The sequence below is a fragment of the Thermosyntropha sp. genome (assembly GCF_017656155.1).
GTDB lineage: Bacteria > Bacillota > Syntrophomonadia > Syntrophomonadales > Syntrophomonadaceae > Thermosyntropha.
Genome location: NZ_JACDOH010000012.1, coordinates 1 through 52,126, shown reverse-complemented (window position 1 = coordinate 52,126; position 52,126 = coordinate 1). Strand labels below are relative to the sequence as shown.

At 38.9% G+C, this 52,126-nt stretch carries 42 protein-coding genes, 2 tRNA genes, 4 pseudogenes and 2 riboswitches; of the genes and pseudogenes, 18 read left to right on the top strand and 30 right to left on the bottom strand.

Annotation, left to right across the window (positions count from 1 at the left end):
* Positions 1-182 precede the first annotated feature (182 nt).
* The gene (typA, locus tag H0Z36_RS10240) at positions 183-2,003 is read left to right on the top strand and encodes a translational GTPase TypA (RefSeq protein WP_296866071.1); all 1,821 of its coding nucleotides are present in this window, start codon (positions 183-185) and stop codon (positions 2,001-2,003) included.
* Positions 2,004-2,127: 124 nt separating this feature from the next.
* Here typA and H0Z36_RS10235 read toward each other — a convergent pair.
* From H0Z36_RS10235 to H0Z36_RS10225, 3 genes are all read right to left on the bottom strand, one after another.
* Positions 2,128-2,203, bottom strand: a tRNA-Val gene (locus H0Z36_RS10235).
* Positions 2,204-2,206: 3 nt separating this feature from the next.
* A tRNA-Glu gene (locus tag H0Z36_RS10230) sits at positions 2,207-2,281 on the bottom strand.
* Between the two features lie 69 nt (positions 2,282-2,350).
* Positions 2,351-3,256, bottom strand: coding sequence for a YitT family protein (locus H0Z36_RS10225; protein ID WP_296866069.1), 906 nt, complete (start codon positions 3,254-3,256; stop codon positions 2,351-2,353).
* A 271-nt stretch (positions 3,257-3,527) separates the two neighbouring features.
* Here H0Z36_RS10225 and H0Z36_RS10220 point away from each other — a divergent pair, with 271 nt between their 5' ends.
* The 7 genes from H0Z36_RS10220 to H0Z36_RS10190 all read left to right on the top strand — a co-directional run bounded on the left by H0Z36_RS10220 (position 3,528) and on the right by H0Z36_RS10190 (position 12,454).
* Positions 3,528-4,910 carry an MATE family efflux transporter gene (locus H0Z36_RS10220; RefSeq protein ID WP_296866067.1) on the top strand — a complete coding sequence of 461 codons (1,383 nt, stop codon included), beginning with the start codon at positions 3,528-3,530 and terminating at the stop codon, positions 4,908-4,910.
* Between the two features lie 187 nt (positions 4,911-5,097).
* Positions 5,098-6,144, top strand: coding sequence for a mannose-1-phosphate guanylyltransferase (locus H0Z36_RS10215; RefSeq protein ID WP_296866065.1), 1,047 nt, complete (start codon positions 5,098-5,100; stop codon positions 6,142-6,144).
* Positions 6,131-7,528: a phosphomannomutase/phosphoglucomutase gene (locus tag H0Z36_RS10210; RefSeq protein ID WP_296866063.1), complete on the top strand. Its 1,398-nt coding sequence runs from the start codon at positions 6,131-6,133 to the stop codon at positions 7,526-7,528. Before H0Z36_RS10215 ends, H0Z36_RS10210 begins: the two co-directional genes overlap by 14 nt.
* Positions 7,529-7,613: 85 nt before the next feature.
* Positions 7,614-8,783, top strand: coding sequence for a glycosyltransferase family 4 protein (locus H0Z36_RS10205; protein WP_296866061.1), 1,170 nt, complete (start codon positions 7,614-7,616; stop codon positions 8,781-8,783).
* Complete coding sequence (locus H0Z36_RS10200) at positions 8,770-9,789, top strand: hypothetical protein (RefSeq protein WP_296866059.1); 1,020 nt, start codon at positions 8,770-8,772, stop codon at positions 9,787-9,789. Before H0Z36_RS10205 ends, H0Z36_RS10200 begins: the two co-directional genes overlap by 14 nt.
* Before the next feature lie 91 nt (positions 9,790-9,880).
* Positions 9,881-10,264 carry a metalloregulator ArsR/SmtB family transcription factor gene (locus H0Z36_RS10195; RefSeq protein ID WP_296866058.1) on the top strand — a complete coding sequence of 128 codons (384 nt, stop codon included), beginning with the start codon at positions 9,881-9,883 and terminating at the stop codon, positions 10,262-10,264.
* Between the two features lie 24 nt (positions 10,265-10,288).
* Entirely contained in the window at positions 10,289-12,454 is a 2,166-nt protein-coding gene (locus H0Z36_RS10190) for a cation-translocating P-type ATPase (protein WP_296866056.1), read from the top strand.
* Positions 12,455-12,495: 41 nt separating this feature from the next.
* Here the strand turns inward: H0Z36_RS10190 and H0Z36_RS10185 are convergent, their stop codons facing one another.
* The 11 genes from H0Z36_RS10185 to H0Z36_RS10135 all read right to left on the bottom strand — a co-directional run bounded on the left by H0Z36_RS10185 (position 12,496) and on the right by H0Z36_RS10135 (position 28,106).
* On the bottom strand, positions 12,496-13,848 hold the full coding sequence (locus H0Z36_RS10185; RefSeq protein ID WP_296866054.1) for an MATE family efflux transporter: 1,353 nt from the start codon (positions 13,846-13,848) through the stop codon (positions 12,496-12,498).
* A 41-nt stretch (positions 13,849-13,889) separates the two neighbouring features.
* Positions 13,890-14,306 carry a MarR family transcriptional regulator gene (locus tag H0Z36_RS10180; protein WP_296866052.1) on the bottom strand — a complete coding sequence of 139 codons (417 nt, stop codon included), beginning with the start codon at positions 14,304-14,306 and terminating at the stop codon, positions 13,890-13,892.
* 286 nt (positions 14,307-14,592) lie between these two features.
* The gene (locus H0Z36_RS10175) at positions 14,593-15,279 is read right to left on the bottom strand and encodes a hypothetical protein (RefSeq protein WP_296866050.1); all 687 of its coding nucleotides are present in this window, start codon (positions 15,277-15,279) and stop codon (positions 14,593-14,595) included.
* Between the two features lie 409 nt (positions 15,280-15,688).
* Entirely contained in the window at positions 15,689-16,261 is a 573-nt protein-coding gene (locus tag H0Z36_RS10170) for a hypothetical protein (RefSeq protein ID WP_296866047.1), read from the bottom strand.
* 18 nt (positions 16,262-16,279) lie between these two features.
* Positions 16,280-16,936, bottom strand: coding sequence for a hypothetical protein (locus H0Z36_RS10165; protein ID WP_296866044.1), 657 nt, complete (start codon positions 16,934-16,936; stop codon positions 16,280-16,282).
* A 291-nt stretch (positions 16,937-17,227) separates the two neighbouring features.
* Positions 17,228-20,761 carry a glycosidase gene (locus H0Z36_RS10160; protein ID WP_296866041.1) on the bottom strand — a complete coding sequence of 1,178 codons (3,534 nt, stop codon included), beginning with the start codon at positions 20,759-20,761 and terminating at the stop codon, positions 17,228-17,230.
* A 991-nt stretch (positions 20,762-21,752) separates the two neighbouring features.
* Complete coding sequence (gene pepF / locus H0Z36_RS10155) at positions 21,753-23,540, bottom strand: oligoendopeptidase F (RefSeq protein WP_296866038.1); 1,788 nt, start codon at positions 23,538-23,540, stop codon at positions 21,753-21,755.
* A 149-nt stretch (positions 23,541-23,689) separates the two neighbouring features.
* Positions 23,690-25,615, bottom strand: a complete 1,926-nt coding sequence (locus H0Z36_RS10150) for a TRAP transporter permease (RefSeq protein WP_296866035.1) — start codon at positions 25,613-25,615, stop codon at positions 23,690-23,692.
* Positions 25,615-26,133 (bottom strand): DUF1850 domain-containing protein, encoded by a 519-nt coding sequence (locus H0Z36_RS10145; protein ID WP_296866033.1) that lies wholly within the window; start codon positions 26,131-26,133, stop codon positions 25,615-25,617. The genes H0Z36_RS10150 and H0Z36_RS10145 overlap by 1 nt, the downstream gene beginning before the upstream one ends.
* A 29-nt stretch (positions 26,134-26,162) precedes the next feature.
* Complete coding sequence (locus tag H0Z36_RS10140; RefSeq protein ID WP_296866030.1) at positions 26,163-27,128, bottom strand: TAXI family TRAP transporter solute-binding subunit; 966 nt, start codon at positions 27,126-27,128, stop codon at positions 26,163-26,165.
* Positions 27,129-27,359: 231 nt separating this feature from the next.
* Complete coding sequence (locus tag H0Z36_RS10135; RefSeq protein WP_296866028.1) at positions 27,360-28,106, bottom strand: TIGR00266 family protein; 747 nt, start codon at positions 28,104-28,106, stop codon at positions 27,360-27,362.
* A gap of 114 nt (positions 28,107-28,220) precedes the next feature.
* Here H0Z36_RS10135 and H0Z36_RS10130 point away from each other — a divergent pair, with 114 nt between their 5' ends.
* Complete coding sequence (locus tag H0Z36_RS10130) at positions 28,221-28,739, top strand: NUDIX hydrolase (RefSeq protein ID WP_296866025.1); 519 nt, start codon at positions 28,221-28,223, stop codon at positions 28,737-28,739.
* Between the two features lie 33 nt (positions 28,740-28,772).
* The gene (locus tag H0Z36_RS10125; RefSeq protein WP_296866022.1) at positions 28,773-29,360 is read left to right on the top strand and encodes a DUF502 domain-containing protein; all 588 of its coding nucleotides are present in this window, start codon (positions 28,773-28,775) and stop codon (positions 29,358-29,360) included.
* A 5-nt stretch (positions 29,361-29,365) separates the two neighbouring features.
* Here H0Z36_RS10125 and H0Z36_RS10120 read toward each other — a convergent pair whose 3' ends face one another.
* The 5 genes from H0Z36_RS10120 to H0Z36_RS10100 form a co-directional block, all read right to left on the bottom strand.
* A complete protein-coding gene (locus tag H0Z36_RS10120; protein WP_296866020.1) occupies positions 29,366-30,244 on the bottom strand; it encodes an LCP family protein in 879 nt (292 codons plus the stop codon).
* Between the two features lie 144 nt (positions 30,245-30,388).
* Positions 30,389-31,531, bottom strand: a complete 1,143-nt coding sequence (locus H0Z36_RS10115) for an LCP family protein (protein WP_296866016.1) — start codon at positions 31,529-31,531, stop codon at positions 30,389-30,391.
* A gap of 103 nt (positions 31,532-31,634) precedes the next feature.
* A complete protein-coding gene (gene hflX / locus H0Z36_RS10110; protein ID WP_296866013.1) occupies positions 31,635-32,723 on the bottom strand; it encodes a GTPase HflX in 1,089 nt (362 codons plus the stop codon).
* 24 nt (positions 32,724-32,747) lie between these two features.
* A complete protein-coding gene (locus H0Z36_RS10105) occupies positions 32,748-33,425 on the bottom strand; it encodes an SdpI family protein (RefSeq protein ID WP_296866011.1) in 678 nt (225 codons plus the stop codon).
* Positions 33,426-33,454: 29 nt separating this feature from the next.
* The gene (locus H0Z36_RS10100) at positions 33,455-33,751 is read right to left on the bottom strand and encodes an autorepressor SdpR family transcription factor (RefSeq protein WP_296866009.1); all 297 of its coding nucleotides are present in this window, start codon (positions 33,749-33,751) and stop codon (positions 33,455-33,457) included.
* A 162-nt stretch (positions 33,752-33,913) separates the two neighbouring features.
* Here H0Z36_RS10100 and H0Z36_RS10095 point away from each other — a divergent pair, with 162 nt between their 5' ends.
* From H0Z36_RS10095 to H0Z36_RS10080, 4 genes and pseudogenes are all read left to right on the top strand, one after another.
* Positions 33,914-34,312, top strand: coding sequence for a hotdog fold thioesterase (locus tag H0Z36_RS10095; RefSeq protein WP_296866007.1), 399 nt, complete (start codon positions 33,914-33,916; stop codon positions 34,310-34,312).
* Positions 34,313-34,573: 261 nt separating this feature from the next.
* Positions 34,574-34,694: riboswitch (molybdenum cofactor riboswitch) on the top strand.
* A 64-nt stretch (positions 34,695-34,758) separates the two neighbouring features.
* A riboswitch (molybdenum cofactor riboswitch) is annotated at positions 34,759-34,880 on the top strand.
* Between the two features lie 424 nt (positions 34,881-35,304).
* Complete coding sequence (locus tag H0Z36_RS10090) at positions 35,305-36,468, top strand: [FeFe] hydrogenase, group A (protein WP_296866006.1); 1,164 nt, start codon at positions 35,305-35,307, stop codon at positions 36,466-36,468.
* A gap of 158 nt (positions 36,469-36,626) precedes the next feature.
* A pseudogene (locus H0Z36_RS10085) lies at positions 36,627-36,845 on the top strand (iron hydrogenase small subunit); the annotation flags it as partial.
* 13 nt (positions 36,846-36,858) lie between these two features.
* Positions 36,859-37,521 carry a cytochrome b/b6 domain-containing protein gene (locus H0Z36_RS10080; protein ID WP_296866004.1) on the top strand — a complete coding sequence of 221 codons (663 nt, stop codon included), beginning with the start codon at positions 36,859-36,861 and terminating at the stop codon, positions 37,519-37,521.
* 47 nt (positions 37,522-37,568) lie between these two features.
* On the opposite strand, the gene H0Z36_RS10075 is transcribed toward H0Z36_RS10080, so the two are convergent.
* Complete coding sequence (locus H0Z36_RS10075; protein ID WP_296866002.1) at positions 37,569-39,227, bottom strand: methyl-accepting chemotaxis protein; 1,659 nt, start codon at positions 39,225-39,227, stop codon at positions 37,569-37,571.
* Positions 39,228-39,416: 189 nt separating this feature from the next.
* Between H0Z36_RS10075 and H0Z36_RS10070 the strand changes: the two genes are divergently transcribed.
* Complete coding sequence (locus tag H0Z36_RS10070) at positions 39,417-40,613, top strand: S-layer homology domain-containing protein (RefSeq protein ID WP_296866000.1); 1,197 nt, start codon at positions 39,417-39,419, stop codon at positions 40,611-40,613.
* 38 nt (positions 40,614-40,651) lie between these two features.
* Here the strand turns inward: H0Z36_RS10070 and H0Z36_RS10065 are convergent, their stop codons facing one another.
* Entirely contained in the window at positions 40,652-40,849 is a 198-nt protein-coding gene (locus H0Z36_RS10065; RefSeq protein WP_296865998.1) for a hypothetical protein, read from the bottom strand.
* Between the two features lie 165 nt (positions 40,850-41,014).
* A complete protein-coding gene (locus H0Z36_RS10060) occupies positions 41,015-42,193 on the bottom strand; it encodes a methyl-accepting chemotaxis protein (RefSeq protein WP_296865996.1) in 1,179 nt (392 codons plus the stop codon).
* Between the two features lie 285 nt (positions 42,194-42,478).
* Between H0Z36_RS10060 and H0Z36_RS10055 the strand changes: the two are divergent.
* Both H0Z36_RS10055 and H0Z36_RS10050 read left to right on the top strand, forming a co-directional pair.
* Positions 42,479-42,793, top strand: a pseudogene (locus H0Z36_RS10055) (transcriptional repressor); the annotation flags it as partial.
* A gap of 34 nt (positions 42,794-42,827) precedes the next feature.
* Positions 42,828-43,143, top strand: a pseudogene (locus H0Z36_RS10050) (hypothetical protein).
* A gap of 68 nt (positions 43,144-43,211) precedes the next feature.
* Here the strand turns inward: H0Z36_RS10050 and ade are convergent.
* From ade to H0Z36_RS10035, 3 genes are all read right to left on the bottom strand, one after another.
* Positions 43,212-44,915 carry an adenine deaminase gene (gene ade / locus H0Z36_RS10045; protein ID WP_296866074.1) on the bottom strand — a complete coding sequence of 568 codons (1,704 nt, stop codon included), beginning with the start codon at positions 44,913-44,915 and terminating at the stop codon, positions 43,212-43,214.
* Between the two features lie 91 nt (positions 44,916-45,006).
* Positions 45,007-46,332, bottom strand: coding sequence for an NCS2 family permease (locus tag H0Z36_RS10040; RefSeq protein WP_296865994.1), 1,326 nt, complete (start codon positions 46,330-46,332; stop codon positions 45,007-45,009).
* A 269-nt stretch (positions 46,333-46,601) separates the two neighbouring features.
* Positions 46,602-47,384 carry an enoyl-CoA hydratase/isomerase family protein gene (locus tag H0Z36_RS10035; protein ID WP_296865992.1) on the bottom strand — a complete coding sequence of 261 codons (783 nt, stop codon included), beginning with the start codon at positions 47,382-47,384 and terminating at the stop codon, positions 46,602-46,604.
* A gap of 197 nt (positions 47,385-47,581) precedes the next feature.
* On the opposite strand from H0Z36_RS10035, the gene H0Z36_RS10030 reads away from it, so the two are divergent.
* Positions 47,582-48,400, top strand: coding sequence for an MBL fold metallo-hydrolase (locus H0Z36_RS10030; RefSeq protein ID WP_296865990.1), 819 nt, complete (start codon positions 47,582-47,584; stop codon positions 48,398-48,400).
* Here H0Z36_RS10030 and H0Z36_RS10025 read toward each other — a convergent pair.
* From H0Z36_RS10025 to H0Z36_RS10005, 5 genes and pseudogenes are all read right to left on the bottom strand, one after another.
* On the bottom strand, positions 48,393-48,959 hold the full coding sequence (locus H0Z36_RS10025; protein WP_296865988.1) for a L,D-transpeptidase family protein: 567 nt from the start codon (positions 48,957-48,959) through the stop codon (positions 48,393-48,395). The two genes, H0Z36_RS10030 and H0Z36_RS10025, sit on opposite strands and share 8 nt — an antisense overlap.
* Positions 48,960-49,370: 411 nt before the next feature.
* Positions 49,371-49,685 (bottom strand): chemotaxis protein CheX, encoded by a 315-nt coding sequence (locus tag H0Z36_RS10020; protein ID WP_296865986.1) that lies wholly within the window; start codon positions 49,683-49,685, stop codon positions 49,371-49,373.
* Between the two features lie 26 nt (positions 49,686-49,711).
* Entirely contained in the window at positions 49,712-50,767 is a 1,056-nt protein-coding gene (locus H0Z36_RS10015) for a chemotaxis response regulator protein-glutamate methylesterase (RefSeq protein ID WP_296865984.1), read from the bottom strand.
* Entirely contained in the window at positions 50,739-51,584 is an 846-nt protein-coding gene (locus H0Z36_RS10010; RefSeq protein ID WP_296865981.1) for a protein-glutamate O-methyltransferase CheR, read from the bottom strand. Before H0Z36_RS10010 ends, H0Z36_RS10015 begins: the two co-directional genes overlap by 29 nt.
* Before the next feature lie 78 nt (positions 51,585-51,662).
* Positions 51,663-52,126 (bottom strand): annotated as a pseudogene (locus H0Z36_RS10005) (chemotaxis protein); the annotation flags it as partial.

The following is a 52,126-nucleotide window of genomic DNA, read 5'->3' as shown; positions in this document are numbered from 1 at the left end:
TTATAATACCACCTGCCTCGCTTATTGTCAACAGATTTTTTAACATTTTTTTCGCAGAGCACTAAAAAGTAAGAATTCAACCTATTTCCAACGAGTATTCAACAAAAAAATTGTTTAAATTTTAGTTTATCCTATATAATAGAAATGTTGTCTGAAAGGTACTTTAGAAATGAGGGGTTACAATGACAAATGAATTGCGTAATATCGCTATAATTGCTCATGTTGATCATGGCAAAACTACTCTTGTCGACCAGTTGCTTAAACAGTGTGGTTTTTTTCGCAATAATCAGATAGTTCCAGAAAGGATTTTAGATAACAACGATCTAGAAAAGGAACGCGGCATAACCATCATGGCCAAGAATACTAGCATTTTCTACGCTAATACTAAAATCAACATCGTTGATACTCCAGGTCATGCTGACTTTGGCGGTGAAGTCGAAAGAATAGTCAAGATGGTAGATGGAGTACTTTTATTGGTTGACGCTTATGAAGGGCCTATGCCCCAAACGCGTTTTGTACTTCGCAAAGCATTGGAAGCCGGACTTAAACCTCTGGTAGTAATAAACAAAATCGACCGCCCCGATGCGCGTCCCTTAGAAGTTTTAGATGAGGTTCTAGAACTTTTCATTGACCTTGATGCTGACGATAGCCAACTTGACTTTCCGGTAGTTTACACATCAGCCAAGGCAGGATACGCTAAATTGTCCCTTGAAGGGACTTCTGATAATATGCAACCTTTACTTGATGCTATATTAAAACATATTCCTGCACCGGCAGGAAGTCCTGATAAACCCTTGCAGATGGTCATTTCCTCCATAGACTACGATAATTATGTAGGCAGAATCGGAATAGGCAAAATTTATCGTGGCAGGATTTTTAAAGGACAGGAAGCTGTGATATGCAACCCGGAAGGCAAAACAGAAAAAGTCAAAATAAACACTATTTATACATTTGAAGGTCTGAAAAGAGTCGAAATAGAATCAGCATCAGTTGGTGAAATAATTGCTGTATCCGGAGTAGAAGGAATAAACATAGGAGATACTCTATGTTCTCCAGAAAACATTGAACCTATGGAATTTGTAAATATTGATGAACCTACTATATCCATGAATTTTGTTGTAAATGACAGTCCATTTGCCGGTTTAGAAGGTGCCTATGTAACCAGCCGCCATTTGAAAGAAAGGCTTATGAAAGAGCTGCTTTCTAATGTTTCACTTAGAGTAGAAGAATTAGCTCCTGATACTTTCAAGGTTTCAGGTAGAGGCGAGCTTCATCTTTCTGTTTTAATTGAAACAATGCGCCGGGAAGGATATGAATTTGCGGTAACCCGTCCTGAAGTAATTCTTAAAGAAGAAAACGGAATTATTAAAGAACCTATAGAAAGATTATTCATTGAGGTTCCAGAAGAATATGTAGGCACAGTTATTGAAAATTGCGGCAGACGTAAAGGCGAAATGGTAAACATGACTAACAAAACAAGCAACATTGTAAAACTAGAATTCTTAATTCCATCGCGCGGTCTGATAGGATACCGGTCAGAATTTTTAACTGAAACCAAAGGCAATGGAATAATGAACCATGTTTTTGAAACATATGCTCCCTATAAAGGTGAAATTCCTTCACGCACACGTGGAGCCTTGGTTGCTTCAGAAACTGGAACTGCTGTTGCCTATGGACTTTACAATGCTCAGGAAAGAGGCAATCTTTTTATTTCACCGGGAACTGAAGTATATGAAGGTATGATTGTAGGCGAAAACTCAAGACCGGGGGATATAACTGTAAATGTATGTAAGAAAAAACATCTTACCAACACACGGGCTTCCGGATCTGATGATGCATTAAGGCTGGTTCCACCTATAGAAATGTCATTAGAAAAATGCTTGGAATTCATAAATGATGATGAACTTTTAGAAGTTACTCCTAAATCATTAAGGCTTAGAAAAATGATTTTAGATAAAACTACCCGAGAAAGAAAACAAAAAAATAAAAACAAAGCCTCTTAAAAAAAATTTTGAGAAAAGGCCTTCACTTTCAGTTGAAGGCCTTTTCTAATTTGCAAAAGCGTTTTTAGTAGAAAAAGTTAAAGGGTTTAATCCTTAAGGATTAAACCCTTTATATTCTTATATATGGTGGGCGATGCAGGGCTCGAACCTACGACCCCCTGCTTGTAAGGCAGGTGCTCTCCCAGCTGAGCTAATCGCCCTTATGGTGACCCCTAGGGGATTCGAACCCCTGTTACCGCCGTGAAAGGGCGGTGTCTTAACCACTTGACCAAGGGGCCTCTTTAAACCCGACGATGCTATTTTACAGTGCCAGGCATATAAAGTCAAGAGTTTTCTTAAAATCTCCCTTAAAAATCAACGCGGCTTGATCTGAATCCTTTCCCAAAGGCTTCAATAGTTTCATTAATGATTATAAAAGCTTCAGGATCAAGCTGAAACACAATTTCTTTAAGCCGCGGCAGTTGTGTCTTACCCACTGTAACTAATATTATTCTTCTTTCTTTACCTGAATAGGCTCCTTCTCCTGGAATATAAGTACATCCGCGGTTGAGATTGTCCATTATTTCCATTGCAATTTCTTTGCTGCGCTCCGAAATTATCATGGCAGTCCTGGTAACATTGGGCCCAGCCTCTACTGCATCCAACGTTTTGGAAAAAACATAAATAGATATAGCAGAAAATAAAGCCAGCTCCAGGTTAAATACAACCAGCGAAAGGGCTAAAACCACCAGATTGCCTAAAAAGAAAGTCTGACCTATACTGTAACCCCACACTCTCTTAACTATTACAGCAATTATATCCATACCTCCTGAAGAGCCTTTATATCGCAAAATTATGCCTGATCCCAATCCATTTAATGCTCCACCAAAAACAGCCGCCAGTAAAAGGTTATCTATATTAAGATTAATCGGCGGCATTATCCCCAGCAAAAATGACTGAAGCAAAGTAGCAAATAGGCTGTAAATAACAAAGCGGCGGCTGACGAATTTATATCCCGCAATAAAAATTGGAATATTTAAAACTAAAAACCAAAGCCAGGTTGGCCAATCAGTTACAAACTGTAAAACTATAGCTACTCCAGTGACCCCACCTGTTAACACCTTAGCCGGAATTAGTATTGACTGGACAGCAACAACTACTATGAAAGAACCTATTATTATACCAATAATATCCTTAAACGATATCTGCTCTGTAAAATGGCTTATCTCTTTCTTCATCTGCAAACTTACCATTATGGCTCTTACCTCCTTCATTTCTGTATTCTTTGCTTTTTCTTTTTTTTAAATAATCTGATTTTATAATTTATTAACGGTCATTACAAGCCCACTATGCATTATACAAAACAATGGTAGTCTTTGTTTTAATCTAATATTGACAGATAGCAATATTTTGAGCAAGGTAAAAAAAGCCAAACCCATGTATAATGTCGATCTTTGTTCCCTTCACATGCCAACCTTGCTTTTGATTAAAAATCGAATTATATTAAGTAAGTATTATAAAACAAACTAAAACGGGGTAATAAAAATGCGTCTTAAAGGTAATCTGGCAGAAGGCAGCATAGGAAAATTGCTTATAACCATGTCCTTGCCGGCCATAATCGGCATGACTATTCAGGCACTTTATAATATTGTTGATACCTTCTGGGTGGGAAAAATTGGAGCCGGGCAGGCTATCGCAGCATTAACCATTTGTTTCCCCGTGCAGATGGTAATGATTGCTATTTCATCCGGCACCGGAATAGGACTAACCTCAATTATTTCCCGTCGTCTAGGAGAAAAAAACCTCAAAAATGCAGTAAATTCTGCTGAACACGGTCTTTTGATAGTACTTGTTTATGGCATCATAACTGCTGCCTTAGGCTTAACTTACATTGAACAAATCCTTAAATTTTTCGGAGTTACCCCTGATCTTTTTCAAATGAGCCTTGACTATATTAGTGTAATCCTGGCTGGAAGTATACTGATGTATTTTGCTATGATATCCGGAAGCATAATCCAAGCAGAAGGAAATGCAGGAATTCCTATGAAATCCATGATAACCGGCGCTCTAACTAACATGTTGCTGGATCCTTTTCTCATTTTCGGTATAGGTCCTTTCCCTGAATTAGGAGTCCAAGGAGCAGCCATTGCTACTATTATTGGACAAGTAGCCGGCGCAAGTATCAATTTAAACTACTTCCTTAAAGGAAAAAGCCTATTAACTCCCAAACTTAGAAGTTTTAAATTTGATCCCCAAATATTGGGTCAAATCTATAAAGTAGGATTTCCTTCGATGATTATGCAGTTAGTTAACAGTATTATAATATTAGTTCTAAATCATAGCTTAGCGCCTTACGGATACCGCGCTATCGGAGCTATGGGTATATATTTCAGAGTCCAGTCCCTTATATTCATGCCAGTCATGGGGCTTAATCAAGGTTTAATTCCTATCGTCGGCTTCAACTATGGAGCCAAAAATTTATCTAGAATGAAATCTGCCATTAAAAAAGCAGCCCTGGGGGCATTTATTATAATGAGTATCGGCTTTTTGGCTTTTCAGCTTTTTCCCGGTCATCTGGTAGCCGTTTTCAACCGTGATCCTGAACTCATCAATATGGGAATTATAGCAATGCGCAACATAACCTGGCTTCTGCCTTTTGTTGGTCCGTCTATAATTATGTCCAGCACCTTTCAGGCAGTAGGCAAAGGTTTTACCGCCATGTGGCTTTCACTTCTGCGCCAGGTGGTTTTGCTTTTGCCTGCCCTTTTAATACTGCCCAAATTTTTGGGTATAAGGGGGATATGGCTTGCCTTCCCTTTATCTGATTTAATTGCTATCAGCATCACCACATTGGTATTTATAAGCTATATACGCCATCTAGAAAAACATGGCTTTCCAGATACAGGTTCGCTTAGGTCACAAAGTTAATATAAAGCAAAAACTGCTTTTTTAGTTAAATATCCCTTCTTCTAATTAAAGGAGGGATATTTTTTATGTTTAAGTTATATTCTCTTTCCTAAAAGCTAATAATATTAAGAAGGTTTAACCTGTCTGTCATATTTCTGGCATCTTTTTGCATAAAATAATTTGTCAGCTATTCAGGGAGGTAAAAAATATGATTTCAGTCATCTTAGCAGGCGGCAAAGGAGTGCGTCTCTGGCCTGAAAGCAGAAGTTTCAGACCTAAACAGCTTTGCCAGCTGGTTGATAATAAATCTATGCTCGAACACACCATAGACCGGATAAAAGCGGCAGGAGCAAAAAAAATCGTTATTTTAACCAATGATAATCTTATAAAACCGATTGTAGAAATAGTTAAAGCTCATCCATATGAGGATAATATTGAACTTTTAAGTGAACCTGACAATAAAAATACCGCTTCAGCAGTGGGCTTAATTTTGTCTCATTACCATATCAAAAACAAAAATGATATAATAGGCATTTTCCCGGCTGACCACCATGTGTTGCATCTGGATAAATTCTCTGAAACCTTGAAGAAAGCATATCAGGCTGCTGAAGAAGGTTATCTTATTACTATCGGAATAACTCCCGACCATCCGGAAACAGGATTCGGCTATATTGAGAAAACAAAATGGGAAGTAGGTCAAATCCCCGATGTATATCAAGTCAGCTCTTTTTATGAGAAACCAGATCTTAAAACAGCTGAAGTCTATATAAAAAGCAAAAACCACATGTGGAATTCCGGAATATATATCGGTAAAGTTAAAACCTTTTTAGAAGAATTCGCCCTTAATCTTCCCGAAATATACGAAAAGATTATAAAGGGACCTGAATTTTACATAAGTTCATACTCAGAACTTCCGGATATAAGCATTGACCACGGGATAGCTGAAAAATCAACCCGTTTAGCTGTAGTCCCTGCCGATTTTGGCTGGTGTGATTTAGGCAGCTGGAATGCACTTGAGAAACTGCACCCTAAAGACCAGTTTGCAAACATTGCCATCGGGTCAGATGTTTTATTCTTAGATGCACAAAACTGCATAACCAGACAAACTGATAAAACCCTGGTTCTTTACGGAGTAGATAATCTCCTGGTGGTAGAAACCGAGGATATCATCTTCATAACCAAGCGAGATAAATGCCAAGATATGCGGGAAATTACCAATAAACTGCAAACACTGGGGCGCTATGATCTGCTTTAAATTTCCAGCAAGCAAAATCGTCAAGGAGGAGATTCCCATTAAAAACATATTCAGGCAGTACGACATTCGCGGTATAATGGGACAGGAAATTACCGACGAAATATTTGAAAACATTATTCGCGCATTTGCTTTATACTCTCATACCCGGGGAGAAAAAACTATAGTTATAGGACACGATAATCGAAAATCATCCCCTGCTCTGCACAAAATAGCAGTTAATGCGCTTTTAAATTCTGGATTTAACATAATCGATTTGGGTCTGGTAATAACCCCCATGTTTTATTTTGCTGCCAGGCATCTTGACATTAAAGCAGGAATAATGATTACCGCCAGCCATAATCCTCCTGAATACAACGGTTTAAAACTGTGGTTCGGGGAGTCTACCATATATGGCGAACAAATTCAGGAAATAAGAAAACTGGCAGAAAAAAAAGAATTTTTAAGCCCCCAAAAAGGTTCGATAAAAAAAATAGATATTTTCCCGGAATATTCCTCAATGATACAAAATAAGATCAAACTTGGCCCTAGAAAACTTAAGATAGCATTAGATTGCGGCAATGGCACTGCTTCTTTATTTGCCCCCGAAATTTACCGCCAATTAGGATGTGAAGTTATTGAACTCTACTGCAAATCCGATCCTGATTTTCCCAACCATCATCCTGACCCAGTAGACCCCAAAAACATGCAAGACTTAGCACTGAAGGTCAAAGAAATCGGAGCCGATTTTGGCATAGGAATCGACGGCGATGGCGACCGTATCGGAATAGTCGATGATAGAGGAGAACTTTTATGGGGAGATATGTTAATGATTCTTTTCTGGCGGGATATACTCCCTCGCTATCCCGGCACTCCGGCTATCATAGAAGTAAAATGTTCGCAAAGCCTTATAGATGAAATAAATCGTTTAGGCGGAAAACCAATCATGTATAAAACCGGACATTCTTTGATTAAAGCCAAAATGAAAGAAATTGGAGCTGTATTTACCGGTGAGATGTCAGGACATATGTTTTTTGCAGATAATTACTATGGTTTCGATGATGCAGTCTATGCAGGTGCCCGCTTTATCGAACTGGTATCCCATAAAACCGAAACCGTAAGCCAAATGTTATCCGACGTCCCCAAATATCACGCTACTCCTGAAATAAGAATAAAAAGCATTGATGAAAAAAAATGGGAAATCGTTGAAAAAGCAAGAAAACATTTTAAAAAAAAATATAAAACTGTCGATATTGATGGAGTCCGCGTCATATTCTCCTTTGGATGGGGATTAATAAGGGCTTCTAATACCGGGCCTGAACTCATAGTGCGCTGTGAAGCAGATTCAGAAGAAAATCTAGAAAAAATAAAAGAAGAAATTTTCTTTTTTTTAGAAAATGTCAATTAAGATTTTATTCTAATAACTAATCAGTATAATATGGTAATTTATATGGAAAAATATAGATAAAAAATAAAAGAGGAGGACGCATACTTTGTCAGTAGTAAACTTAGGCACTTTCCCGCCAAAACAATGTGGGATTGCTACTTTTTCCATGGATTTAAAAAAGAGCCTGGAGCTGAATAAACAAAATGTAAAAATAATTGCTGTATCTGACAATAGCTATAAATATAATTATGGAAATGAAGTTATTTTTAACATAAACCAGGAGGAAAAAGCTGATTACCGTCAAGCTGCCCTTCTAGTAAACACTTCTCCAGATCTTGAACTGGTAATTATTCAGCATGAATACGGGATATTTGGAGGAGAAAGCGGAGAGTATATATTGGAGTTTACCCGGTTGCTTAATAAACCTTATATTTTAATAACTCATACAGTTTTACCTAAACCTCAGCCAAAGCAGCTTAAAATTCTGCAAAATTTGGGAACAAAGGCATCAGGAATAGTATGTATGACCCAAAAATCGGCCGAATTTTTAAACAGGTTGTATCACATCCCTAAAAATAAAATAAGAGTTATAGGTCATGGAGTGCCGCCTTTTAAAAAAGAAGACAGCCAGGTTTTAAAAGCAAAATACAATCTTACCGGATATGAAATAATAAGCACCTTCGGCCTTATAGGCCCGGGCAAAGGATTAGAACTGGGCATAAAAGCCATGGCTGAAGTTGTCCGGGAATATCCCGACACCAAATACCTCATCCTGGGACAAACTCACCCTATGCTTAAAAAAGTCGAAGGGGAAAATTACCGTGAAATGCTGGAAAATCTTATCGTTCAGCTAAATTTAGAGAATAAGGTGCAGTTTGTAAATAAATTTTTAAGTGACGAAGAACTGGGCGAATACCTTTATCTCACCGATATTTACCTGAGCCCTTACCCTAATAAAGACCAGGCGGTAAGCGGCACCCTTACCTTTGCCATTGGCTGTGGAAGGGCCATTGTTTCTACTTCTTATACTTATGCAGTTGAAGTATTAAAAAATAATCGGGGGCTTTTAGCTGCAGAAGCTGACCCTGGAGAAATAGCAACTCTCATTAAAAAAATTTTAGGCGACGGCAAGCTAAAAGAAACTCTGCAGCAAAACGCATATGCTCTAGGTAAAAACTGGATATGGCCTAACATAGGCAGAGAATATACATCTTTTATAAACAACATCCTTAAAAAAGAAAAAAGAGAGGCTAAAATCAATTATGCTGGATTATAGGCATTTTCTAAATCTTACAGATGAAAACGGCATACTCCAGTTCTCAAAGCTTGATTCTCCCGATCCTTTAAGCGGATATACATTAGATGACAATGCCCGGGCTCTTATTATAGCTTTAAATATGGAAGAAGGCTATGATTTGGCATATAAATATGCCTCCTGGCTTTTCAAAGCCAGGAGGGCTGATAAAAGCTGGTCAAATTTTGAACTGGACGGAAAATTTTATGCTTCTTTTGATTCCGAAGACAGTGTAGGACGGGCTCTGCTTGCCTGCAGTCTGGGTATAAACAGCCCTTTTACCGATATAAAAAAAATGTGCGAAAAAATGTTAAAAGACGCCTTGCCTTCTTCAATTCATTTCCGTTCTCCCCGGGCTATTGCTTATACTTTATTAGGTTTATGCAAAATAGATAATGAAAAAATATCGGCACAATACTCAAGTATCAGAGATAAACTAGCAGATTATTTAATTTCATTATATCAAGCTAATCATACCCGCAAATTTTTATGGTTTGAAAATTATCTCACCTACTGCAACGGTATTCTACCGCAAGCCTTATGGGCATATTACGGAATAAAAGAGCATAAAAAAGCTTTAAAAATTGCCCACGACTCACTCAGCTTTCTAAACAGTATGCTTTTTAAAAAATCTTATTTAAATATCATAGGAAACCGCGGATGGTATTTTCAAGGAAAAAAACCGGCCCTTTACGACCAACAGCCGGTAGATGCCGCTTCTACCGCCTTCGCCTGTTTTGAAGCCTACAGTTTAAGCGGAGGAAGCGAATACCTGGAACTGGCTATCCTTGCCCACAGATGGTTCCGGGGATATAACATAAACCAACTTTCCCTGTATAACCCAAAAACCGGCGGATGCTACGATGCCCTTACCCCTGAGGGAGTAAACTTGAATCAAGGAGCTGAAGCGGTAATATCCCTCCTCTTAACCGATACCCTTATGTTAAGTTTCATCAAACAGCAGGCTGATATGGAAAAGACTTCTTAAATCATCTTAAAAACCCTTCTTGACAGAGAGGGGTTTTTAATTTACTTTAAACATATGAATAATTGTTCAAGTGTTTAAATGGAGGTGTAGAATGAAAAAAGAAGAAAACCGAATTCAAGAAGAATTTGATAATGAACTTTGTGAAGCCCATTTTATCCATGAAGATAAAGTAATGGAAGTAAAGAAAATTATGCTGACGGAAGATAAATCCCAGGCCTTAGCTCAAATTTTTAAGACTTTAGGGGACTCTACCCGGGTGAAGATTATTTTTGCCCTTATGAACCACGAATTATGCGTATGTGATTTAGCTGAAATAACCGGTTCGTCTGAATCGGCAGTTTCTCACCACTTAAGGCTTTTGCGCACCCAAAAACTGGTTAAGTATCGCCGGGAAGGCAAAAATCTATTTTATTCATTAGACGATCATCATGTAGAAAAACTCTTTAAAGAAGGCTTAGAGCATGTCTATGAATGAAGTTTTTACAGGGGAGGATTAAAAATGAAGTCAAACGCCTTAGCTTACAACCCAGAAACAGTTGAAACCAGCCTTTATATTACCGGACTTGACTGTCCTAACTGTGCAGCCAAACTGGAAAAAGCAGTACAGGAAATGCCCGGAGTCATAAGCGCTTCATTAAATTTTGCCAGCGGTAAACTTAAAGTGGAGTTTGCGGAAGGAGAACTAAATAAAGACGAAATCATAAAGCTAACCCGTTTTTTAGGCTATGAAGCCATAGAAGCCGAAGAAGATAAAGTTTACGAAAAAGAAAAAAATACCTTCTTAAATCTGCTTTTTACCAACCCTCTTGGTATTTCTTTCATCATATCAGGCATTTGCCTTTTGGTCGGAGGGATTATCTGGCTTGCGAGGGGAAATCCACATCTGGTAGATTTATTATTTATTGCCGGCATAATCGGCGGCATTGCTATGCCAGCGCGCAATGCCTTTAATACCTTAATAAAACTAAAGCAGCTTGACATAAATGCACTTATGATAATCGCAGTTATCGGTGCTGTCTTCATAGGTGAGACAGCCGAAGGAATAATGGTGGTATTTCTTTATTCACTGGGCAATTTCCTGCAGGCTTATACCTTTGATAAAACCAGAAATTCCATAAAAAATCTCATGGCCTTAACGCCCAAAGAAGCACTAGTTATAACCGATAAAGGTGAAGTATTAAAACCGTTAAACCAGATTACGATAGGCGACATAGTCCTGGTGCGCCCCGGTCAGTCTATACCGGTCGACGGCATGGTAGTAAGCGGCAATTCTGCTGTTGACCAGTCTCCTATTACCGGAGAATCAGTACCTGTTTATAAGGAAGCAGGAGATGAAGTTTTTGCCGGCACCCTAAACACCAACGGGGTTTTAAAAATAAAAGCTACTAAATCATATAAAGATACTGCTTTGCAAAAAATAATTTACCTCTTGGAAGAATCCCAGGCTAAGCGTTCCCCGGCTCAGCAGACAGTAGACCGGTTTGCTGCCTATTATACTCCGGCAGTTATCCTGATTGCTTTGCTGGTAGCATCCCTTCCTCCTCTATTGCTGGGGCAGGAAGCGCATAAATGGATTTATCAGGGATTAGCCCTGCTCCTTATAGCCTGTCCCTGTGCCCTGGTAATATCTACCCCGGTAGCTATCGTCTCTGCCTTAGGCAATGCTTCCCGTAAAGGAGTGCTCATAAAAGGAGGCAGCTATCTGGAAGAGTTAGGACGTATTCAGGCTGTTGCCTTTGACAAGACAGGAACGCTTACTAAAGGAAAACCTGAAGTCAACAAAATCATTCTCAAATCCGGTGACGAAAAAACCTTTTTGAGCCTGGCCTGTGCCATAGAAAAAAATTCAGAACACCCGTTGGCTCAAGCGGTAACAAAATATGCCGCATCTGGAAATACAACACCTCTTCAGGCATATGACTTTGAAAATGTTCCGGGAAGAGGGGCTTCAGCTGTTATAGAAGGGAACAGGTACTATATAGGAAGCCCTCTTTTTATAGAACAAAATGGTATTGATTTAAGGGAAGTCAAAGAAGATATAGAGAAATTGGCAACTGAAGGACAAACTGTAGTCGTTCTGGCTTCCTCCCAAAAAATATTGGGGTTAATCGGTATAGCCGATGTCTTGCGGGATGAAACTAAAAAAGCTATAGCCGGAATTAAGAAAATAGGAATTGAAGAAATAATTATGCTGACAGGAGATAATGACAAAGTGGCAGCCAGCATTGCAGACAAAATCGGCTTATCCCATTTTAAAGCCGGTCTCCTACCCGAAGATAAAGAAAATACGGTAAAAGAAATAAAAACTAAATACAAGCTGGCTATGGTGGGAGACGGAATAAATGACGCCCCTGCCTTATCCTCTGCCGATATAGGTATAGCCATGCGAAGCCAAAATGCTGACATAGCTATGGAAACAGCAGATATAGTCCTTATGTCCAACAACTTGTTAACATTGCCTCAAATTATAAACTTAAGCCGCAGGACAGTAAAAATAATAAAGCAAAATATCTTTGCTTCCGTACTCATAAAAATATTAATCTTTCTTCTCATAATACCCGGCATGCTCACCATGTGGCTGGCAGTTGCGGCTGACGTGGGAACCGCTCTGGCTGTAACCTTGAACGGCATGCGCCTTTCCCGCTCCAACAAAGCTTTATCATAATTTAAATCTAAAAAACCGGGGGTAAATTCACTCCCCGGTTTTTATTCAGCCCGTTCATAAACCCACTTCTTACCTGCATCATTGTAAAAAATAAGCAGAGTAAATATAAAAGCACAGATATCAGCAGAAGGAAAAGCCGCCCATACCCCTTTCACTCCCCAGATATGAGATAACGCCAAAACCAGGGGTATCAAAAACAGTATCTGTCTGGCCATACCTAAAATCAAAGCCTGTTTGGCTTTACCCAGTGCCTGATAAAATCCTGCCAAAACCATCTGTACACCTATCAGAAAAACGGCGGCAAAAATTGCCCGTAAAGCCGCAGAACCCTGATTTATAAGCAGGGTATCGCTGGAAAAAATCCGTATGATACATTCCGGGAAAATCATCACCAAGATAAAAGCCATCACGGCCAAAATGCTGGCATATTTAACTGCAAGCAGCAAGACAGACTTAACCCTTTCCCAATCATCAGCCCCATAATTATATCCGACAATAGGCTGCATACCCTGTACTATGCCTAAAATGGGCATAATAGTTATCATCAAAACCCGATTGATTACTCCAAAAACAGCTATGGACAAATCCCCGCCATAAAAAGCCAGTACGTTATTTACTACAATAAACATTATACTATCTGCAGCCTGCCGTCCAAAGGCTGAAGACCCCACATAAATTATTTCCTTTATTATGGAAGGGTTTAATCGCATGTAATCCCAGGATATACGCAAAGTACTGTTGCCTCTGATAAAATACGCCACCATATAAGAGGCAGCACACGCCTGAGCAATTATCGTAGCCAAAGCAGCACCTTTCAGCCCCCAGCGAAAGCCAAAAATAAATAAAGGAGCCAGAGCCGTATTAATTACTGCTGAAAAAATCATAGTCCACATGGCCATACGTGCATTTCCTTCTGCCCGGGCTATATTATTAAAAGACATAGCCAAACCGTAAAACACCGAACCCAACAAAATTATACTCAAAAAATCCCGGGCATAAGGTAAAATAGCTGCAGTAGCTCCAAATAACCTGAGTATGGGATTTATGAATAAAATCCCGCACACTGCATTTATAACCCCTATAATTATTACTAAGATAATTACATTACCCAGAACCTGATTAGCCTCTTTTAAGCGAGAAGCTCCCAAACGCCTTGAGATAATGGAACCTCCGCCTATTCCTACCGCACCGGCTAAAGCCATCAAAATCATCTGCATAGGAAAAGCCACCGAAACGCCAGCTAATCCTAGAGTTCCCACTCCTTTACCTATGAATATGGCATCAACGATATTATAGATACCTGTTACCAGCATACCTACCATCGCTGGTGTAGACAAACTTATAAGCAGTTTCTTTATATCATCAGTACCCAAACGCACACTCTGTTCCTGCATTATCTCACCTCAATTCTTCCAATTAAACATATTGACTCCAATCAACCCAAATTTCGGTCAATCTTTTCCAATAAAGCAACCAAAATTTCCACTTCTTCCTCATCAATCCCCTTAACAAACCGATCCCGTATCTTTTCTTTGGCTTCAAAAATCTGCTTCCTTATCTCCCAGCCTTTCTCCGTTACCAATATCCTGTAAGTGCGGCTGTCTTGTTCATCTTTTACTCTTTTTATATAATCCATATTTTCTAATTTTTTAAGCGAACGGCTGGCATTACTCCGGTCAATTTCTATTCTGGAAGAAATTTCTTCCTGGGTTGTGCCTTCCGCATTATAAATAAGCATAAGCAGCCTCATCTCAGTATGGGTTATACCCAAAAAATATAACTCCTTATCCATCATGCGGCGTATCTTTTTCATAATACTGCCCAGATGTAAAAAAAGCTTTTCCTCCTTCACTATCTTTCATCTCCTTAATAAAATTGTATGCGCACGCAAATATTATAGCACACATTAAAAAAATTTGCGACTTTTTGCTTGGCACCCCACTCCCACTCACCCCTCAGTTTCCTTCAGATCCCACTGTTACCAGTAAACACCCTTGCCTATTGATCGTCTTCCTGCTGGTTAGGCGACAGGGTTTCTTCCTACCCATCGACTCAGCGAACATGCTGAGCAAAGTAACAAGGGACTCCCTGACCAGGCAGTCCCTTGCTATCAAACCCATCCCGCATAAATAATTGAACTAGCTCCCACAGTCCGACCTCAAATAATTATAATAAAGAACTGCAAATATATAACTTAAGAGAAATGCAGTAATAATTCCATCGCTCACTGTAAATAACACATACGATTTGGAAAAAACAAAACCAACTGATATAATCTTTGATAAAATCCCGACCAGGCTGCCCAAACAAAGAAGCAGTATATTATTCTTACTCCATGCCAATTTAAGGCTGATCTTCAATGCCTCAACAACCCCGCTATCTTCATTAATAATTATGATGGGAACATACAAAACCATTGAAAACAGAAAAAAAATAATAAAAATACATACCGCCAGCAAAAACATCTGCCTGATAGGATCAAGGTTGATAATTTCCAAAAGAGCCAACATAAAAGCTGCAACGATACTGAGTAATACAATGACCCCCAAAAGCATTTTAGGCAAAATTTTTATGCTGTCATAAAATATCCTCTGGCAGTTTATAATTTGCACAGAATCTGCATTTAAAAGATTTAAAAAAATAATCACCCAAAATAACTCAAAAACCCAGTAAATACCCCAAAAAACAAAGTCGACCATGACTGAATCGTAAAAACCAGTTATTATCGGTATAAAGGATAAAAAAAAGTGAGTAATAATTACCAGCACAAAATTGACGAAATTACCCTGAATCCAGGTAAAATACCTTTTTGCTGCACCATACATTAAAATTCTCCTCTCTTATGACCGGTAACTGTACAAAGGCTACCTTTTCTCTGGCCTCTACCCTTTACATAGCCTGGCGGTTCTTTTTAACGCTTTTACTTTTTATGGTAAAAACCGTCAAATCAGAACCGCCCCTAATTGCTCAATTGTTATTATCACTTGAATGGTTTTCATTCGTTTTACTCAAGAAACTATATTAATAGAACAAAGCCAAGGGTTTCGCATAATTAGTCCTTAAAAAAGCCTTCGGCAGATAATATATCAATGTGTTAATAATCAATTCACAATGTATAACATCATTTGAATATTTATGGGTACGGAAACTGATTATGTAAAACCCTTAATCTATTAATCAAATAATTAATACAATAGCTTATGGAAAAACTTAGTAATTATCAATAATTACAAACTATGGGCAACCAGGATAACTACTTATAGGACTTATTGTACATGAACCATCTGGATAACCCTTAAATTCAAAATGGCGTAGTTGTCCAAAAGGATATGGTTTTTTAATCATATAACTAACAGAACCCCAAACTTTAACATTATGACCATATGTATTACCATCTTTAGTAGGAAATCTAGTTACTTTAACATTTATATCTGCTACAACATCATCCCAATGATCATTTAAACGTACCTTATCAAAGCCAACTACTTCCCAATCAGCACCAATCGTATATTTAGTATCAAATGGCCCAATTGAAGCTGTATAACTAACTGCCTTTATATATCTACCATCTTCATTATTGTTAGTTGCTAAGTCAACAACCTCTATTACAGCCTTACTTCCATCATCAAATATAATTGTTTTAGTAGGATTTTCAGAAGTAAGCCTTATTCCATTAAGTTTTTCATAAACTACCTTCGGATTTAACGCATCTGGATTTTGATTTAATAAGCTATCAGTCGCAAATGCATTACCAGTCATTCCAAGTATAAAAAATAAAAAAACTGTAACATAAAAAATCTTTTTCATTAGTCTCCTCCCCTTTTCCTAGCTTATCATATTCATATAGGCCGATCCATCAGGATTTCCACGAAACTCATATGTATGAGAAACATATCCACCTAATCCAGGAATACTAGCCTGCCATCCACCTCTAACTAAAATATACTCTCCATTTGTCTTTACTTCCCTAGTTCCTTTAGCTCGTGCTATTATAGGAATTTTTTTCTCTAATGAATCATGGTGACTAATCAAGGTAGCACGATTTAAAGTTTCATGTCCATCCCAAGTTACATGTATTGTATAAACAAGTACTACAGGACCACTTCCTTGTTCAGATCTGTATTCAGCACTAATCGAATCACTATATCTCAATACAGAAAGTGGTTGAGGTATGATACCATTATCACTATGAATATTTAAACTACCACTATTGACTTTTTCAACACTTCTATAAAAAGTAAAAGTTATACTACTACCATCATTAAAGACAATAGTTTGGGGAGTTTCATTAGGATAGAGTACAATATCTTGTAACTTATCTTTTATTTTTTCTTCATCAAAAAAATCCAAAGAGGAAAATTCATTTACATTAGATAAATCTGAATTATTATACTCAGGAAATCCAACTGCATTAGCTATAGAACAGGTTCCAAGTAAAAAGACCATCATTAACAATAAAACACAATTAACTTTCATACGCATTTTCTATCCCCCCAATTTTGTAAAATTACCAACTCAAATTAACCGACTTGCCCTATAATCTTTATTAAGCATAGTAAATCTAGCAGACAATTAATCCCTCCCATCTTTAAAAATACACCCTGTCAGATTTAAGGCTGTTTACATAAATTTACCAGAAAAAAAAAAAAAAAACAAGCCCTTAGATTAAAAAAACTTTTGAAGGCCTAACTGGTAGTCTTTTAAGGAGGCACATCCCCTAATTCAAATTAAAATAAATGCAATTAAATAAGGAAACAGGAAAAGCACACCCTTTTAAACACGTCTTTTTCTAAACACTTTCGGTATCAAATCCGATAGTTTAGCACTAGCCATACCTATACTCGTATCAGCTGCCCCGTAATAGACCAAGATTTCATCATCATCTTCCAAAATTTTTTTATCCTCGGCCGGTACTGCCCCACAGGTAAAAACAACATTCGGCACCCAGGCTCCGCTTAAGCCTACCTCATAATCTTTTTCCGGTTCCAATATAGGATTGAGTGAACGATATATAACCTTCTGCGGATTATCCCTGTCTACCAACAGAACCCCCAATCGGTATATATAGTTATAATCTACACCATGATAGATAAGAAGCCATCCGTATTTGGTTTTTAAAGGCTGAGCTCCAGCCCCTATTTTTAAAGAATCCCACATGCGCCCTGGCCTGGGGCCGACAATTATAGCATGTTTTTCTTTTATAGGAAATTTCAACTTGTCGGTATAAGTTACCCATATACTCGGCTCTATGCGGTGGTAAATAACATACTTCCCATTAATCTTCTCCGGCCATATAATAGCATCTTTATCCCATATATTGGTAAAAGCCAGCCCTTCCCGTTTCCAAGCGGTATACCTGCCCTTAATAAAATCATCAAGCTTTATGGAAGCTGCTGCTACCTGGGCTATATTGCCGTCATAAGCTGTATAAAGCATAAAAATTTTATCTCCTATCACCACGACCCGCGGATCTTCACAGCCCATTTTTTCTTCGGGAATAGCCGGTGAAAAAATAGGCTTAGGAAGTCTTTCCAAAACTCTATATCCATCAGTGATAGCTAATCCTATATGGGAAATATTATCTTCCCCTACCGCCCGATAAAAAAGGTAAACCTTATCTTTTATACGCAAAGCCCCGGGATTTAACACATATTTCGATTCCCATTTATGTTCTTTCACTGGTTCTAAAATGGGATTTTGGGCACAACGTTTAAGATATTTGCTGGGTTCATTAGTAATCTCCTGTACCACCACCGTTACATCCTTGGGCCTGGTAGGAAGCAGAGTATCCAGCAAATTATGGCTGCTTCTCCCTTCCTGAATAAGTTTGAAGACAAACTCCATGATTTCCCGGGGATCATAACCTAAATTGCGGTACAAACATTCTAAAAAATCATGATTAAACCAGCGGCTTTCCACACTGGTAGTAAAAGGAGTAGGAATCTTAAGTCCGCCTTTAAAACTGTAACTGGCCCAGCTCCAGGCTGTACAACTCAAAAAAGTTCCATCTTCTAAAACCTGGCTCAAGCCATATCCATCAGCCATAAGCTCAAAAAGTCTGGCCTTTCCCTGATCTCCCTTTTCTTTAAATTCACACGCCAGCCGTCTTATTCTGCTCACCAATATACGGTGCTGCTGATTTTCAAAAATATTATAGGCCGAGAAATCCTCTCCCTTGGCTAAGGAAAGAAGAGAATTTTTAATTTTTTCCCCGATGTTTTTTCTCTGCATAACCGTAAGGCGGAATAGTTCGCCATAACTTTCAGCCAGAGCAAGCCTGCGCAGAATACTGGTCCAATATCTTAAACGCGGGTATTTTCCCCCTCTGGCTTCAGGCATCTTTCTCACCGCTATCCGGGCAGTTATGCGGTTAAGATAACTTATCTTATGCCCGCTAAGGCCTCCTCCTTGCACAATCTCATCTTTCAAAACCAAAGGCTTAACCGGCGTTTCCCCAAAACTTTCCGGCCTTAGGTTATCTACCAGCCAGAGTAAATCCCGATCAGTATAACTCCAGCTCTCAATGAGATTAGCATAAGTTACTGCATTACGCACATCCATATTTTCAATCAAATCCTGCGGTTTGTAAAACCCTAACGGAATCATGAGGTTTAAAGGAGGAAAGCGCATAATCATTTCCCGCAAAAGCTCATCATTTATGGTAAACATCTGCTGGGGGAAAAAATCCATTATCCAGTTTATAAAAAGTTCAAGCCCGGTATCAGTATCAAGCTCCCCAGGAAAGATTTCAGCCAGAAGATCCTCCAGCCGAGTCATAAAACTCTCTACAGCATTGATTATCTCCCGGGGTGGCGAGCCAGAAGCCAGCCCCAGGCCTTCGGTTACAAATCTTTCAAATCTGTCTTCATAAACCTTTCTCAAATAGCGAAAAATCTCATCTGTGTTGACTATTTCTTCATCTTTCCCGGCTATCTTTTTGGGCACCACAATAGGTTTATTGGGCACATATTCCATGTAGCCCAGCGGTACAATCGGAGGTTTGTGCTGCTCCTTAAGCGCTAACCATCTCCGGCTAAAATCAGGTTTAACCTTTCTGAACTCCTCTGCTATCTTTCGCTCCAAGCCCCGTCCCCTGTAAGCTAAAAAATCGTTCCTTTCCTCTTTTGCTAATACTCTCAACTCGCCCTCCCCCAACCATTTCTTCAGACAGTTAGCAGCCCATGCTGTATAAAATACGTAAAAAATCCGCAAAATCTCATCATGAAGATTCTCATTTTCAAAAGAATACAAAAGCATCAATTCTGTCAGCAAAAAAACCCACTCAGCTTCATTTATTTCCTCCCCATACTGGAGCAAACGTCTTACTTCTGCAGGATAAGTAAAACTGGGTGAGCCCAAATTTTCTTTTTGCTCACTGTATTCCCTTATAAATTCTTCCCGCATCTGGAACAACCGTTCAGAAGAAAAAAAAGCGGTTTTTTCCCCTTCATTTGCTGCTGCACCCGTATCCGCTTTTTTGATAACCAGCCTGTCTTTAAGCCATACCGCACTGTCCCTCTTGATAGCAGTAAACAAAGTTTTTCCCAGCTCTTTTATCGTTTCCCTGCCATAAAGAAGACCTGAGGCCAAAGGGGCCGCCTTTAAACTGACCTCACATACATTCTTGTTCCAGCACAAGGCCCTGGTTATAAGCCAGAAATCAATCCCTTCCCCCGCAATGCTTTCTCCCCAAAATCGAGCCTCATGTGCCAGCTCTTCAACAAAATCATGGGAAATGGCATATACTCCCCCTACAGGATTGATAAAAGAAGAACCATAAAAAACTTCCAAAACAGGTGAAACTAATAAAACTTCCGATAAATAGCGGACAACATCTTCCTTAAAGCCTCCTATAACCATGTCATAATCGTTCTGTATAGGCAAAACAAACCTGTCCAGCCATAAACGTTCCCCCGTCTGCTCCCGGCTTACTGCCATATCAGGAGACAAAAGCAAAAGATCGGCATCTATAAATTTGCATATCTCTATCAAAGCCCTCACCTTCATTCCCCGTCCCCTCACCCGGTCGGGCAAAGTCCACCCCAGATGGGGATGAGAAAGCTTAAGCTGCCTAATAACACTTAAAACCTCTTCTGCCTCACTATCGCCTACCAGCACAATAAGGTATCTTCTTCCCATCCACTTTGAAAGAAGCCGATCCACATCCTTAACCAGATCTAACAGATTACTATCTTTAACCCCAAAAGGGATACCTATAACCAGATCATAATGCTTAAAGTCTTCCAAAAAAGGATATACCTCTTCTAATTTTCCCTCAAATTCCGCCTCCCGCTTGAGATGAGCCAAAATAAAACCTCCTTCGTTTAATAGCAACTGCTGCTATGCTATAATTATGCTCATTTCAAGCGCATTATATTAATTTACCAAAACTCAATATTGGCATCCCCAAACAGGCCGCAAATTTCTAATACTGCGAAACTGCAGAGTAACTTAATCTTTAAAGTTGGCTTATATAGGTATCTTCTCATTAGCCCCATAATATTTTCCAAATTCTAGAAAACAAATTCAAAAAGTTCACTTTGTCAAAAAAGACTGCTTTTTCATTAACAGCATTCAGGATTCACTATATTGGAGGGCCAATATTTTAGACCCAAAAACTCGAATCTACTGCCAGATAACTTTTAATATCTAATTATTTCAAAAAGTATTCCTCCCCGCCTACTTTTCAATACTTCTTTGACAAAAAATATAAAATGATTCTATTTTTAACCTGTTGTTCCACTAAATTCATGCAGTTATACTTACTAAAAACAGCCTTATTAATGGTGTAAATCACAGAAGATAAAAAAATAGCCGGGGTGAAGCAGATGGTAAAGAGGGATAAATTTCCCCTATCTTTTTTATTCTCATCGTTCTTGTTCTTTCAGCTTTAGATGGCTGTTGGGCAGGAAATTTATCTGCTGAGCAGATAAAACTGGAAGGTAAAATAGGTATCTGGTGGAAACTTGCTGCTGTCAGCTTTGGAATTCTCTTTATAGCTGTCGAAAGCTATTTCTTTCCGCTGGCTGAGCTGCCTAACTATATTAGCTATATTGCTTCTAATTATGCATTTATCGAAATGTATATATTCCCGTCAAATATAAAGAAAATAACTTCCTGGGTATTATCATCGGCCATTCATTTATAACCAGCTTTTCCAAGCAATAGATACAAAATTGATTTGCAAATTAAAAAATTCATAAAACATATCCTCTGCTTTCGTCTATACAAAAATAGTCAGACTGTGTGAAAAAACAAATTTTGCACCGTACAGTCATTTTCACACAGTCTGACACCTTTATTTGAGAATCGATTCCATCTTATCTACCAGGGAAGCAAAATATTTTAAGGCTTCTTCTACCGGAGCAGAGGTGGTCAAATCAACCCCAGCCCTTTTAAGTATATTAAGCGGATAATCTGAACCCCCGGCCTGTAAAAATTCCATATACCTTTTTACCGCTTCTTCTCCTTCCTGGGTTATATGCTGTTTTATAGCTGTTGCCGCCGAAAAACCGGTGGCATATTTATATACATAAAAGGCTGTATAAAAATGAGGAATTCTTGCCCATTCCAGAGCTATCTCATCATCCAGGACTACTTCATCACCATAATAGAAGCGGTTAAGATCCCGGTAAATCCTGCAGAATTCATCAACAGTTACCGGTTCTCCTTTTTCCACCTTTTCATGCACTATCTTTTCAAATTCAGCAAACATAGTCTGACGGTAAACCGTGCCTCTGAATTCTTCCAGGTAATGATTTATGAGGTATAGCTTTTCCTTTTCATCATTAGTATTTTTAAGCATATAATCAAGAAGAAGCGATTCATTCACCGTAGAGGCTACTTCAGCCAGGAGTATGGGATACTGGCTGTAAACATAAGGTTGGGAAGTGTTGGAGTAATAGCTATGCAGGGCATGTCCCATCTCATGAGCCAAAGTAAACACATCATCCAGCCTGTTGTCATAATTCAGGAGAACATAGGGATGGCTGTCATAACAGCCCCAGGAATAAGCTCCTCCGGTTTTCCCTTCATTTTCATAAACATCTATCCAGCTGCTTTCCATGCCTTTCTTAAGCTGATTAATATAATCACCGCCTAAAATGCTCAATCCTTCCAAAACCAGTTCTTTAGCTTTATTATATTCATATTCCTTTTTATATTCCTTAACCAATGGGACATAAAGATCGTACATATGGATTTCGTCTAATCCCAAAATCTTTTTGCGCAATGCAATATACTTATGCAGTGCATCTATATGTCTGTGTACAGCAGCAATAAGATTTTCATAAACTTCAACTTTTACATTATCCTGATCCAGGGAAGCCTCTAAAGCAGAAGAATATCCACGCACCCGGGCATAAAAAATATCTCTTTTCACAGAAGCATTCAAAGTTGCCGCCAGGGTATTCTTTAGTTTTTCATAAGAGCTGTAAAGACCTTTAAATGCTGCTTTTCGGACTTCCCGGTCATGACTTTCCATAAAACGCCCAAAATTGCCTTTGGTAAGCTCAATTTCCTGTCCCTTTTCATCCTTTATAATCGGGAATTTTATATCCGCATTATTAAGCATGGAAAATATATTAGAAGCAGCAAACCCGATGTCAGCACTCATAGCCAAAATCTTTTCTTCGTTTTCAGATAAAATATGTTTTTTCCTGCGCCTCAGCTCATCAAAATAATGCCGGTAAAGGGTCAATTCTGGTTCTTCTAAAAACCTATCTAAAGTTTCATCAGCAATATTCATCATTTCAGGAACCATAAAAGCAAGCTGGCTGTTAACTTTAACCCCTAGCATTTCAGCTCTGTCACATAAAACCTGAGACGATGAAAGCGTATTATCTTCATCCCGTTTCATTCTGGCATATACATAGAGTTTTTCGGCAAGCCTTTCGACTTCTTCACTAAGCTTTATAGCTAATAAAAGTTCCTCAGCAGAATTACCTAATCTTCCTTTATACTTTTCTATTTCCCCTAAAAGCTTTTCTACTTTAGAATAATCATCATACCAGGACTTTTCATCCGGATACATATCAGAAAGCTTCCATTTATATTCTTCACTTATCTCCTGCCTCTTTTTCGGCATTTTTTCTCCTCCTTAGCAAAAGAATTTCCTTATCATTATAAAACAGTTCACCTGCTAGTATCTACCAAAAATCATTCCCTGATACATTGTCTAAACGCCTTTAACGTAAAAAACCGGGATCTTATCAATCTCCCGGTTTTTAAAAAGCTTTATTTGATTTTAGCCTGTCTGTTTTTTTGAATTGCATACGCAAGAAGCATAAATCCCAGCCCCAAAATGTCCGTTCTGAGACCAGGACTTATCATCAAAAGCCCTCCTATAAAAAAGATAATACGATCATAAAAACGTCCATAGGTAACAAAATAGCCTGAAACGGCTGCTGCTACACCTATCATTCCTACCACAGCAGTTAAAACGGCCAAAAGCACCTGAGAAAGATGTGCATTTATCATAAGCAGAACCGGCGACATAACAAATATATAAGGAACAATAAAAGCAGCTATAGCCAATTTGGCAGCATTTATTCCTGTTTTCATAGGATTGCTGCGGGCAATTCCTGATCCTGCAAAAGCAGCCAAGGCTACTGGGGGAGTTACATCTGCAATTATGCCAAAATAAAAAGCAAACATATGGGCAGCCAGGAGTGGAACTCCTAAACCTATAACAGCAGGAGCAGCAATAGTTGAGGTAATAACATAGTTAGCCGTTGTAGGAACACCCATTCCTAAAATAATAGAAGTTATCATAGTAAAAATCAAAGTAAGCAAGAGGTTACCATTAGCCAGATCGATAAGAGCCGACCCTAATTTCAGTCCTAAACCTGTTTTAGTTACTACCCCTATAATTATCCCTGCCGCCGCACAGGCTATTATTACTCCCAAAGCAGACCTTGCTCCATCTTCCAGACCTTTAACAATATCCCTTAACGACAAACGGGTTGAAGGCTTCAGCATAGCTGCTACAATGCTTAAAGCTATCGCCCAGAGGGCTGCTTTCATAGGGGAAAAGCCCTTTACCAGCAAATAAATAATGGCTATAAGAGGAATAGCCAAATGTCCCCGCTCCTTTAGAACCTCACCCGCCTTAGGCAACTCTGACCTTGGAATACCTTCCATTCCGTTTTTTCGTGCTTCAAGATGAACTCCCAGCATTATGCCTGTGAAATAAAGTAGAGCTGGGACAATAGCCGCTTTTACTACTTCAATATAAGGAACTCCAACAAATTCAGCCATGAGGAAAGCAGCAGCCCCCATAATAGGAGGCATAAGCTGCCCTCCAGTAGAAGCAGCTGCTTCTACTGCTCCAGCAAATTCAGGCTTATAACCCAACTTTTTCATCATAGGAATGGTAAGACTGCCTGTTCCCGCCACATTTGCTACTGAGCTTCCGGAAATCGTCCCCATAAGCCCGCTTGAAATTACCGCCACTTTTGCCGGTCCCCCTCTAGCCCATCCAGCTAAAGCATTGGCAAGATCAATAAAAAACTGACCCAAACCAGTTTTTTCAAGGTAAGCAGCAAATAGTATAAAAAGAAAAATAAATGTTGAAGAAACCCCCAGAGGAATACCAAAAACACCTTCTGTTGTAAAATAAAGATGACTTACTATCTGATCTAGATTTACTCCCCTGTGGGCAAAAGCACCCGGCATATAGGGACCGGCATAAGCATAAAGCAAAAAAAGAACTGCAATGGTTACGATAGGCCAACCTACCACCCGGCGGGCAGCCTCCAAAACCATCAATATTCCTATTGCTCCTACGATTATGTCAGTCACAGTAGGCATTCCCGCCCGCAAAACCAGTTCCTGATAAAAAACTACTATATAAAGCGGAATAGCAGCAGCTATAACCGCTAATATTCCGTCAATTAAATGCAAATCCTGCCTTGACCAGGATTTGCGCCCTGGATAGAGCAAAAAAACTAGGGCCATAGCAAAAGAAAGATGTACTGCACGCTGCAAAATAGCATCTAAGGTTCCAAATATTCCTGTATATATATGAAACAAGGAAAAACATACAGCAATAACTGCTACTACCAGTTTAAAAAAACCACCATACCGCCGGAAGTCTGATTCCCGGTCATATTGAGCCAAAAACTCTTCAATTTTAATATCTTCATGGTTTAAATCGTGCATTATTTATCAAATACCCCCTTTCTTGCCTGCCACGATTTCACCAGTATGCTAGCTCCATTCAAGTTCTGAATTTCAAGCTCTAAAAGCTCTCCCGGACGGCAATATTTATAAAATGGATATCTTTTGTCCTTATATATCAGAGCCTGCCTAGCTACAGGCATAAAGGCCCAGGTAATTTTCTCATACTTCCGGTTCATATTTTTAAGAACGAAAATCCCATTTTTCAAAGCAAAATCCCCTTCACCGGATAGAAAAGGTAAACCTACCCCAAAGGATTGATAAGAAGTCGAAGTCAACAAAATTATATTTCCCGGTGCCTGAACAAAATGTTCCTGCACCGGGGTCTTCTGTACCGAATGTAAATATTCATAAGAAAAATTTTTCCCTTTAATAAGTGGCAAAATCAAGACTATTTTTCCATCAGATTTTGACAAAACCAGCGAAGGCAGAGGATAAAACAAGAACACAACAATAAAAAACACTATTAATAGGCTTACTATAACTTTAACCCTTTTCATTATCTCATCATAACCTTTGTTAGAACCCTTTATTCATTAAAAAATTTTTCAGCACCTGGATGTAAAGGTATAGATAAACCTTTTTGGGCATTTTGTTTGTTTATCTCTTTGCCTATCGGATGAGCTGCCGCCAAACGGTCAAGGTTGGTAAAAATAGCTTTAGTAGCTTCATAAGCTAAATTCTCATCCATTTTATCAGTAGTTACCAACATAGCCATAACTGCAATACTTTCGACATCTTTATCCTGTTTAGGATAAGTCCCCGCCGGAATAGTTATCTTGGTATAGAAAGGATAATCATTAATTAACTTTTCACGCACATCCCCGTCAACCGGCAGTATAACCACATCATGCTGGGCAGAAATATCCTGCACCGCAGCTGTCGGAAAACCTGCAGTTAAGAAAGCCGCATCAACATTTCCATCTTTAAGGCTGCTAGCTGCTTCAGCAAAAGATAGATATTTAACATTAATATCGTCATAAGTTAGTCCATATGCTTTTAATATCTGTCTGGCATTAGCCTCCACTCCGCTTCCGGCTGCACCAACCGCTACTGTCTTACCTCTTAAATCTGCTACACTTTGTATACCAGTCTTTTTCAATGTAACCACCTGACAAGTCTCAGGATAAAGGCTGGCCAAAGCTTTAAGGCCTTCAACCTTATTTCCGTTAAACATTTCTACTCCGTTAACAGCATAATAAGCAATGTCATTCTGAATAAAAGCTATATCTGCATCTCCGCCCTTAAGCTGATTAGTATTGGCAACTGATGCTCCAGTAGAGGCAGCAGTTGCATTCATGCCCTCAATATTCTTATTGAGCACTTCCGCAATAGCTCCACCTAAAGGATAATAGGTACCTGCTGTTCCGCCGGTAGCAATCGTTAAAAACCTTTTTTGAGATGTTTCACCTGCTTTTTGTCCGCATCCGACCCCTGCTGCCAGGAGAACCACAGTTAATAACATTACCACACTTTTCTTCAAAAGGTTTTTCAATGAAATCCCTCCTAAAATTAGTCTAGCTTTCCTGCAATATTGCCCTTAAATTGTCCGGCACCTTTTCTAAAACACAATCCTCCATCATTATACTTTATTTTCATCTATCATCAAGTTATTTTTATCAAAATCGACAAAATTAATCCGGAAATTACCATAAATTAAAAAAACAGGGCTAACCCATTAGGCTAAACCCCGTTTTTTCTAAAAAACCTGCTCCGTTAATTTTATTTAATCGCCAAATCCTATATTTATTCCTCTATTTTCATCTTTTTGCTTCCATCTTGCTGCAGCTGCAATCCGATCAGCCAGTCTTGATAAGGGAAGACTTTGCATATATACAATTCCGGGTCCTTTAAGGCAAGCTAAAAAGAGTCCTTCCCCTCCAAAGAGAGCATTTTTAAATCCTCCTACAAACTGTATATCATAATCTATACTGGATGAAATAGCAGCCAAACAGCCTGTATCCAATTTTATAACTTCTCCTGGCTGAAGTTCACGCTTTATTAAAGTTCCCCCAGCATGAATAAATGCCATGCCGTCTCCGCTTATTCTTTGCAAGATAAAACCTTCTCCTCCAAATAAACCAGCTCCTAGCTTCTTGGTAAAAGCAATGTCTACATCGACTCCCTTGGCTGCACATAAAAACGCATCTTTTTGGCATATAATTTCTCCCCTAAATTCCTTAAGGTCTACCGGGATTATTTTACCGGGATAAGGTGCTCCAAAAGCTACCCTCCGCCTGCGGTTTCCTTCATTTATAAAAGTAGTTATAAAAAAACTTTCTCCGGTAATCATACGCTTAAACCCTTTAAAAATACCACCTTCGGCACCAGTCTGCATCCTTATATCCTGATCCATATACATCATAGCACCGGCTTCAGCTCTGACTCCTTCTCCTGGATCTAATTCGATTTCCACAATCTGCATGTCATCACCGTAAATCTTGTAATCAATAACATCTGCCACTTTATTCATCCCCTTTGCAAATTAATATAGTTAAATTATAATATAGTGATTAAAGACCGTTTAAGATAAAATTTAAATTTTTCCATATATGTATTAATCTTAATCTATAGGATGTGTTTTTATATGCCAAAATATAAATATTGCCCTATGTGCGCAAAAGAGCTCAACCAAGGATTGCGGTACGGCAGAATCCGCCAGTACTGTTCAAACTGCGGTTTTATATATTATGAAAACCCCCTTCCTACAACTGTAGCCATAGCTGAACTAAACGGCAAGCTTTTACTTATAAAAAGAGGAATTGAACCTTTAAAAGGAATATGGACCTTCCCTTCCGGTTTTATGGAGCTCGATGAAACCCCGGAAGAAAGCTGTCTTAGGGAGCTTAAAGAGGAAACAGGCATGACTGGCCGAATTGAAGACCTGATCGGGGTATTTCACAACAAAACCCCAATGTATGGCGATATTATAAGCCTTATATATTATATAAAACTAGATACAGGAATACCAACACCTGGAGATGATGCAGAAGGTGCAGCTTTAATAAATATAAGCGAAATAAATGATTTAGGCTTTAATTCTTTTAATACCGCTTTTAAAATATATAAAGAAAAATATTACTCAAAAAAACCAGATATGATATAAAAGTATAATCTTATCAAAGGGGGAAATCTTCCTATGCGCAGGCTGGCATCATTATTTTTGGCAGGTTTAGCTACCCTTCTACCTTTAGTAATATCCATCTATTTTATCTACTGGATATTTAAGACGGTTGACAGCATCCTAGCACCTGTCTTAAAACATTACATAGGCCATACCATTCCAGGTCTGGGTTTTCTCATAACTATAACCTTGGTAATCCTTATTGGTCTTATATCCACCAATATAGCCGGTCGAAAAATAATCACCTGGTGGGAAAATCTTTTTATTCAAATACCACTACTAGGTAAGATATATGGTACAGTCAAAAGAATAACCAGTTCACTTTTTTCTAAAGAAAAAAGCTCTTTCAGGCAGGTTGCTCTAATCGAATTCCCCCGGCCGGGAATTTATTCCCTGGCCTTTGTTACCAATGATGAAGTACCTTTTATGGAAGAAGAGGTCTACACCTTATTTGTCCCTACTACTCCAAATCCTACTTCTGGATGGTTTATCATCATGCCTAAAGACAAAGTTCGCATATTAGATATAGGAGTTGACCGGGGAATTGAAATGGTAATATCGGCAGGCATGGTAAATGGAAACAATTTCTACCAAAATAAATAACTTTCTTAATATTCAATTTCGGTAAACACTTCAAATCTTTCTCCTTTATAAAGCGCATATAGAATGCTTTTTGCTATTTCTTCATCAGCTATCCAGTAGCTGGCTCCTGAATAAGGGCACCAGTAGTGATGGCCGGGTAAAGTCTGATTTATGATATTTTCTTCTTTGATAATACGCACAGCATCAGCTAAATGAATCATATCAGACAAAGATAAATTAGTCCGGACATACTGGCTGATATCAGCTATAACCGAAGGCAGCTTTAAAAGGTTTTCTTTTTTTCTCATAGTTCTTGCCAAAGCTATTAGTAGTCTTTGCTGCCTTTGGGTGCGGCCTATATCAGCATCAGGTCCTCCTCTGAATCTGGCATAAACTAGAGCTTCTTTTCCATTTAACCGCTGAGGCCCCTTTTTAATAAAGACATTCTGCGAATACCAACAAATCTCTACATCAACATCGACATAAACCCCGCCTAAACTGTCTACCACCTTTTCAAAACCCTTAAAGTCAGTCAGCACATAATACCTTACATCTGTTCCTAAGAACCGGCTAACTTCCCGGCAGGTAGTCTCCGGGCCATAGAGCTGGGTTATCATATTTATTTTTCTTGCCTGTCTCCGCAAAATTATCCTGGTGTCCCGCGGTATAGAAAGCAAAACCAACCTTCTATACTCAGGATAAATACTCACCAGTATTATCGCGTCACTGCGTGCTATATTTTCGCCCGGTCTGGCATCTATACCCAAAAGAAGCACATTTACCGGTTTACCCTTCTTAAGCAGACTTTCTACAGAAGGATAAAAATTTTTATCTACAACTGCGCTGAGCAGAGTAAGACTCAGAATAAGCGCAATTATTATTCGGGGCTCTCTAATCTTTTTCATCTTATCTATTCTCACTGCAAAACAATACCTGATGATTAAATAAATATGCTGAACAAAACTTTAAAATACCTTATGCCTTTATAACTAACATAACTTTATAACAACAAAAAATAGAAAGGCTCAATTAAAAGCCTTTGCAACATTTTACTGAGAAGATAAACCGTCATTTTCCACGGTATCATCATTTGAATTACTGTTTAAAACTTCATTTTCCTCATTTGGAACAATATTTTCAACATTATCAGAATAAAAACCATTAATCTCAGGCTCATCGGCGGGATTAATACTTTCAGGGATAGAAGTAACACTTTGTGAAGTTTCCATATTATTATTATCACTATAACTATGAGAAGTTATTTCTCCTCCCCTGCTTCTTCTTATCGTCCAGTTAGGCGGATCCTGCGCAACTTCATATGTCTTACCGTTAAACAAATCATCAATTATTCCTCTTGCAATCTCCCGATCTGCTTCCCAGTAGCTAGCCCCAGTTTTAGGGTCGGTAAAAGAATATCCCGGCAAAGTCTGAGTAATAATAGCAGAATAATCAAATTTTTTAGCTAGCTTTGCTAAATATAAAGCTTCACTTAAAGGGATATTAGTCCGGACATTTTCCATTATCTGCGGAACCAGTTTGGGAAGCTTCAAAATATTGCCCCCACTAAACATCTGCTCAGCCAAAGCCTTAACAAACTTCTGTTGTCTTCCCGTTCTTCCTATGTCAGCCGTCGGACCTCCCCTATAGCGCACATAACGCAGGGCATCTTTGCCATTAAGCACCTGTTCTCCTTTAGATAAATTAATATTAAGATTAGGATCCGGGTCATAATGATACATATCAGTTTCCACATCAATCTTAACTCCGCCTAAAGAATCAATTATCTTGGCGAAGCCTTCAAAATTTACAATCACATAATATCTAACCTCACAGCCTAAAAGCTCCCCTACTATTTCACAGGCCGCTTCAGGTCCCCGAAGAAGATTTACGCTGTTTATCTTGGCTGATACTCCCGGCTTTACTTCTATTCTGGTATCCCGCGGTATCCACACCATAGCGACTTTTTTAGTTTCCTTGTCAATGCTCGCCAAAATCATAGTGTCACTGCGGGAATTAAGCTCGGTTTGTCTTGCATCTATTCCCATTATAAGCACATCGATCCTCTGGTTTCCCAACAAACCATCTGCCCCATCTCCGCTTCTTATATCAATCTGCTTACCAATAAAAGCCCCCAAACCAAAAGCTGCCATAAAAACAAGCAGAACAGAAACTAAAAACCTTGCCCTGTACACTATTTAATCCACCAGCTTTCACATTTTTGATGTCTAAAATATTTTAGAAGCTGTGCTTCGAAATGTCCAGATCCAAAAATAAATAAGCGGGAAAACCCCGCCTTTAAAGCCGCATCTCTATTTTTAAAGCCAGCTCGTTAAGTCCCTGCCCGGTTTTGGCCGAAACATAAGCCGCACTGCCATTTTTCATCGACAAATCATCTACCAAATCAATTTTGTTATATACCGGAATTATTCTGGACTTATCAACTCCCAGATCTTCTAAAACTCCTTCTACCGTTTCTATTTTATCAATATATTCAGGATCGGAAATGTCAATAACATGCAACAAAACATCTGCATAAACAGTTTCCTCAAGTGTAGAACGAAAAGCAGCCACCAAATGATGAGGCAAATCCTGAATAAAACCTACCGTATCAGTTATAAGGACTTCATTTTTATCATTCAGCCTTATCTTTCGGGTCGTAGTATCTAAAGTCTGGAATAGACGATCATCTGCCTCTACCTGCTCGCTTTTACTCATATGGAAATGCCGACACAAAACATTAAACAAGCTGGATTTTCCGGCATTGGTATAACCAACCAGCGAAATTTCCTTTATCCCTGCCCGTTCTCTTCTCTTGCGATGGAGCCTTCTCATATCTTTAACCTGTTCTAATTGTTTCTTTATTTCCTGTATCCTTCTTCTTATATGTCTTTTGTCCAGCTCCAGCTTTTGTTCTCCCGCTCCTCTAGTTCCAATACCTCCCCCTAAACGGCTCATTTCTTTCCCTCTTCCGGTCAACCTGGGGAGCTTATACTGAAGTCTGGCCAGTTCTACCTGTAATATACCTTCCTTAGAGCGGGCACGCTGGCTGAAAATGTCTAAAATAAGAAGGGTTCGGTCTACAATCTTAATCTCTAAAGCCTCCTCCAGATTTCTAATCTGCACCGGAGAAAGCTCACGGTCAAAAACTATCAAATCCGGATTTAGCACGGACCGTAGATGCTTAAGTTCTTCCAGCTTTCCCTTACCGATATATATAGACGAACTGGGCCTTTCCCTGGTCTGAATCAGGGTAGCAACAACATCTCCCCCGGCTGCCTTAACCAGACCTTCAAGTTCATTTAACTTCGCTTTAAACCTGTATTCGTCTTCTCTCTTATCCCTGACTCCTACCAAAATTGCCCTTTCCCTGATCTGATCTTTCAACACTTCATCTCCTCAAAAAGTTTTTTATCCTTTAAGTTTCGTAAAAATCAGATAAGAATAAATCACCGGCAAACCGGCCATAACTGTAACCGCAATCAAGAAAATTATCATACCCAGCCCACCATTTACAAAAGCCGAAGCCAAACAGAAAAGCCCTCCTATCACCCACACCTTAGCCCCCAAACGGTGGGTCTTTTGCCATACCTGTTCATCAGCCAGAGTCCACGGCGTCTTTATTCCTACAAAATAATTATGTCTGAACTGCCCCATAAAGTTTCCAATCATGATAAAAACCAGTGCTGTCATAATCTTGATTACCATGGCCATATTCAAATTATACCCCAAAGCCGCCAAAATAGTTACTCCGTAAAATACCCCGAAAAACAAGACCATCATCCAGCGTATAAAAGTATATGCACCTGCAAAACGGGAATAATTTTCTTTTTTAGGATCAAGCCGGGGTAAAATAATAAGCATAAGATATAAAACCAGAGTCGTCACCGGCATACAAAAAGCTCCATAGAGGCGGCGGGAATAATAAGCATCGACTTCTCCACGCAAATTCCAGTGTCTCGGAACCTGTTCCGGCAGATGCGGATATAACAAAAAAGCTGCTATAAAAAGGCCGGCCATAAAAACCCACAAAGGCCAATCCCTCTTCACATCTGCCCATTCTAAAGCCTTTTCTTCATCTTTCCTCATGAATATTCCTCCTTCTTTTCTCTTCTGTCTTACCCTTCATCGCCATCATTTTTCCTCCCATCACTGCATCCTAAAAAATCATAAAACCAGCAAACCACTTCCTGAAAAACTGTTGTGTTAAGTGAATAATAAATATTCTGCCCCTTTCGTACATCCTGCACCAAGTTAGCCTGTTTCAAAACATTCAAGTGGTGAGATATGCTGGGTTTGGTCATAGCAAAATGCTCGGCAATCTCTCCAGCCGTAAGATCACCCCCCTGCAGCAATTTCAGGATTTCTCGCCTTGTATTATCTGATAAAGCCTTAAACACATTATTCAATGACATAAATATCTCCTCAATAATCATTTCGATATTTAGAAAATTATCTAAATTTCTAATTAAATTGTAACCTATTAAATCTAAAAAAGCAAATTCTTTTAAAACCCTTTAACTTTTGCGGAAAATTCTGTAAAATAAAAGCAATAAGGGTGAAGGAGGAGAAAGATAATGATCGATAAAACCCCTTTTGATATTAAAGGCACAGTATTGGAAACCTTAGACATAAGAATAACCGAATTTACACCTGAAAGAGTAGTTGCCGTAATGCCGGTAGGCCCTAAAGTTTACCAGCCATTTAAAATAATGCACGGGGGAGTGTCTTTAGTATTAGCTGAAACTGTTGCCTCAGCGGGCAGCTATCAGTTCATCAATGCTGCAACCCACCGGGCAGTAGGTTTGGAAATAAATGCCAATCATGTCCGCAGCGTAAGCAAGGGAGTAGTAAAAGCAATCGGAGTTCCGCTCCATATAGGAAAAAGAACCATTATATGGGATATAAAAATATATGACGAAGAAGAAAACTTAATATGTATATCCCGCTGCACCATGGCAATAATAGAAGCTTAAAAAATCTTTATAATAGCTCCTAATTTTTTCATAGAAGTTTTCCTCCACTTTACTAAATCCTAAAAGTAAACCAATATCCAACAAAACAATAAAAGCAGGTCTATTGGACTTTTGAAAGATTTATTAAAAAACTAAATCACAACCTGCTTGATGACATCACATCTGTAAAGCAAAAATTAGAAAAAGTGATTTGAAAATATCCTGCAAAAATTAAAATCATCCCGTTGATTTTGTTAACAACATATGGTAATATACTTACAATAAAATATTTAACTCCGAGCTTTCTTACCTAAAGTTTTTAACCAAGGTAATTAAGCCAATGGGTATAGTTGGAAACAGCTATGCCTCCCGTGTTTTGGAAAGGAGTTTTTTATGATGAAGTTCCTAGGACAGGTGTGTACTGTTCTTTTCCAAAACACCTGTCTTTTTTATTTTGTTTAAAACCGCATACTTTTGTTCTCCGAGCCCTGTAAACCCAAGGTTTAACACTACGGTTTCCGGGCCAATGGGTATAGGCGAAAACAGCTATGCCTCCCGTGTTTTAGAAAAGGGATAAAACCAATTTACCCCAAAAAGGTATAATTTATATCTTTAGTCCAACAAAATGCAGTCTGTTAAAAATCTTAACAGCGGGACACAAAAGGTAAGGAGAACTAAATGCCAGTAAAAAGCCACAGGTTTTTTACATACAATCCCAATCTTTTTCTTCCCGCTTTTCACAAAGCGGGCTTTTTTAGTTCTGTCATTTTAAAAATGCGTTATATTATGTTATAATGAAAAAATTAATTATTATGTTAGATAATAACGCATATAATTTGTATATAAAAAATAAATAGCCTTTTAAAAAAGTTCCGTAATATATTAAAATCAAAAAAGTACCATATCTATTTTCAGGGATTAATTTTTTAAATCCAAAATTATATTAAGGGTGGGGGTGAAAATCAAAGTTTTCACTTTTAAAAACAATTAATCTAAAGGGGAGGGAAGGTTTTGTGAGTACCGTTGTCACCAAAGAAATTATCCATGTTACCGACCGCTGTAAATCCTGTGACCACTGTACATCCGTTTGTCCCACAGGAGCAATTAAAGGACGCTTAGGGGAAAAGCACTATATTGACCACAAAAAATGCGTCAACTGTGGACAATGTCTTATCAATTGTCCCTTCGGAGCCATAGTCGATATGAGTATGGCAGAACAGGTCAAAAAAGCTTTAGCTGATCCTAGCAAAGTAGTAGTTGTCCAAACCGCCCCCGCAGTCCGGGTAGCTTTAGGGGAAGAATTTGGCCTTGAGCCTGGAGCCAATGTAAAAGGCAAAATGTTCGCTGCTCTTAGAAGACTAGGATTTGATAAAGTATATGACACTGAATTTGCTGCTGACCTGACTATAATGGAAGAAGGAACTGAACTTATTCACCGTATTTTTGCACATGTAGGAGTACCCGGTTATGAAAAATCAGGACCGCTTCCGCAATTTACATCATGCTGTCCAGCCTGGATTAAATATGCGGAAGACAGATATCCCAAAATACTGCCTCACATCTCATCTGCCAAATCACCGCAGCAAATGTTCGGAGCAGTTGCCAAAACTTATGCAGCACAAAAATTAAATGTAAATCCGGCTGACATGTATGTAGTTTCAATTATGCCCTGCACCGCTAAAAAATACGAGTGTCAGCGCGAAGAAATGATAGCAAGCGGTTTTCAGGATGTAGATGCAGTATTAACCACCCGCGAATTGGCTCAAATGATTAAAGATGCTGGAATAAACTTCTTAAGTCTGCCGGATGAAAAAGCCGACCGTTTGATAGGCTCCTCAACCGGTGCTGCCACTATATTTGGGGTCACCGGGGGAGTAATGGAAGCAGCCTTGCGTACTGCTTATGAAATATTAAGCGGACAATCTTTGGGTAATGTAGAATTTAAAACCGTACGCGGCAGAAAACCAATACGGGAAGCCACAGTAAATATCCCCATAAAAGAACTGGGCAAAACCGTGCCGGTTAATGTATGCATAGTAAGCGGACTTAAATATGTAAACGAAGTAATCGAAGATGTCCTGGCCGGACGCAGTAAATACCACTTTATCGAAGTTATGAACTGCCCTGGCGGTTGTATTAACGGTGGCGGGCAGCCAATCAGACGGGATACTTATTAAAAGAGAGGTGATATGTGATGAATATCTTCGTTGAAAGAGGAGGAATAACCAGACGCCAGTTTTTTAAAGGCACAGGTATAATCGCAGCAACTGCTGTCTTTGCTGGAATCCTCGGCAAAATCGGCATAGATATCTTTAAAGCAAGTGACAAATATATTGAAAAACGCATTGCCGGACTTTACACTTTAGACGAAAGAATGACCATAAGAAAATCCCATGAAAATCCAGAAATCATTCAAATCTACAAAGAATTTCTTTCTCCTGGAGAAGTTAAGCCTTTAACTGAAAAGTCTCATCACCTCCTGCACACCAAATATGGCAGTGAAATACCTGAGCTTATTAAAGAGCTTGAAGCCCACAGACATCATGCAGCTTAAGTAAGGAGGGATTATGATGAGTGAAATTAAAGGTAAAGTATTAAAACACAGTGAACAAACCCGCACCATGCATTGGATACATCTCATATGCTTTATTATCTTGGGATTAACCGGAATAGGTTTTTACTTTGACATAACCAGCATTGATAACCTCTTTGGCGGAAGTGCCAATGCTTCTAATGTCCATGTCTGGACAGGAGTAGTTTTCACATTAGGTCCCCTGATTTATGTTTTGTTCAACTTTGAAAAATTTGCAAAGTTTATTGATACCATAACTACTTTTACTAAAGATGACTTCGGCTGGCTTAAAACCATGGGAGGTTATGTACCTTTTATCAAAGCTGAACATATTCCTCCTCAGGATAAATACAATGCCGGCCAGAAAATACTGGGGCTTTTGGTTATTATAGGATGCATACTCATGATCGTTACTGGATTTCCCATGTGGCTTTTACGCGATACAATGCCGGCAATATTAGTCTGGCTTTGTTGGAAAGTACATTTTTGGACAGCAGTAATCCTCATTTTAGCTATTTTAGGCCATTTCTTCCTGGCAGCAATCCACCCCAAATCCAGGGTAGAGTTCGCCTCCATGATGATAGACGGTTATGTAGACGCTGAATATACTTCTCATCATAATGCCAAATGGTTTGCCCAGCTCAAAAAAGCAGAATAATTATTTTTAAAAAAAGAGGGGGGAAACTTTATTCCCCCACTTTTCCATCAGTTACATTTAAACCGAGACACAAGCAGATTCATTTCTTCTGCTATCCCGGCCAAAGTCTGGGCGGAAGCACTTATTTCCTGCATAGCTGCACTTTCCTCTTCAAAAACGGCGGCAATACTTGCTGCCCCTTCATTCATTCGACCAACAGCAGTTTCAATTTCTTCAAAACTGGCAGTAAGAGAAAAAATTCCTTCGGCAATTCTATTAAAATTATCTTCGGTACTTTCAACATTTTGCGCAAAAAGCAAAAATGTTTTATGCACTTCTTCCATAATTTTTTCTACCTGTTCAGTATTTTCCCGGTTTACACTTATCAGTTCAAATATATCCTTAGCAGCATTAGCTGCCTGTTCTGCCAGTTTGCGCACTTCCTCTGCCACCACAGCAAAGCCCTTACCCGCTTCTCCGGCCCTGGCCGCTTCAATAGCAGCATTAAGTGCCAAAAGATTAGTCTGATCGGCAATACCAGTAATGAGGGTTACGATTTTGCTTATTTCCCTGGAATTTTTTATAAGCTGGCACATTACTTCCGGAATCTGATTAGACAATTGCAAACCTTCCTGTATTTTGCGGCTTAAAGCAGCAGTAAATTCTATTCCTTCCCGGGCCAATTCTTCTGCCTGCTTTGTTTTTTCCGCAATATTTAAAATATTACCTCCAACTTCCTTAACCATATCGGTAACTTCACCTACATCACCTGTTTTCTGTACAATTCCCTCCGTAACCTGTTCGGAACTAGCCCCTAATTCCTGGGCCGAAGCAGCAACCGTTTCTGCTTTTTCCCCTACATTTTTTATCATAGATCTCATCTGCACTATCATATCCCGAATCGATTGCCCTAATCTTCCCACTTCATCATTATTGACAACCATAACATCCACACTCAAATCCCCATTGGCAACTTTACCAGTAATCTCAGTCAAATGATTCACCGGAACGATAAGCCTTTTTTTAAGCAGCTGATTTATATATAACCCCAAACAGCAGGCCAGGACTATATTACCTATTACTAAACCTACTATTATATTTTTCTCTTGCTTACTTTTTTGTAAAACCGTTTGGATCATTTCAGCACTCCAGGAATCATTGCTTGCAATAAGTTTCTTAAGCATCTCCTGGGTTTTAAGAAACTCCTCTCTAGCCTCAAGGGATATACTGTAAGCCTCTTCATCTAAAGCTACCACCCGGGGATCTTCAGGCTTTACCCCGGCAGCCAGAAGTTCATCTTTTCTACCGGCCAATATTACTACCTCCTCATGCCTTTGGATCCATTCTTGCCAGGCAGTCCTGAATTCCCGCCATATTTTTTCATCTTCTTCCCAGTGGGGCAGGGAATCATAAATCTCAAACGCTTCATCTGCTTCCTGCAAAGCAGAATTGATATAATCATACTGAGCCTTTCTAATATCAGGCTTTAACATTCTATTATTCAAAAGTCCCCTTTCTCCAACTAAAACTTTATGCTGGGTCTCACTTATAATTAAAAGCTGCTTAACTCGTGGCATATGGTTATTGTTAAAATCAGACAAATCCCCAAGCAAAAAATTTACTTCCGACACACAAAACAAACCTAACAAAACGGTTATAACCCCCATAATGCTAAAAACAAGCAAAATCTGAAAAGAAATGTTAAGCTTTTTAAGCAAATCTACCACTCCCCTATATACAAATCATTTCTTCTTTTGTATAATATTTTGTTTAATTCCTTCAGGTTCATAGAGTAAAACCTCGACTATTCATATTTTTAGGTTTTAAGTCCTATAATTAATTACATATTGTTTTTATCTGACCTTAAATGTTATAATTTATTTGTAATAATAATCAAAAAATGAAGGAGGTTTCCTATGAAAAGAATAATTGCCTCTTTTCTCGCTATGTTGCTGATTATCGCTCTACCTGGAACCCAGGCTGTAGCCAAACCTAGGGGCGGCAAAGCTTCACCTGCAGCAGCTGCAATTAAAGCTAATGCTAACAACAATGTTGCACTTAAAGCAGCCATATCCGAACAGCTGCGTACCAGATCAGAACATAGAAACATAATAACCGAAAAACAAAAAACCAGACTGCAACAAAATCCGCAAAATATTGACCCCAAAAAGATTAGAGAAGCCGAGAAGTCTAAACCCAAAATCAAGCAGGAAATCAGGGAAAAACTTGCTCTGCAAAATCAAGTGCAAAATAATTATAAAAAGCCTAATTTTTCTGACATCAACCAACATTGGGGAGCTAAATCTATTGAAAAACTGGCCGCTTTAGGTATTATAAATGGTTATCCTGATGGTTCATTTAAACCAGAAGGACAAATAACCCAGGCCGAAGTCTTATCTCTCATCATGCGCATAGCTGATGCTGAAGTGAGCGATAACGATACTGAGCAAATTGATAATGAAGTAAACGATACTGAGCAAAATGATTTGGAAATAAATGAAAATGATGCTGCTTTACAGGAAAACCCGGAAAACACAGATACAAGTGAAGAAGAAAATCTCTCCACGGTCCCTGACTGGGCTAAAAATGCTGCTCGTATTGCTGCCCAGCACAAAATCATAAACCTGGCCCGCTTCCATTCCCATGTGCAGGCTACCCGGGCCCAAACCGTCGTATGGCTGGCTAAAGCTTTAGGACTTGAGCCGGCAGATACCAGTAATATTCCTTTCAAAGACGGTATTTTAATATCCGAAGAAGACCTGGGCTATATAATTGCTCTTCACAACCTGGGGATAATTAAAGGAACCCCCGACGGTAAGTTTAATCCTAACAGTCATATTACCAGAGCAGAAATAGCCGCTATTATCGATCGTATTTTAGAAAAATCTACCACCGATGATAGCTCTGAAGACAATAATACTATCACCGATAATGATGAAACTGCTGTTGAAAATCCTTCTGATAACACAATAAATGAAGGCAGCAGCAATGAAAGTGATAGCAATATAAACGAAAATTCTTCTGCCGATACCGCTAACTCCACAAATAATACAAACCCAGATGAAAGTTCTGAAACTACTGGTGTTGACCTTACCGAAACACCTTCTACTTAATCTTTTATTATAAAAAAAGCCCGCACATGCGGGCTTTTTTAAAGATTTTCTTCGATTAACTTTTTCAGTTCTTTTTTATCTATACCTCCATCCATTACCAGCTTCTCTTCCACAAAGACCATGGGAAAAGACTTACCTTGTTCCTGAAGCCTTTTTATCTCTGAATCCGGATCTAAAACATGCTGGGAAGTATCTTCAAAGCTTAAATCAATTTTATCACCATACTCATCCTTCAATTCAGACGACAGCTTGTCATAAACTCTTCGGGTAGCCTCCGGACTCCAGCCCGGTTTACTACATCAGCCAGAAGAATAATTAAATCCAGCATATATTTTGACTTTAACCATATACCTTACCTCCTTTTAAAATTACTTTATTTTATTTTAATATTACCCTTTAATCTACAGATTTTGCACCTCTTTAACTAAAACTTCAGCCAAAGCATTAATCTCTTCTATGCTGGCATTTATCTCTTCCATAGCTGCCGCCTGTGATTCGGCAGTACTTACCGTATAATCTGCAGCAGCAGCGGCATCTTTTATTTGATTATTTATATAGTTTATAAAACCTCTTATTTGATTAACTGTTTCCTTGGACTGCTCCGAAAGTTTGCGGATTTCATTGGCCACGACACTAAACCCTTTGCCCACTTCTCCTGCCCTGGCTGCTTCAATAGCTGCATTTAAACCCAACATCTTAGTCTCTTCCGCCACTTCCTTTATAAACTTAAGTATCTCCTCAATCTTATCAGAAGCCTGTCCTATTTCCTGCACTTTTTCATTGAGACTATTTTGTTGCTCAACCACTTCTGATACGGCATTTACTACACTTTCTATCGCCATAGTAATCTGACTTATCGATTCCTGCAAAGACTGTACATGCCCTTTAACATCTTCATTGACCGTACGATCAATAATACTGCAAAATGCCCCTGTAACTTCACCCTTGTCCGAACGGAGCGGAAAAGAAGTAACCTCAAATGCTACTCCTAGCTTGTCCCGAGTGTAACCCGGCTCCTCCCGTACTACCCGATTGTGTATAATCGACTGTTTAATTGACCCATCGGGAAAAAGCTTAGTCCCAGGTTGCAGCCCGGAAACATGAGCATAATCAGTAGTTAATGCCCTAGTTGTAGCTACAATCTCCTCCGTGTCAGTTAGAACGAAATTAATGCGCTTGTCTAATGCCTGATCTATTACTTCAGCTAAAACCCCAAAGGATTTATATACTGGATGAGGGCTGGCAGCAAAAATGATAAAAGCTCCCACTACCTGTCCACCTTCATCTAAAATAGGAGTACCAGTGATATTAAGACACATACCCCTTTGCTTTAGTCCATACTGATTGCCGGTTATGGAAAACTTAAGCATCTTCCCCTCCCTTATTATTCTTTCCGCCGCTCCTCCTTTTTGTATATATTCCCCCTCTTTTATGCCTGGTATATCAAAATGGGGAGAACAATGCTTAAACACAACCTTTTCTCGGTCAGTTATAGCTATACATGCTCCATCTTCCTGAGCTTCAGCAATAAAAGGTGCTACCATTTTAAGATAAGGTATCGCATCTGACCTTAAAGTCATAAAAAACCTCCCTTTTACATGATGTTAGTTGCTTATCCCTTCTCTCCCCAAGTATTTGCAAACTAAAAAATTCATCTTAAAACCCTTGACAAAAGATAGATTTTAAATAGTAATTTAATTGTAATCATTACAAATCTGTTTTAATTTTTACCTCGTTTTTTGTACAAAGAAGTATTCATTATGGATTATAAAACTATCGAGCAGTTTTTAAAAAAACACAATATAAAACCTTCTTATTATCGTATAAAAATATTTTCCTATTTAGTCTAAAAGAAGAATCATCCTACTGCGGATATGATTTATCAGAAACTGGTAAAGGAAATTCCTACCTTTTCCAAGACAACAGTTTACAACACTTTAAATCTTTTTGTCGAAAAAAATGTCGCCTTACTCATCACTATTGATGAAAATGAAACCAGATATGATGCAGATATTTCTCTGCACGGATACTTCAAATGCGATGTCTGCGGCAAAATTTATGATATAAGGCTTACTTCATCTGACATCCTACCCGCAGAGCTGAATAATTTTAAAATAAGCGAAAGCCATATTTACTTTAAGGGCACCTGCCCTTTATGCCTTAACAAGGCTTTATCATAAAAATTAATACAAAATAAGAGGAGGAATCATATTTATGAAAAAATTTGTATGCGGTATCTGTAGTTATGTTCATGAAGGAGAACAAGCTCCGACAAACTGTTGAAGAAGCCGAACATGCTGCAAAATTTGCTGAGCTTTTAGGTGAAGTAGTTACAGCTGATACTAAAACTAACCTTAAAATGCGGGTAGAGGCAGAACACGGAGCATGCAAAGGCAAAAAAGATTTAGCCACCCGGGCAAAAGAGCTAAATTATGACGCCATTCACGATACCGTGCATGAAATGGCTAAAGATGAAGCCCGCCACGGCGCTGCTTTCAAAGGCTTACTGGAAAGATACTTTGGCAAATAACCCCCTAGAGATATATAAACAAAATCCCTGCAAGGCTTAAAGCCTAGCAGGGGTTTTGTTCACCCCTGCTAAGCCCATAAAGAAGTAAATTCAATTTTACTACTGTCGATAAGTCCACGATCAGAAAGACGCAGATTGGGTATTACCGGTAAAGCTATAAATCCTAAACTAAGAATCGGATCAATACCTTCCTTAACGCCTAAATTCTCTGCTCTTACCAGAATTATTCTTAAACGATCTTTTACTTCTTCTAAAGAAAACGTGCTCATAAGCCCGCCAATCGGCAGAGGCAGCTCATAAAATTCTTCCTCATCCCACAGTACAATGCCGCCTTTTATCTCCCTCAATCTTTCTACTGCCTTTAAAATAGCTTCATCAGAAACACCTACTGCTACTATATTATGAGAGTCATGGGAAATAGTCTGGGCTATAGCCCCTTTCTTAAGTCCATATCCAGTTAAAAATCCGGTTGCCATTCCGCCGTTTTTGCCGTGTCTTTCTATAACAGCAATCTTTAATATATCCCTTTCAGGGTCAGCCTTTAACAGCCCATCTTCAACCTTTGGCTCAACGACTTCACATTCGGTTATTATCTGATGAGGTAAAAGTTTTATTGCCTTAACTTTACTGCTTTCTGCAGGAATATCCAGATTTATATTTCTTAAATCAACATGAACGCTGTTCATAAATTTTTCATAGGAATTTTTGTTTTGTCCGACAATAATTTCACCATTCTGCACAATAAGCTGTCCACGCTTAAATACCATCTTAGGGATAAATTTCTCTAAATTGTCATATACATTTAAATCTGCCAGCTTGCCAGGGGCAATAATACCACGATCTCTGAAGCCAAAATACCTAGCTGGATTAATGGTGGCAAGCCTTAATGCAAAGACCGGATCTATTCCTTTCTCAACTAAAAAAGCCAGATGCATATTAAGATGCCCCTCATGTAGCAAATCCTCGGGATGCCGGTCATCTGCACACAGGAGCAAAAATTCTGCAGTTTTTTCATCTACCAGCGGGTATAGATTAAAAATATCTTTGGCAGCCGAACCGTAGCGAAGAAGTATATTCATGCCATAACGCAGTTTTTCTTTTCCTTCTTCAACCGTAGCCACCTCATGATCAGACTGGACTCCGGAAGCCAGATAAGCATTCAGCCACTTGTCGCTTATCATAGGGGCATGCCCTGCTACTTCAAGCCCCACTGCTTTAGTTTTTTCGATTTTGGTAAGCAAATCATCATCCCCAAAAACAACCCCAGGAAAATCCATAACTTCGCCTAATCCTACTATGCGCGGAAACTTAAGGGCATCCTGTACTGCTCTTTCATCCAATTTGGCACCCGCCGTTTCCAAAGAAGTAGCCGGAACACAGGAAGGCACCTCTAAAAATAAGTCGATTATTGCATTTTTGCTGTCTTCCAGCATAAATTTTATTCCTTCTAAACCTAAAACATTGGCAATTTCATGAGGGTCTGCCACTACGGTTGTGGTGCCATACAGAGCAACTGCTTTCAAAAATTCAGCCGGGGTGACCAAAGAACTTTCAATATGAACATGGCTCTCGATAAATCCAGGGGTTACATAAGCTCCTTTTAAATCTATTACTTCTTTTGCTTCATAATCACCTAAACCGGCAATTAATCCTTCACATATGGCTATATCCTTTTCAATTATCTCACCGGTAGGCAAAAAAAACACCTTACCATTCTTTAGCAACAAATCAGCAGGTTTTTCTCCTCTCGCTACTTCTAAAACCCGGCGCATATTCACCTTATATTCCCCCTTTTACTGATATACCTGCTTTAGATGGCATATAACAAAAAAGAGGGACACCCCCTCTTTTTTGTTGATTTTTTTAGTGTAAACGCATCGCAAAGTTTATAACAAACATAACAGCTATTATATACATCATCCAGTGCAATTCTTTGTAGCGGCCGGTAAAAATCTTAATGAGGGTATAGGAAATAAACCCTAAACCTATACCGGTTGCAATACTGTAAGTCAAAGGCATGCCTACTACTGTAAGGAATACTGGAAATGCATCGGTAAAATCTTCAAAGTTTACATGCACAATTTCGGAAAGCATTAAAGCTCCAACTATAATCAATGCAGGAGCAGTTGCAAAACCTGGAACCAAGCCTACAAGAGGAGCAAAAACTAAAGCCAGAATAAAGAGTACAGCTACAGTTATCGCAGTAAGCCCAGTTCTTCCACCTTCAGCTATACCGGCAGCACTTTCAATGTAGGAAGTTACCGTACATGTTCCTACGGTAGCACTGGCCATAGTTCCGATAGAGTCGCTTAAAAAAGCCTTGCCTAATTCAGGAGGCTGTCCTTCATCACCCAAGAGACCTGCCTTTCTCAAAAGTCCCATGAGGGTTCCCATGTTATCAAAAAGCTCAACAATAGTAAAAGTAAAAATAACGTTAAACAGCCCAAATTCCCAGGCTCCCTTAAGATCGAGCTTGCCAAAAGTAGGAGCCAAACTGGGAAGGTCAAAACTCATAATATCGCTTATTCCATGCGGAGCAGGAACAACGCCTACAATCATACCAAGAATAGTAGTACCAAGGATGCCGATAATCAGAGCTCCTTTTACGCTCAAAGCCATAAGAATTGCAGATAAAATTACTCCAAATATAGCAAGCAGAGTCGGAGGAGCACTTAAATTGCCAAGTCCTACAAAAGTAGCCTCATTTGCTACAACTATACCTGCATTCTTTAATCCTATAAATGCGATAAACAGCCCTATCCCAACAGGTATCGCTGCTCTCAAAGACGGCGGAACTGCATCAATAATCCAGGCCCGCACCTTGGTAACAGTCAGAATAAAGAACAGAACCCCTGAAAAGAATACCGCACCTAAAGCTACTGTCCAATGCAAACCAAATCCCAAAACAACTGTATAGGTAAAGAAAGCGTTAAGCCCCATACCTGGAGCAACTGCAATAGGATAGTTTGCAAAAAGCGCCATCAATATTGTTGCTATAACGGTCGCAGTAATAGTAGCTGCAATAGCAGCTTCTTTAGGAATACCTGCGTCAGCTAAAATAGCCGGGTTAACAAAAATAACATAACCCAAAGTTACAAAAGTGGTAAGTCCCGCCAGAATCTCGGTTTTTATTGATGAACCTCTTTCACTGATCTTAAAAAACCTGTCCAGGGCATGTGCGTTTTCCAATGCAATCCCTCCTGCATTTTTATTAGTGCTTTAAACTGCGGGTTCCGGAACCACATCTTATTTTTTTTGCAATAAACATGCCAGTTAATAAATTCCCCTATAAACTAGTTTTCAGGAAACTAAACAGAAAAAATACTCAGAATAATTTTCCTCATATGAAAATTATTCTCCCTCTAGATAAATTGTTTTAATCAAATCTCAGCCCTAACAAAATTTTTAAATTTAGCTCATCTGCATTTTATTATGTTCTCTAATACCTCACTATATACTTATTTTTCTTTAAATTCCGGTTTTCTTTTTTCAAAAAAAGCTTTTATCGCCTCATTCTGATCTTCAGTTCCACAGCAAAATATCGACTGTATCTGCTCCAAAAGCATTCCGCCGGCAATACTGCTGTCCAAAGAAGCATTTATGGCTTTTTTGCCAAACCTAACTGCCCAGGGAGGATTATTTACAATCCTTTTAGCTATTTTTTTCGCCCTTTCATAAAGCTGTTCCCGCGGTACAACCACTTCAACAAAACCAATCTCGCGTGCTTCCTTAGCATCAATCTCTTCACATGCCAATATGAGCCTTTTAGCCTGTCCCGGACCTACTAACCTCGGCAGCCTCTGGCTTCCTCCCATGTCAGGTGATAAGCCAAATCGGACTTCTGGAATAGCAAAACGGGCATCTTCTGAAGCTACTCTTATATCAAAACAAGTTATTAATTCAAAACCTGAACCATAACATAGACCATGGACAGCTGCAATACTTACGGCATTCATTTCCTGCCATCTGCTGTAAAGCCTTTGCAGCCAGGCTATATTGTCAGAAACCCAATATGAATCAACCTTTTCCAAATCTTTTAAATCAATGCCGGCGCAAAAATGCTCCCCTTCTGCTTTAACTATAACCGCACGAACTTCCCTATGGGCATCAATCTCATCCTGAATCAACGCCATCTCTTTCCACGGACCGTAGCCCATAGTATTAAATCGTTCGGGACGATTCAGGGTAAGTATCGCGATCGGTCCGTCAAAGCACAAATCATAAAACTCATATCTCCCCATTATCTTTCCTCCTTTAATTTACTGTAATATATAATACATGATAAAATATTTTATCATTGTTTTAAATCACTTTGTAAATTATAGTAAATAAAATGAATAAAATAAAATGTGACAATATCCAAAAAGGATTTAACAGGCAAATGTAGAATTAACTTCACATCTTCATATAAAATAAAGCGCAAAGGAGAATACAAAAAATGGAAAATTGCCGTTTCACATTCGCAGACTTCACCCTTCATGTTATAAAAGGATATATATGCAACATATTTTTACTTGAATATCCGCATGGGCTTTTGCTTTTAGACTCCGGATCAATAAATGACGTAAAAAGAATCGAAAAATATTGTCTAAAGTATCTGGGATGTTCTCCTTCTAAAATCAAACTGACCATAGTTTCTCACATGCATCCCGACCATTCCGGCGGTGCCAATACCTTGAGGGAAAAATACCATATTCCTATTACCGCCTATCACACCATTGACAACTGGTACAGCGGAATAGGAGGCCGCCTGCAGCATAAGCTGGACTGCCTTATGGCACAGTCGGTAGCACACAAACAACATCGCCGTCTGGAAAAGACCCTGTTTAATCCTCTGATAAATCCCGATTATCCTCTGTATGACGGCGACTTTTTGCCTTTTTTTCCCGACTGGCAGGTTCTTCATGTGCCAGGACATACTCTGCATGATATAGCCTTGTTCAACAAAAAAGAAAACATAATGTATATTGCTGATATAATTGTCAATCTAAAGAAAGATAAATTTGTCCTTCCTCTTCCCGTCCTATTTAGGGATAAAATGTCTGCTTCTCTTAAACGCCTGGAAAACATAGGGGCATCTCTCCTGCTTCCTGCCCACGGCAGTTTTATAAAAACCGATGAATATCCCAACCTGTACTCTGATATGCAAAAACTCCTTTCAAAACCCCCTAGCAATTTTGAAAGGAGAATTTATCTTCTTTCTATATATTCACCTGAAATATGGAAAGAAAAAAAGCAGCCCCACAATTTTAAATAGCCTTACCATATGCTTTTCTTATGGCATTTAAAGTATATACCCCTATAATTCCATCCTGCACCAGGCCTTTATCTTTTTGAAAATCTATAACTGCTTTTTCCATAACCCTTCCAAAAACTTTGTCCAGTTTGGCATTATAATATCCTAACTTCTTAAGCATTATTTGCACTTTCCTAACATCAGTTCCCATATCACCTTTTTTCAAAATCCGTCCATTAAAAGCTTTTCCGATAATATAAACTGAACTTCCTATTGGCGTGCGTTCATATATCTCAATCACATCTTTATTATACATTCTTATACATCCATTGCTGACTGCTCTGCCGATCGATTTAGGATTGTTAGTTCCGTGAATGCCATATCCTCCCCACGGAACACTGAGTCTCATCCACCTTACCCCAAAAGGTCCTCCCGGATTAATAGCCTTCTCCACGACAATCCAGTTTCCTAAAGGGCTGGGGGTAGATTTTTTCCCTACCGCCACTGGATAAGTCTTTTTAAAATTTTTATCCAAAAAAACTAAGATTCTGCAGTCGATATCTACAATTATATTAACCATTTTTATCTGCCCCATGAAATTTATTCTTAATTAAAATATAATATGTTTTTTAAACTTGTGTACCACAATCGAGTACCCAAATACCGTGCAAATATGAAAAATTCCACAGTAACATCCAATTTATTTTGAAATCCTTTCACATTAGCTCGGTATCTTTACTAGTTTATTTTGCAAAAAAAGTGACAGTTTAATTTACAAAATCACAATAATACTACTTCAACTGCTTCTTAAGGTACAGGTGTTCTGGTTTTGACACTTACTTTTTATCTTCATAAAAAATAACCATCTCTATGGATGTTCCATCCTCAAAAATAAGAGGTATACTTATGATTATAGACCTATTGATACTTAACTGAATATTTTCCCCAGTCAAAACAATCGGTGGAGTAATATCAATATTAATGTTCCTTTTTAAAAAATAGTCATCGCATTTCCTAATATCATATTGCACAACTCCGCCACAGCACTTTTTGCTATCTCATCCAATAATGTGATTGGCAACCCCCCCATCATTACAGAAGCAATTTTACAAGCTATATCTTGATTAAATGATATAACTACTCTTCCATGAATCCTTCCTGTCAACCCTATAAAAACTGCAACACTATCTCTTTTATATGGCGTTGTCTCCACACACACCTTACCTAATTTTGGTTTTAAGCCTGTTACTTGATTAATAACATCCGTACTTGCTTCAATAAACGAATTGATGTATTCAACATTCATAGATTGATTCTCCTTTTTCAATCATGTCATATATATAGCATGATTTGCTGATAAATATTTGATAATGGCACCTGAAAATCTGCAAGTCCTGCTTCAAAAACTGCTCTTGGCATACCATAAACTACACAAGATTCTTCTGCTTCCACGATTATATGCCCATTATATTTTCTTACCGACCTGCAACCATTAAGACCGTCGTCCCCCATTCCCGTAAGGATAACCGTCAGCAAACGCTCCTTATAAATGGGTGCTGCCGAATCAAGAGTGATATTTACAGAGGGTTTATATAATATTTTTTCATCCATACTGTCTTCAACTCTTATAGCCACATTACCGTCATTTTTTTTTGCTAATAGCGTTTGAAAACCTGCTGGAGCAATATAAATATTGCCGGCCTCCAAAATATCGCCATCTTCCGCTTCTTTAACATGCAACTTACAAAAAGTATCGAACCTCTCTGCCAGTGATTTGGTAAAACCGGGGGGCATATGCTGAAGAACAAGTATAGGCACACGAGTATCCTCTGGAAAATATGGAAGTATGGACTGCAGAGCAGCAGGCCCTCCAGTAGAAGTCCCTATAATTAGAAGATCCACTAATTGTCCCTTTGTTGCAGATTTCCTTTCTGTTGACTTAATACCCTTATCTCCTGGGACTTTAACTTCCCGCGGGGGAATCTTTGCACTTTCAGCAATCGTCTTTAATCTGTGTAAGAATTCATCAAGGACTTCTTGCTCTACTTCCTGCTCAAATAACTCACTTTTAAGAAAGAAATCTACAGCCCCCATTTCTAATGCTCTAATAGTAACCTCCGCACCTTCTTCAGTATAGCTGCTCAACATCACCACAGGAACCGGATAGGTTTCCATAATTTTTCCAAGAGCTGTTATACCATCCATTTCCGGCATTTCCACATCCATTGTCACAATGTCTGGCTTTAGTCGCTGAACTTTTTCTATAGCTTCGCTTCCATCCCTGGCAATACCGGCAACAAAAAGCTGCGGATCTTTTTCAATAATAAGGCTTATACTCTTCCTCATAAATGAAGAATCATCAACCACTAGCACGCCGTACCGCTGCATAATGTTTTCCTCCTTTCCTGTAGTAATAAACAGAGGGCGTATGTATTGTTTCAAACCCTGTATGCATGCCCGTAATTGTCTCAGCGTGCCCTAAAAACAGGTAGCCACCAGGCTTTAAGATATCGTAAAAAGCGTTGATTATTTTTCGGATAGCATTATTATCAAAATATATCAGCACATTCCTGCAGAAAATAATATCCGATTTTTCAATTTTGCCTATTATATTATTGTCTAAAAGGTTCATATGTCTAAAATCAACCATCTCTCTAATGGAATCTTTGACCTTGTAATCTTCTTCCAGTTCAATAAAGAATTTATCGTAAGCCTCCACTGGCATTCTTCTGAAGGATAGCGACTTCTTTTCATACAAGCCGCTTTTTGCTGTATTTAAGGCCTTTTTATTAATATCCGTTGCAATGATTTGTACCGCTCCAGCTTTAAACAAGCTGCTCTCTTCTACCAGCATCCCGATTGTGTAAGGTTCCTCGCCGGTTGAACAAGCGGCAGACCATATCCGCAAGGGATTTTCCGGGGTACGGTCTGCATATTTGGGGAGAATAACCTTTTGGAACTCCTCCAGCAAGTTTTCTTCCCTAAAGAAGTAAGTTTCATTCACAGTTATCAATTCAATAAGGCCATCCCATTCCTTTGGTTCCATTTTAAGATACCCGCAATATTCCCAGATTGATAGTCCTAATTCCTTCAGCTTTTCTGCGATTTTGGATTCGAGGGACGAAAGGTTTTTCCTATAATCGATGCCGCAATAATCATATATCATATCAGCTAATTCGATTAAAGCGATTCTATCTGCTGTCATGTCTTTATAGCCCTCCCTTCCGCCATAATGTACTTGTCTACTGGGGAAGAAAATCTTCCCCGGTAGACACAGGGTTACTTACCTTTCAAACTCTGCAAGCGCCTCTTTTATTTCGTCAGCATAAACAATAAGTGTCTTTGTTATCTCAGTCGCTTTTTCCATTTTTTTGCTTCTCATGTTCATTACTTCGCTGATATCAGAAACAACCCCAATAAGCTTTTCAATTTCCCCTGTCTGAACTTTTGTTGCCTTTGTAACTTGGCTTGCCTGTTCCGTAACATTCCTCATATTGCTAAGTATATCGTCGACATTTGTCGCCTGTTCTTTCACTGCTACGGTAATTTGTCTTACTTGTTCTCGCGCATTGCCTACTCCCTGGACAATCTCTTCTACTCCTTTAGCTTGCTCTTTGGTTGCCTGATTAACCTGCATTGCCTGGTTGGTGACGTTCTCTACAGCCTGGACAATGTTTTGTCCCTGCGCCGCTTGTTCTTTCACTGCTACGGTAATTTGTCTTACTTGTTCTCGCGCATTGCCTACTC

Bases quoted from the DNA above. Each gene is read 5' to 3' on its own strand.
- H0Z36_RS10145 (WP_296866033.1), bottom strand. From the start codon at position 26,133: ATGAAAAGGGTTAAAGTTATAGTAAGCCTATTAATAGTGTTTTTTATT.
- ade (WP_296866074.1), bottom strand. From the start codon at position 44,915: ATGCGCCGGGTTTTAGAAGTAGCGAGAGGAGAAAAACCTGCTGATTTG.
- H0Z36_RS10175 (WP_296866050.1), bottom strand. From the start codon at position 15,279: ATGTATGGTGCAGCAAAAAGGTATTTTACCTGGATTCAGGGTAATTTC.
- H0Z36_RS10030 (WP_296865990.1), top strand. From the start codon at position 47,582: ATGGAAAATTGCCGTTTCACATTCGCAGACTTCACCCTTCATGTTATA.
- H0Z36_RS10220 (WP_296866067.1), top strand. From the start codon at position 3,528: ATGCGTCTTAAAGGTAATCTGGCAGAAGGCAGCATAGGAAAATTGCTT.
- H0Z36_RS10100 (WP_296866009.1), bottom strand. From the start codon at position 33,751: ATGTCATTGAATAATGTGTTTAAGGCTTTATCAGATAATACAAGGCGA.
- H0Z36_RS10035 (WP_296865992.1), bottom strand. From the start codon at position 47,384: ATGGGGAGATATGAGTTTTATGATTTGTGCTTTGACGGACCGATCGCG.
- pepF (WP_296866038.1), bottom strand. From the start codon at position 23,540: ATGCCGAAAAAGAGGCAGGAGATAAGTGAAGAATATAAATGGAAGCTT.
- H0Z36_RS10135 (WP_296866028.1), bottom strand. From the start codon at position 28,106: ATGAATAAAGTGGCAGATGTTATTGATTACAAGATTTACGGTGATGAC.
- H0Z36_RS10125 (WP_296866022.1), top strand. From the start codon at position 28,773: ATGCGCAGGCTGGCATCATTATTTTTGGCAGGTTTAGCTACCCTTCTA.
- H0Z36_RS10105 (WP_296866011.1), bottom strand. From the start codon at position 33,425: ATGAGGAAAGATGAAGAAAAGGCTTTAGAATGGGCAGATGTGAAGAGG.
- H0Z36_RS10130 (WP_296866025.1), top strand. From the start codon at position 28,221: ATGCCAAAATATAAATATTGCCCTATGTGCGCAAAAGAGCTCAACCAA.
- H0Z36_RS10010 (WP_296865981.1), bottom strand. From the start codon at position 51,584: ATGACAGCAGATAGAATCGCTTTAATCGAATTAGCTGATATGATATAT.
- H0Z36_RS10150 (WP_296866035.1), bottom strand. From the start codon at position 25,615: ATGCACGATTTAAACCATGAAGATATTAAAATTGAAGAGTTTTTGGCT.
- H0Z36_RS10025 (WP_296865988.1), bottom strand. From the start codon at position 48,959: ATGGTTAATATAATTGTAGATATCGACTGCAGAATCTTAGTTTTTTTG.
- H0Z36_RS10020 (WP_296865986.1), bottom strand. From the start codon at position 49,685: ATGAATGTTGAATACATCAATTCGTTTATTGAAGCAAGTACGGATGTT.
- H0Z36_RS10070 (WP_296866000.1), top strand. From the start codon at position 39,417: ATGAAAAGAATAATTGCCTCTTTTCTCGCTATGTTGCTGATTATCGCT.
- H0Z36_RS10080 (WP_296866004.1), top strand. From the start codon at position 36,859: ATGATGAGTGAAATTAAAGGTAAAGTATTAAAACACAGTGAACAAACC.
- H0Z36_RS10095 (WP_296866007.1), top strand. From the start codon at position 33,914: ATGATCGATAAAACCCCTTTTGATATTAAAGGCACAGTATTGGAAACC.
- H0Z36_RS10015 (WP_296865984.1), bottom strand. From the start codon at position 50,767: ATGCAGCGGTACGGCGTGCTAGTGGTTGATGATTCTTCATTTATGAGG.
- H0Z36_RS10165 (WP_296866044.1), bottom strand. From the start codon at position 16,936: ATGCGTATGAAAGTTAATTGTGTTTTATTGTTAATGATGGTCTTTTTA.
- H0Z36_RS10185 (WP_296866054.1), bottom strand. From the start codon at position 13,848: ATGCAGGAACAGAGTGTGCGTTTGGGTACTGATGATATAAAGAAACTG.
- H0Z36_RS10215 (WP_296866065.1), top strand. From the start codon at position 5,098: ATGATTTCAGTCATCTTAGCAGGCGGCAAAGGAGTGCGTCTCTGGCCT.
- H0Z36_RS10120 (WP_296866020.1), bottom strand. From the start codon at position 30,244: ATGAAAAAGATTAGAGAGCCCCGAATAATAATTGCGCTTATTCTGAGT.
- H0Z36_RS10225 (WP_296866069.1), bottom strand. From the start codon at position 3,256: ATGAAGGAGGTAAGAGCCATAATGGTAAGTTTGCAGATGAAGAAAGAG.
- H0Z36_RS10200 (WP_296866059.1), top strand. From the start codon at position 8,770: ATGCTGGATTATAGGCATTTTCTAAATCTTACAGATGAAAACGGCATA.
- H0Z36_RS10210 (WP_296866063.1), top strand. From the start codon at position 6,131: ATGATCTGCTTTAAATTTCCAGCAAGCAAAATCGTCAAGGAGGAGATT.
- H0Z36_RS10170 (WP_296866047.1), bottom strand. From the start codon at position 16,261: ATGAAAAAGATTTTTTATGTTACAGTTTTTTTATTTTTTATACTTGGA.
- typA (WP_296866071.1), top strand. From the start codon at position 183: ATGACAAATGAATTGCGTAATATCGCTATAATTGCTCATGTTGATCAT.
- H0Z36_RS10060 (WP_296865996.1), bottom strand. From the start codon at position 42,193: ATGACTTTAAGGTCAGATGCGATACCTTATCTTAAAATGGTAGCACCT.
- H0Z36_RS10190 (WP_296866056.1), top strand. From the start codon at position 10,289: ATGAAGTCAAACGCCTTAGCTTACAACCCAGAAACAGTTGAAACCAGC.
- H0Z36_RS10195 (WP_296866058.1), top strand. From the start codon at position 9,881: ATGAAAAAAGAAGAAAACCGAATTCAAGAAGAATTTGATAATGAACTT.